The 45,337-nt window shown below is 68.3% G+C and carries 48 protein-coding genes; 26 read left to right on the top strand and 22 right to left on the bottom strand.

All coding sequences use genetic code 11. The features are described 5' to 3' along the window. Positions 1-142: 142 nt before the first annotated feature. Together ACTIGN_RS25390 and ACTIGN_RS25395 are read right to left on the bottom strand one after the other, a co-directional pair. The gene (locus ACTIGN_RS25390; protein ID WP_439629120.1) at positions 143-853 is read right to left on the bottom strand and encodes a hypothetical protein; all 711 of its coding nucleotides are present in this window, start codon (positions 851-853) and stop codon (positions 143-145) included. 3 nt (positions 854-856) lie between these two features. After that, positions 857-1,051, bottom strand: coding sequence for a DJ-1/PfpI family protein (locus ACTIGN_RS25395; RefSeq protein ID WP_439629122.1), 195 nt, complete (start codon positions 1,049-1,051; stop codon positions 857-859). An 83-nt stretch (positions 1,052-1,134) separates the two neighbouring features. Here ACTIGN_RS25395 and ACTIGN_RS25400 point away from each other — a divergent pair, with 83 nt between their 5' ends. The 12 genes from ACTIGN_RS25400 (at position 1,135) to ACTIGN_RS25455 (ending at position 11,552) form a co-directional block, all read left to right on the top strand. Then, positions 1,135-2,160 (top strand): recombinase family protein, encoded by a 1,026-nt coding sequence (locus tag ACTIGN_RS25400; RefSeq protein WP_439629212.1) that lies wholly within the window; start codon positions 1,135-1,137, stop codon positions 2,158-2,160. Next, the gene (locus ACTIGN_RS25405) at positions 2,141-2,911 is read left to right on the top strand and encodes a hypothetical protein (protein WP_439629124.1); all 771 of its coding nucleotides are present in this window, start codon (positions 2,141-2,143) and stop codon (positions 2,909-2,911) included. Before ACTIGN_RS25400 ends, ACTIGN_RS25405 begins: the two co-directional genes overlap by 20 nt. Before the next feature lie 636 nt (positions 2,912-3,547). Beyond that, positions 3,548-4,021 carry a hypothetical protein gene (locus ACTIGN_RS25410; protein WP_439629126.1) on the top strand — a complete coding sequence of 158 codons (474 nt, stop codon included), beginning with the start codon at positions 3,548-3,550 and terminating at the stop codon, positions 4,019-4,021. 1,063 nt (positions 4,022-5,084) lie between these two features. Then, complete coding sequence (locus ACTIGN_RS25415; protein ID WP_439629128.1) at positions 5,085-5,450, top strand: hypothetical protein; 366 nt, start codon at positions 5,085-5,087, stop codon at positions 5,448-5,450. Positions 5,451-5,667: 217 nt separating this feature from the next. Further along, positions 5,668-7,056 (top strand): phage major capsid protein, encoded by a 1,389-nt coding sequence (locus ACTIGN_RS25420; protein WP_439629130.1) that lies wholly within the window; start codon positions 5,668-5,670, stop codon positions 7,054-7,056. A gap of 174 nt (positions 7,057-7,230) precedes the next feature. Further along, positions 7,231-7,773 (top strand): hypothetical protein, encoded by a 543-nt coding sequence (locus ACTIGN_RS25425; RefSeq protein ID WP_439629132.1) that lies wholly within the window; start codon positions 7,231-7,233, stop codon positions 7,771-7,773. Between the two features lie 55 nt (positions 7,774-7,828). Beyond that, positions 7,829-8,152, top strand: a complete 324-nt coding sequence (locus tag ACTIGN_RS25430; RefSeq protein WP_439629134.1) for a hypothetical protein — start codon at positions 7,829-7,831, stop codon at positions 8,150-8,152. Continuing rightward, positions 8,137-8,358, top strand: coding sequence for a hypothetical protein (locus ACTIGN_RS25435; RefSeq protein ID WP_439629136.1), 222 nt, complete (start codon positions 8,137-8,139; stop codon positions 8,356-8,358). The genes ACTIGN_RS25430 and ACTIGN_RS25435 overlap by 16 nt, the downstream gene beginning before the upstream one ends. Further along, positions 8,355-8,720 (top strand): HNH endonuclease, encoded by a 366-nt coding sequence (locus tag ACTIGN_RS25440; protein WP_439629138.1) that lies wholly within the window; start codon positions 8,355-8,357, stop codon positions 8,718-8,720. The genes ACTIGN_RS25435 and ACTIGN_RS25440 overlap by 4 nt, the downstream gene beginning before the upstream one ends. After that, positions 8,713-10,134 carry a phage portal protein gene (locus ACTIGN_RS25445; protein ID WP_439629140.1) on the top strand — a complete coding sequence of 474 codons (1,422 nt, stop codon included), beginning with the start codon at positions 8,713-8,715 and terminating at the stop codon, positions 10,132-10,134. The genes ACTIGN_RS25440 and ACTIGN_RS25445 overlap by 8 nt, the downstream gene beginning before the upstream one ends. Positions 10,135-10,147: 13 nt before the next feature. Continuing rightward, positions 10,148-11,005, top strand: a complete 858-nt coding sequence (locus ACTIGN_RS25450; protein WP_439629142.1) for a phage minor head protein — start codon at positions 10,148-10,150, stop codon at positions 11,003-11,005. A 37-nt stretch (positions 11,006-11,042) separates the two neighbouring features. Continuing rightward, complete coding sequence (locus tag ACTIGN_RS25455; protein ID WP_439629144.1) at positions 11,043-11,552, top strand: HNH endonuclease signature motif containing protein; 510 nt, start codon at positions 11,043-11,045, stop codon at positions 11,550-11,552. A 151-nt stretch (positions 11,553-11,703) separates the two neighbouring features. Here the strand turns inward: ACTIGN_RS25455 and ACTIGN_RS25460 are convergent, their stop codons facing one another. The 4 genes from ACTIGN_RS25460 to ACTIGN_RS25475 all read right to left on the bottom strand — a co-directional run bounded on the left by ACTIGN_RS25460 (position 11,704) and on the right by ACTIGN_RS25475 (position 14,982). After that, positions 11,704-12,111 (bottom strand): hypothetical protein, encoded by a 408-nt coding sequence (locus ACTIGN_RS25460; RefSeq protein WP_439629146.1) that lies wholly within the window; start codon positions 12,109-12,111, stop codon positions 11,704-11,706. 304 nt (positions 12,112-12,415) lie between these two features. After that, a complete protein-coding gene (locus ACTIGN_RS25465; RefSeq protein ID WP_439629148.1) occupies positions 12,416-13,081 on the bottom strand; it encodes a hypothetical protein in 666 nt (221 codons plus the stop codon). A 561-nt stretch (positions 13,082-13,642) separates the two neighbouring features. Further along, positions 13,643-14,182: a type 1 glutamine amidotransferase domain-containing protein gene (locus ACTIGN_RS25470; RefSeq protein WP_439629150.1), complete on the bottom strand. Its 540-nt coding sequence runs from the start codon at positions 14,180-14,182 to the stop codon at positions 13,643-13,645. Positions 14,183-14,229: 47 nt separating this feature from the next. Further along, positions 14,230-14,982: a class I SAM-dependent methyltransferase gene (locus ACTIGN_RS25475; protein ID WP_439629152.1), complete on the bottom strand. Its 753-nt coding sequence runs from the start codon at positions 14,980-14,982 to the stop codon at positions 14,230-14,232. A 375-nt stretch (positions 14,983-15,357) separates the two neighbouring features. On the opposite strand from ACTIGN_RS25475, the gene ACTIGN_RS25480 reads away from it, so the two are divergent. From ACTIGN_RS25480 to ACTIGN_RS25520, 9 genes are all read left to right on the top strand, one after another. After that, positions 15,358-15,594 carry a hypothetical protein gene (locus ACTIGN_RS25480; RefSeq protein WP_439629154.1) on the top strand — a complete coding sequence of 79 codons (237 nt, stop codon included), beginning with the start codon at positions 15,358-15,360 and terminating at the stop codon, positions 15,592-15,594. A gap of 28 nt (positions 15,595-15,622) precedes the next feature. Further along, on the top strand, positions 15,623-16,894 hold the full coding sequence (locus ACTIGN_RS25485) for a phage portal protein (RefSeq protein WP_439629155.1): 1,272 nt from the start codon (positions 15,623-15,625) through the stop codon (positions 16,892-16,894). A 170-nt stretch (positions 16,895-17,064) separates the two neighbouring features. Next, positions 17,065-17,625, top strand: a complete 561-nt coding sequence (locus tag ACTIGN_RS25490; RefSeq protein WP_439629157.1) for an HK97 family phage prohead protease — start codon at positions 17,065-17,067, stop codon at positions 17,623-17,625. A 125-nt stretch (positions 17,626-17,750) separates the two neighbouring features. Continuing rightward, complete coding sequence (locus ACTIGN_RS25495; protein WP_439629159.1) at positions 17,751-19,136, top strand: phage major capsid protein; 1,386 nt, start codon at positions 17,751-17,753, stop codon at positions 19,134-19,136. A 140-nt stretch (positions 19,137-19,276) separates the two neighbouring features. After that, positions 19,277-19,648, top strand: coding sequence for a hypothetical protein (locus ACTIGN_RS25500; protein WP_439629161.1), 372 nt, complete (start codon positions 19,277-19,279; stop codon positions 19,646-19,648). A gap of 93 nt (positions 19,649-19,741) precedes the next feature. After that, on the top strand, positions 19,742-20,344 hold the full coding sequence (locus tag ACTIGN_RS25505) for a head-tail connector protein (RefSeq protein WP_439629163.1): 603 nt from the start codon (positions 19,742-19,744) through the stop codon (positions 20,342-20,344). A 224-nt stretch (positions 20,345-20,568) separates the two neighbouring features. Further along, positions 20,569-21,171, top strand: coding sequence for an RNA polymerase sigma factor (locus tag ACTIGN_RS25510; protein WP_439629165.1), 603 nt, complete (start codon positions 20,569-20,571; stop codon positions 21,169-21,171). Between the two features lie 33 nt (positions 21,172-21,204). After that, positions 21,205-21,993, top strand: a complete 789-nt coding sequence (locus ACTIGN_RS25515; RefSeq protein WP_439629167.1) for a hypothetical protein — start codon at positions 21,205-21,207, stop codon at positions 21,991-21,993. Between the two features lie 39 nt (positions 21,994-22,032). Continuing rightward, positions 22,033-22,548 carry a hypothetical protein gene (locus ACTIGN_RS25520; RefSeq protein WP_439629169.1) on the top strand — a complete coding sequence of 172 codons (516 nt, stop codon included), beginning with the start codon at positions 22,033-22,035 and terminating at the stop codon, positions 22,546-22,548. A 10-nt stretch (positions 22,549-22,558) separates the two neighbouring features. Here ACTIGN_RS25520 and ACTIGN_RS25525 read toward each other — a convergent pair whose 3' ends face one another. The 4 genes from ACTIGN_RS25525 to ACTIGN_RS25540 all read right to left on the bottom strand — a co-directional run bounded on the left by ACTIGN_RS25525 (position 22,559) and on the right by ACTIGN_RS25540 (position 25,956). Further along, positions 22,559-23,389 (bottom strand): hypothetical protein, encoded by an 831-nt coding sequence (locus ACTIGN_RS25525; RefSeq protein WP_439629171.1) that lies wholly within the window; start codon positions 23,387-23,389, stop codon positions 22,559-22,561. Positions 23,390-23,558: 169 nt separating this feature from the next. Further along, positions 23,559-23,861, bottom strand: coding sequence for a hypothetical protein (locus ACTIGN_RS25530; RefSeq protein ID WP_439629173.1), 303 nt, complete (start codon positions 23,859-23,861; stop codon positions 23,559-23,561). Positions 23,862-23,998: 137 nt separating this feature from the next. Next, positions 23,999-25,312, bottom strand: a complete 1,314-nt coding sequence (locus ACTIGN_RS25535) for a 3-isopropylmalate dehydratase large subunit (protein WP_439629175.1) — start codon at positions 25,310-25,312, stop codon at positions 23,999-24,001. Positions 25,313-25,512: 200 nt separating this feature from the next. Next, positions 25,513-25,956, bottom strand: coding sequence for a helix-turn-helix domain-containing protein (locus ACTIGN_RS25540; protein WP_439629177.1), 444 nt, complete (start codon positions 25,954-25,956; stop codon positions 25,513-25,515). A 79-nt stretch (positions 25,957-26,035) separates the two neighbouring features. Between ACTIGN_RS25540 and ACTIGN_RS25545 the strand changes: the two genes are divergently transcribed. Further along, positions 26,036-26,404, top strand: a complete 369-nt coding sequence (locus tag ACTIGN_RS25545; protein WP_439629179.1) for a hypothetical protein — start codon at positions 26,036-26,038, stop codon at positions 26,402-26,404. 28 nt (positions 26,405-26,432) lie between these two features. Here ACTIGN_RS25545 and ACTIGN_RS25550 read toward each other — a convergent pair whose 3' ends face one another. Next, on the bottom strand, positions 26,433-27,041 hold the full coding sequence (locus tag ACTIGN_RS25550) for a Uma2 family endonuclease (protein WP_439629181.1): 609 nt from the start codon (positions 27,039-27,041) through the stop codon (positions 26,433-26,435). A gap of 92 nt (positions 27,042-27,133) precedes the next feature. On the opposite strand from ACTIGN_RS25550, the gene truD reads away from it, so the two are divergent. The 3 genes from truD (at position 27,134) to ACTIGN_RS25565 (ending at position 30,274) form a co-directional block, all read left to right on the top strand. Then, positions 27,134-28,192, top strand: coding sequence for a tRNA pseudouridine(13) synthase TruD (gene truD / locus ACTIGN_RS25555; protein WP_439629183.1), 1,059 nt, complete (start codon positions 27,134-27,136; stop codon positions 28,190-28,192). A 184-nt stretch (positions 28,193-28,376) separates the two neighbouring features. After that, entirely contained in the window at positions 28,377-29,258 is an 882-nt protein-coding gene (locus ACTIGN_RS25560) for a WD40 repeat domain-containing protein (RefSeq protein WP_439629185.1), read from the top strand. Between the two features lie 134 nt (positions 29,259-29,392). Beyond that, positions 29,393-30,274, top strand: a complete 882-nt coding sequence (locus ACTIGN_RS25565) for a hypothetical protein (RefSeq protein ID WP_439629187.1) — start codon at positions 29,393-29,395, stop codon at positions 30,272-30,274. 111 nt (positions 30,275-30,385) lie between these two features. Here ACTIGN_RS25565 and ACTIGN_RS25570 read toward each other — a convergent pair whose 3' ends face one another. The 11 genes from ACTIGN_RS25570 to ACTIGN_RS25620 all read right to left on the bottom strand — a co-directional run bounded on the left by ACTIGN_RS25570 (position 30,386) and on the right by ACTIGN_RS25620 (position 44,100). After that, positions 30,386-31,300: an aspartate carbamoyltransferase catalytic subunit gene (locus ACTIGN_RS25570; RefSeq protein WP_439629189.1), complete on the bottom strand. Its 915-nt coding sequence runs from the start codon at positions 31,298-31,300 to the stop codon at positions 30,386-30,388. A gap of 111 nt (positions 31,301-31,411) precedes the next feature. Further along, positions 31,412-32,635, bottom strand: a complete 1,224-nt coding sequence (locus tag ACTIGN_RS25575) for a PQQ-binding-like beta-propeller repeat protein (RefSeq protein WP_439629191.1) — start codon at positions 32,633-32,635, stop codon at positions 31,412-31,414. Between the two features lie 142 nt (positions 32,636-32,777). Continuing rightward, positions 32,778-33,416: a hypothetical protein gene (locus ACTIGN_RS25580; RefSeq protein WP_439629193.1), complete on the bottom strand. Its 639-nt coding sequence runs from the start codon at positions 33,414-33,416 to the stop codon at positions 32,778-32,780. Positions 33,417-33,423: 7 nt separating this feature from the next. Further along, positions 33,424-34,491, bottom strand: a complete 1,068-nt coding sequence (locus ACTIGN_RS25585; RefSeq protein WP_439629195.1) for a dienelactone hydrolase family protein — start codon at positions 34,489-34,491, stop codon at positions 33,424-33,426. A 137-nt stretch (positions 34,492-34,628) separates the two neighbouring features. Beyond that, on the bottom strand, positions 34,629-35,744 hold the full coding sequence (locus ACTIGN_RS25590; protein WP_439629196.1) for a peptidylprolyl isomerase: 1,116 nt from the start codon (positions 35,742-35,744) through the stop codon (positions 34,629-34,631). A 161-nt stretch (positions 35,745-35,905) separates the two neighbouring features. After that, a complete protein-coding gene (locus ACTIGN_RS25595) occupies positions 35,906-37,915 on the bottom strand; it encodes an alpha/beta hydrolase family protein (RefSeq protein WP_439629198.1) in 2,010 nt (669 codons plus the stop codon). A gap of 160 nt (positions 37,916-38,075) precedes the next feature. Continuing rightward, positions 38,076-39,755 (bottom strand): amidase, encoded by a 1,680-nt coding sequence (locus tag ACTIGN_RS25600; RefSeq protein ID WP_439629200.1) that lies wholly within the window; start codon positions 39,753-39,755, stop codon positions 38,076-38,078. A 117-nt stretch (positions 39,756-39,872) separates the two neighbouring features. Next, on the bottom strand, positions 39,873-40,862 hold the full coding sequence (locus ACTIGN_RS25605; RefSeq protein ID WP_439629202.1) for a DUF1559 family PulG-like putative transporter: 990 nt from the start codon (positions 40,860-40,862) through the stop codon (positions 39,873-39,875). Positions 40,863-41,035: 173 nt separating this feature from the next. Next, complete coding sequence (locus ACTIGN_RS25610; RefSeq protein WP_439629204.1) at positions 41,036-41,656, bottom strand: Maf family protein; 621 nt, start codon at positions 41,654-41,656, stop codon at positions 41,036-41,038. Continuing rightward, positions 41,620-42,675 carry a glycosyltransferase family 9 protein gene (locus ACTIGN_RS25615; RefSeq protein ID WP_439629206.1) on the bottom strand — a complete coding sequence of 352 codons (1,056 nt, stop codon included), beginning with the start codon at positions 42,673-42,675 and terminating at the stop codon, positions 41,620-41,622. Before ACTIGN_RS25615 ends, ACTIGN_RS25610 begins: the two co-directional genes overlap by 37 nt. A gap of 114 nt (positions 42,676-42,789) precedes the next feature. After that, positions 42,790-44,100, bottom strand: coding sequence for an MFS transporter (locus ACTIGN_RS25620; protein WP_439629208.1), 1,311 nt, complete (start codon positions 44,098-44,100; stop codon positions 42,790-42,792). A 263-nt stretch (positions 44,101-44,363) separates the two neighbouring features. Between ACTIGN_RS25620 and ACTIGN_RS25625 the strand changes: the two genes are divergently transcribed. Next, a complete protein-coding gene (locus ACTIGN_RS25625; RefSeq protein ID WP_439629210.1) occupies positions 44,364-45,191 on the top strand; it encodes a ribonuclease H-like domain-containing protein in 828 nt (275 codons plus the stop codon). Positions 45,192-45,337 lie beyond the last annotated feature (146 nt).

Genomic DNA, 45,337 nt, shown 5'->3' on the forward strand with positions numbered 1-45,337 from the left:
GATGGTAGCCAGGGGTGCGGCCCGCTTCGGGCAAACCCCTGGTCCCCGGCGCGACGCGGATCGCCCCGGACCAGGGGTTCCCGCTCGAAGACTCGCTCCACCCCTGGCTACCATCCGCCGCCCCGTCCGGGGCTACAAGCACCTACTCCCTGCCCAGCACCAGGTCGACGACCCAGCACCCGCGGACGTGCGGCCCCGGCCCGCGGCAGTGCGCCAGCACGTCGCCGCTGTCGCACCCCGCGTCTTGGAGGGCATCCGCGAGAATCGGCATGGCGCTAAAGTCGCGCGACTTGTACATCTGCTGCGCGACGGCGATTGCGGTGGACGTTCGCCACTCCGGCGAGAACGCCACGGGGCGGAATGGGTTGCCGAAGATATCGCGGACGATTGAAGAGATGAACCGCCGTTCTTCTGCCGTCGATTGCGATTGCGACCACTCTCGCAAGATGCGGGAGTAGTTTCCCCCTTGTCCGAAAGTCAACCCGCTACGGAACTCGACGACCTCTGTGGCTTGTGCGGCTGCCATCGTCCAAAGTAGTTTTCGCCCGGCAAGGAGTCGCTCCTGAAGGCATTGCTTGAATCGGGTTGAGCGGTCATCCGAATGGCGAGGTTCGCTACGACCACGGAACGCATTCACGTCATCGAGCGAAATACTTCCGTCAGCGAAGGCCTCTGTGTAATCAACGAGCGGCGAGAGGTCGTCCGGCCACAAATGGTCTGGCAGTTGCCGGACACAGCCGCAAATGAACAGTCGCAGTCGGCGGTCACTGATTTGGCGACGAAAGTTGCCCTGTAGTGCACCCAGCAACAGGCCGGGTGGTTTCTCAGTATTAAGCCACTCCGCTTCGGTCATTGCTCACCCCTTCCGCAGCGCGTCCATGATCGCCCCCACGAACGCCGGGAGGTCGTCGGGCTTGCGGCTGGTGATGACGTTGCCGTCCACGACCACCTCGCGGTCCACGACCGTCGCGCCGGCGTTGGTCACGTCGTCCTTGATCGAGTGGAAGCACGTCACCGTCTTGCCCCGCAGGACGGTCGTACTGCACAGCACCCACGGGCTGTAGACAAGACTATCACCGCATGATACGCTTGATTCACAGGGGTTTTCTGGCCTTTCCCGCGTGAGTGCAAGCCGTGGCCAACTCAGAAGTCGCGTTCAGTTACACCCGATTCAGTTCAGCCGCTCAAGCCGACGGTGACTCGATCCGCCGGCAAAATGCCCTCCGCGACGACTGGTTGAAGCGTCACCCTGCCGTGAAGCTCGACACGTCGTTGTCGCTGGTCGATTCGGGCGTGAGCGGCTTCCGGGGGAAGCACCGGAGCGACAAGCGGAACGCGCTCGCACAGTTCCTCGACTTGGTGAAGCGCGGTCGCGTACCGTCGGGTGCGTGGCTGATCGTCGAGAGCGTTGACCGCCTGTCGCGCGAGCACCCGGAGGAAGCCCTCCCGTTCATGTACGACATCATCCGCGCGGGTGTCCGCATCGTCACGCTGTCGCCCACCGAGATGGTCTACCAAGAGGGAATGGATCTGGGCCGAACCCTGATGATGCTGATGGAGACGTTCCGCGGCCACGGGGAGAGCGCTCGCAAGAGTGACCTGTGCGGGCAAGCGTGGAAGGAGATCAAGAACCGCGCCCGCGAGTCGAAGGAACCGATGGGCAAGAACCTACATCCCGCGTGGGTGAAGATCGAGAACGGAAAGCACGTTCTCATCCCCGGTGCGGCTGACGCGGTGCGGACGATCTACAAGTTGGCCGCGAACGGCTGGAGTACCCCAAAGATTACGCGGCATCTGAACGAGTTGAAGGTGCCGGCCATCGGGAGGAAGGGCGAGTGGGTCCGAAGCTACGTCCAGAAGATCATCATGGATCGTTCCGTGCTCGGTGAGTACCAGCCGACAAAGGGGCGGCACCGCAGAGAGATCGACGGTGAACCGATCTGCGACTACTGGCCGCGCGTCGTGAGCGACGCACTCTTCGAGCGCGTCCGGAGCGGACGAGTCGAGCGCTCGACGCACCCGGACATTCGCGGTAGGGGGCGACGGGCGGCCCGCATCGTCCACTCGTTCTCCGGGATGCTCACGGACGCGCTCGACGACTGCCCGATGTACACCATCAAGGCGCGGTCGGCACCACGTTGTGAGCCAGAAGGGCTTTGAAGACCCGCGCGGCGACACGCACCGCCGAACGTTCCCGCTCGACGTCTTGCAAGCCGCACTCCTCAAGCGGATGCGCGAACTGGCGTCGGCCGACCTCTTCACCGACCCGACCGCCGGACTGCTCGCCGATGCGACCGCGAAGGTGTCTGCGATTGAGCGGAAGCTGAAGGTCGCGGTCGAGCGGTTCGAAGCCGACCCGGAGAACGCGACCTGGGCGGGGAAGGTTGACGAGTACGACCGCGAGCGGCGAGCAGCGGTCAGGGAACTCTCGCACGTCCGGGCCGAAGCCACGAACCCGCTCCCGGCCCGATGGGAAGAGGCCGTCGAGTTGATGGGGCAGACGGAGCCCGAGCGCCTGCGCCAGTCCCTCGCCACCTTGATCGACGACGTTCGGGTGCTGATCGTCAAGCGTGGGCAAACTCGGCTCGCGGCCGTCCAGGTGTTCTTCAAGGGCGGCTCCGAGCGGTCGTTCCTCGTCCGGTGGACACGCTCCGTCAGTCTCCCGCGGTGCAAGAAGCCCGAAGTCGTCAACGTCTACTCGTTCGTTCGGCACCCGAACGTCGCCCTCCCCAACGGGGGGACCGGAATCGCCCCCGGCTTGGACCTGCGGAACGCGGAAGACGTCCGGCAAGCGGAACTGGCGCTTCAAGGGCTTGACTGGAACAGCCACCTGCTTGAGTACGCGGACGGCCGCGAGATCCCAGGCGACGTGCGGTGCTGGCTCGGGTGCCTCGAATGGAACCACAGTTGACGTACCGGGCTCAGACTTCTGAGCCCGGCAACCATCGCAGACACGTTTGCATGTCTCAACGAGAGTGTATCATAAGTACCCCTTCCCGAACCCTCTCGGGAAGCGCACCAGAAGTGCCCTGAAACGCGATTAGCGCGCCGCTAGTGCGAAAACTCTTCTCCGCTGAGTCTTCTACCGCGCCGAGCCGTTTCGCGGCCATATCGAACTCCAGCGCGTGCTACGGCATTTCATGCGCGCGCCGAAATCTTGACTCCGACGTGACCAAATCTCCCGCGCTGTGTTACCGTCGGGGGTGTTGAGATGTTCGACTCACCGGCAGACCGCGTAGCGTTCCGGAGTTCGGAGCGCGTTGCTCACGGGATCGGTAGGCACTGAGAGAACGTCCGGCGAGTCGAACATCTCAACTCCCCCGACGGTGACACCACGCGAGCAACTCGGCAACGAGGGGCGTATCGTCGAACCGCGCGACGGACTCGGAGAACTTGGATTTGGATATGTTGCAAATGTGCGAATTCCTAGGGGTCTTTTGCAATTTTGGCGAATCGCAATCGGGGCAGTTGACAATCCCGATTGACGCGCGAAACTACAGGGAAGAACCTACGTGAACAGGCTTCCAGTTTCCGGGAGGGGAACTCGATGGAAAACGCTCGGCTCGAAGTTGGCATCGGCGACTTGGTCGAAGCGGCCCACGTCCCCTTCAAGGAGGTTTACCAAGGCCGCTACACCAAGGGCCGTGAGCCGTTGATCCCTGCAACACCGGGAGTGCGGAACACCGCGCGCTACTCACTGTGTCAGGTCGTCACCATCCGGGTCGCGCGCTTGCTCCACAAGCGCTTCAAGATTGACCCGGAGGACATGAAAGAGTTGCTCGACCGGCTCTGGTTCGCGCAGCCGGAAGAACTCCTGGCCGAGTTCAAACGCGGGAACACCAACCTCATTCTCATCGGCCGGAAGGCGTCGAACGAGTTCTTCCCGCCCTCTGCCGTGAACACGTTCGACGCGGAACTGAAGCGGATGGGCTTCCGTACAACGCCGGTCGTGGGTGTGAGCTTGGAGCGTGAATTCGAGCGCTGCGTCGAGATGTTGCTGGTGCCCGCCGAGACGAACTGAACGAGCCGAGTCAAATCTCTGAGCCGCAAGCATCCCGCTTGGGCTTTCTCCCCCGAGGAACGATTGAAATGCGCAACGGGGTGGTCCCGTTGTGAAGTTCTGTGTCCACCAATGCAGGCGCGGCCGAGAGTCCGACCCCCCTAGAAAAAGAGTGGGACTCAGAGCCGCGCGAAGGGATCTGCGATGTCCAGGGTAGCGCCTGCGGCGGCGTCGTCAAGCGACGTAGAAGAAATTGACGTGATTGCGGAACTGGTGGAAGACGCTCGTGAGGTGTCCGGGGATGAGTTGGCTGAGTGCAGAGCCATTGCGCTGGAGGCATTGAAGTACGCTGTAACGAACCGGGAACGACTCCGTTACGAACGTAGCGAGGTGTTGCCGCAGTTCGTGGCTCTGCTGATCCGGCTGCAACGCTACCACCATGACCGGCCGTTCTTCATGGGTTGCGAGTGGGCCGCTGCACAACTTGGAACGACCCGGACATACGTATGCCAATGGTGGCACTGCCTCATGAAGGCCGGCTTTCTGCACCGCGAAGTTGAGGGAGATCGGTTCAGGTTACGCGAGAAGGACGGCAAGCACCTGCCCGGGTGCGCGAGCGAATGGGAGTGGCGGGGTTGGCCCGCGCGGGAGTCTACTGGCGAGCAATCGAAAGTCGTCGTTGTCGCCCCACGGTCCGACGAGATCATCCGGGACGCGCTCGCTGAAATCGAGGCGCAGACGAAGGGCGACATGGAGTCGCAGTGTGCGGCCAAGGCCGCCGTATACAGCGTTGTGGCTCGGCTCAAACCAGCAGGACCGGAGCGAGACAACCTGCTGAAGACGGCCAAGTTCTTAGGATCGCGACACGAGGAGTTACAGAACGCTCGACTCGGTCGGAACACGATCTACGCGCCCGACCGACGGCACAACAATCCGGGCACGGTGCAGGGGACGAAACGTAGGTCGTCGAGCGACGAACCCGTAAGAGCGAATCCGGTAGCGCTCGATCAGTCCAGCCACCCCGGTTGTGGCAGGATGACGGCTCAGAGGTCTGAGTCGATCATAGGTGAGAAAGGCGGCCCCCGTGCGGTACAACGCAATCGTCGAGGTGATGCCCTTGTTCCGGGACGAGCGCGGGTTGACGCTGCCGCTCACGGGGGCACTCTTCGAGCTTGGCGGCATCGTTGGGTTCCTCGCGGACCAACTCCCGGCCCACACTGTCGTGATGAACGCGGTTCAGCCGGCGACCCACGCGCCGCTCCACGCGGTGCGGTGCGGGGCTTCGATGGCGGGCGCGGTTGACATGCTTCGAAGCTCGGCGCGACCGAGTGAGGAACTTCTGGAGGAACTTGCGCAGGGTCTCGGTGAGAGAGAGGCTGCGTTCCCGAACTGGAAATTCGGAACTGAGAGAGAGTTGTGTGAGCGTACTTGTGGCGCGCGGGGCAGTTGACCGCGCTCGGTTGGAGGGGGCCAACCAGCGTGCCCCCGCGAGACCCTATGGAACCTCGCCGCGCACGGGCCACCTGCCGTTCGGACCGCGTGGCGCTGCGCGGCGCAAGTCCGATTCCGAGCGGACCGGTCGCGGCCCCCGACGGTCCGAACCGCGCGCTCAGAAGTCTGAGCCCAACTGACCACCCAACCGGCGATGGGGGAACAGGAGCAATGTGATGAACCTTACCAACGCGCTGCGGGCGCACCTGGAGGCCAAGGGCTGGGTGCCGCAGAGGGCGACTGAGTGCCAGTGCAAGGACGTGACCGTCGCTCGGCTGCTGAGCGACGAGTTGTCTCACGACGAGTTGAATGAGTTTCTGAAGAACCGGCAGCCATCTACGAAAACCTCGGTCAAACTCCCGGCGAAGGGGCACGAGGGCAACGTAATGAATCCGCTGTTCAGCAACGTCCGGGTCAAGAACGCCACAGAGGCGTACTCGTCAACCAAGTCTGTCGCGAAGCACGCGAAGACGAACCGGCCCGTGACGTGGCTCGGGAAGCAGGTCGAGACGCACAGCGAGCGCGAGCTTGCGAAGCTCGGGGCGTGGATGAAGTGGACCGCGCTGCGGTCCGGCGCGGCCGTCGTGCTCACCGAGCACGAGAAGGGGCTGTGCGCCGACATCATCGAGAAGGACCGGTTCGCGGGGGAGGTGAACGGCCAGTGGAGCGCCGACGTCCACACCGACACCGTCAAGGCGCTCATCAACGACACCACCTCGGGCGGGAGCTACATCAACCCGATCTGGTTCGACGAGATGATCGTGCAGTTCCCCTTGCTGCACAGCGAGATTCTCCCTCACGTCACCGTCGTGGACGTGCCGCGGGGGGTCAACGTCCAGGGCGGGAGCATCGGGAACCCGACCGTCGTGTGGGGCACGGCGGAAGGGACGGCACAGACGGAGTTCGACACGACCGCGCTCGCGGCCCAACTGAACACCACGATCAAGCCCGTTCTGGTGTGGCTCACCTGCGGCCGCGACTGGCTCAGCGACGTGCCGGTGAACGCGGGGCAGTACCTCGTCGAGAACATCGGCGAGCGGATGCTCGCGGAACTCGACCGCGTCATCGTCAGCGGGGACGGCACGAACGAGCCGGCGGGCATCTCGGGGACCGCGGGCGTCACGGCCGTCAGCAGTGACAACAGCACGAGCGGGCCGCCGACCGTCGGGGATTATGAGTCCCTGATGTTCGCGGTCGGCAAGCAGTACCGCAACGACGCCCTGAACCCCGGCTTCATCGGCAACGACGTGTCGTACCGACGCGCCCGGGGCATCCCGGTCGGGCCGGCCGATGAGCGCCGCGTGTTCGGGATGGACGAGTCGTCGTACTCGATCCTCGAACACCCGTACCACGTCGCGAACGGGCTCCCGAACGGCACGACCATCTTCGGTGCCCTGAAGAAGTACCGGCTGTACCGCCGCGTCGGGAGTCAGGTCACCTGGGTCAGCGGCACCGATGCCACCCTGATGGCGAAGAACCTCGACGCGCTATTCGTCCGCGCGCGGTTCGGGGGCCGGGTGACCGATGCGTCGGCGTTCGCCATCACGACAGACGGGCAATCGTAACGATATCCGAACGTGGCGACGAGTGCCACGTTCCCCCGCAACAGCGGCTCAGAGGCTCTGAGCCGGGCGGTGGCGCGCGCGCCGGGGGCACCGGCGCGCGACTCGCCCCCGACGGCCCGACTGATTCCCGAACCCCGACGGTCGCGAAACGACCACACAACCGGAGCGCCCGCAGTGACGCCAGTAACCATCGAAATCAAGAACCCGGGCAACCGCTCGTACCTGTTCAAGCCCCTCATGCAATCCGTCCGCGGGGCCATCGACTTTCAATCGAGCCGCGACCCCGAGTGGTACGCACTCGGCATGGAGTTCGGGGGCAAGCCGATCCCGGGCCAGCGGATCATGCTCGACATCGAGACGGGCCGCGGGGTGGTGTTCGACCCGCTCCTGCTCCCCGAGAACGCGGCCACCGCGGACAAGCTCCGGGCGATGCTCTCCGGGCCGGTGAAGGGCTCCGGGATCAAGTTCGCCGAGCCCAAGGAGTCCACCGGGGTACACGCGGCGACGTGGCTGTGGCACATGCGCCGGGCGGTCGAGAGCGGGTGCGCGGTCGTCGTCTCGGGCGACATCAACGCCCAGGTGGACGGGGTGCCGCAGACGGAGTTCTTGCACAAGCGGCCGCAGCCGACGGACAGGCGCGACGACATCATCGCGACGCTCATCGAGCAGAACCGGACCCAGTCCGAGCAGATCGCGAAGCTACTGGCCGCGAAGTGACGCGCCGGCTCAGAGCCTCTGAGCCGCGCCCCGACCCGAACCCACGAGCCGACCCATGAACCAGCCCGAAGCGCACGCCCGGTTCGCCCTGATGACGGACCGCTCGTTCCTCGAAGGGGCCGACGAGACGGGCGACGCCTTCCCGGCCGTCGCGACCGCGCTCGCCGACCTGTCGGGGTGGCTCGACGCGGCGACCGGCGACGGCGACCTGCGGGACGCGGCCCGGCACGGTGAGTCGCTCTACCGTTCCGGGGTGCTGAGCCCGGACGAGGTGGCGGCCGCGGCCAACGACGTGATCGCAGCCGTGATGCGCTCGGTCGAGGCCGAGGGGCTGCACCTGCACCCGCACCAGGAGGCGACGCCGTGTACCGATTCTTGAGCCGCGTGCTGGCCCGCTGTGGCGACTCGGCGGCCCGGGGCCGGGTATTCGCCCTGGAGACGGAGCTTGCCCGCGCGCAGTCCCGCATCAGCGTCCTGGAGGCCGAGCGGGACGGCTTGGCCGAGGTCGTCGCCCGCGACCGCGCCCGGGTCGCCAGCGAGACCGCAACGTTCCACCGCGCGACCGTGGGGAGGTCGGACCAGTGAACACCGCGACGGCAATGAGGCTCTGTCGGCCCGTGCGGGGCTTCCACCGCTACCGCGTCAGGGAGGACGGGACCGTCTTCGTCCAGAAGTTCCACAACGGCCGCGGGGCGGACAAGTGGAAGAAGGTCTCGGTGCGGACCGAGGGCGGCGTCCCGTGCGTGCCGCTCACGCAACGGAGCGACGACGGAACCATGTTCAAGGTGCGCCTGCCCGTGTACTACGTCGTGCTCACCTCGTTCGTCGGGAAGCGGCCCCCCGGCCACAGCGTCCGCTTCCGGGACGGGGACGTGACGAACAACCGACTCGACAACCTCTCGTGGCACCCGCACCACACACCCAGCGAGGGCACCGACCGTGAGTAACGCAGTCGAGCGAGCGCTCCAGCGCTCGGAGATGATTCGGGCGAGCGTCAAATCGCCCCGCTCGGGCGACGTGATGAGCCGGTCCACCGCGATGGGGGCCATCGGGCTCGCGTCCGCGAAGATGACCCAGGCCCGCGAACAGGAGCGGCACAACTTCGCGTGGGTCCACGCCGCGGTCCGGGTGATCGCCCAGCGCATCGCGGGCCAACCGGTCCGGGTGGCGAAACGGGTCACCGCAGCGCCCGCGCCACTCCGCACCCCCGACGGTCGCGGGCTCAGAACTCTGAGCCGGCCGTGGGTGAGGGCCGCGCCCCCGTTCGTCAAGCAGATGTCGAGCCGGTTGGAGTTGCTCGACGAGCACCCGCTCCTCACCGCCATCGAGAACCCGAACCCGTACCTCACGGGCTCCGGTCTGCTCTACGTGACGGCGTTCCAACTCGAACTCACCGGCCAGTCGTTCTGGTGGATGCGCGACGGGGACGGGGGCGACCTCGGGACCGGGCTGGAAATCTGGCCGCTGCCCGCGTCGTGGGTCAAGCCGAACCACGACAAGAAGCCGTTCAGCAGCTACACCGTGACCCCGCTCTACTCGGGCGAGGAGTTCACGGTCCCGGGCGACGAGGTGTGCCGGCTGCACTACCCGGACCCGTCCGACCCGATCTTCGGGGCGTACTCGCCGCTGCAAGGCAACGCGACCGCGGTGACCACGGACGAGCACATTCAGGCCGCGCAGATGCGGCACTTCGTCAACGGCGTGTTCCCGGCGTTCGCGTTCATCGTCGGTCGGAGCCCGGACGTCAACGGCCAACCCGGCGACCGGCCCATGCTCACCAAGGAGCAGCGCGCCCAACTGTCGGTGGCCGTCAAGCAGACCTACCGGGGCGTCGGCAACGCGGGCGAGCCGCTCATCCTCGACCAGTTGATTCAAGACGTGAAGCGCATCTCCAACACGGCCGAAGAGATGGACTTCATGAACTCGTCGGGTCTCGTGAAGGACCGCATCACCCAGGGCTTCGGGGTCAACCCCATCAGCATGGGCCAAGTTGAGGGGGCGAACCGGGCGTCGAGCGCGACGGCCGACGACCACCTGTGCAAGTCGTGCGTGAACCCGAAGATCACGTTCATCAGCCAGTGCCTCACGCAGTGGGTCGCCCCGCGCTTCGGGGACGCGGTCGCGTTCATCGAAGAGGCGAAGGCGAGCGATCCGGACCAGGAGCGGCTCGACCGCGACCAACTCATCAAGGCCGGGGCGATGACCAAGAACGAACTCCGTCAGGCGCTCGGGATGGAACCGCGCGACGACGGTGACGAACTCATCGAACCGGGCCAACCGCCCCTCACCCTCGACGCGGGAGGTGCGGCCGCGTTGGGCCGCTCCTTTCGAGTTTCCCGCGTCCTGGCGGAAGCTGAGTGAGGGGTTCACGCGGTTGGCGAAGGCGCTCACGACCGACGAGCGGGCCGAGGGGTGGGCACGGTTCCAGGCGCTCGCGGAACGAGAGCTTGCGGCAGTGCTCGCGGACCACTTCGCGGCCGAGGACCGGGCGATGCTGTCGCACCTGCCCGGGGCGCTCGCGACCGTGAACGGAGGCGGGGACGTCGAGCAGGTCGCGGACGGGCTCGCACCGGTTGACGAACTCACGGCCGCGCTCGTCGAGGTCGCGGCCGGCCCCCTCGCGGCAATCGTCGAAGGGGCCGCGGCGCGCGAGTTGGGAGAGTTCGAGCCCCTCGACCGTCGGGGGATCGAAGCGGCTCGGCAGAAGGGCCGGCCGCACGGGCGCAAGCCGGCGTACCGCCTCCCGGCCGCGCTGCGGGACGACGTGAACGCCAAGCTCGACGAACTGGTGAGCGCGCCGTTCTGGTGCGACATCAGCAAGACCCGGCGCGACCGCATCGCCAGCGCGATCCGGCAGGGGCTCACCCGGCGCGAGTCGGCCGCCCAGATCGAGGCCCGCATCCGCGCGCTGTTCGGCCCCAAGACGGCACCGGCCCGCGCGGCGCTCATCGCGCGGACCGAGGCCAACTTCGGGGTCAACGCGGGGGCGCAGGTCGCTCGCGAGCGGCTGGCCGCGGCCGGGCTCATCGCGGGGAAGGTGTGGGCGTGCGTCGGGGACGCAGAGACGCGGGACACGCACCGCCGGGCCAACGGCCAGACGCGGAAGGTGTCGAGCAAGTTCCGGGTGGGCGGGTACTGGTGCCTGTTCCCCGGCGACCTGAGCCTGCCCCCGGCCGAGCGGTGCGGGTGCCGGTGCCAGTGCGTGAGTGTCCCGGTTGACGAGGACGAGTAACTGGCTCAGAGGTCTGAGCCCGAGCGGAGGGTCTGTCGTGTCCGTGTCGATGTGGGCGACGGTCGCGGGGTTCCCGAACTACCAAGTGAGTTGGGAAGGGGAGGTCGTGAGCCGCGCCCGGACGAAGGTGCGCCGGCTCAGGCCGAGCATCGACTCCGCGGGCTATCCGTCGGTCGAATTGTACCGGTCCGGGGACCGGCAGCGGGTGAACGTTCACCGGCTCGTCCTGGAGGCGCTCGCCGGACCGTGCCCGCCCGGCATGCAGACGCGCCACCTGGACGGCAACAAGCGGAACAACCGGGCGACGAACCTCGCGTGGGGCACGCCGGCCGAGAACGCGGCCGACCGCGCCCGGCACGGTACGATCCCGTGCGGCTCGCGCAGCGGGTCGGCCAAGCTCACCGAGGCCCGGGTTCGCGAGATCCTTCACCTCTACCAAACCACCTGCCCGAACCGCGCTGCGCTGATGCGCCAATTCGGGGTCTCCTGGTCAACCATCAACCGCATCGTGCAGGGCACGACCTGGGTGCGGGCCCTGGCGGGTTGAGACACCACGCCCGTCGTGGCGTGAGCCCTCGTTGGGCTGACGCCACGACGGCGGTCATGCCGGGCGGGGTTCACAAGTGAAAAGCGTTTAGACCCGTTTAGACCGACCCAGAATCAGCGCTGGAGGCCACCACTCGCCCTCAGTCGTCGGCTTACCCGAATCCCTCACCGTATCTGGATGACAGGATTGCTATCAACAGCTCCCAATCACCGATGACCATCTCCCACTCGCTCCCGATCCGCTCAAGATCGCGATCGTACTGCTCGGATGTCGTATCGGGGGCACCGAACAGGCTGTGAACTGCTCCGCCAAAAAACCGACCGAGCGTGGACGGCCGGCGTTCCATAAGGAGCGACTTTCGCATCGCCCAGCTTGACACCCTAGCTGCCCACAAGGTCAGGTCTGGATCGACCCCGGCTTTCGGGATGCTCGTGACCGCGCGGTTCAGCTCGTTCAGGCCGCTGACCTCTATTAGCAGCCTGTTGTCAGCAGCGCATGCGTTAATGATTTGGCATATGTTGCCATAATAAGACCGAGTCTTTTGCTCGTCCGCATTCACGATCCACCGCCCGACGCCTACATCACTCCAGATGCGTGATTCCTTCGGTCGTGATAAGAATCGCACCCTTGCAGGCTACCGCCAGGCGTGTGAGCCGACAAGGATATCGTACCAGACAGCCGGCCGGTTCTCGTCTCCGACGGTCGCACGCCTGCGCGGCTCAGATCTCTGAGCCGGGGCCGAAAACGCTTAGATTTTAAGGGGATTTACTTGCTAGCGGTTGTGCCTTGGACGTTTCAACTACCGTTGAGCATGGCCAGGCTGATCGCCATGCGCCGCTCAACGAAACCCTTGGGACACGCATTCAATACGGGATCACTGAGCCCATGCGGAGATTGATCACCTTCTCGGTCGCGTTGTACCCGTCGAACAATCCGCTTGCGGTGACCGTCTTCCCAACCTCCGGCAACTTTGTGTAATTGTTCAGCCTCATCACGACCACAACCCCAACCCCGTCCGCTCCGGCTAATCGGTACGTTCCGACGTCCCCATTCGCGCTGCTTTGCGTCACCTTCCCCCGAAGTAGCAAGAGCGCGGGTCCGTCGTCGGGTAGGCCGTACTCTTTCCGGGCCGTGGCAGCTTCGCGGCCGAACGCCGCAGTAACCTCCTCAGCGGAACGGACCGGGGTCGGCTCCGCGCCTTTCCCCAAGTCCGTTACCCGGCAATTCTGCATCCCGACTCCCGACGGTCCCGCACCAATCGAGTAGCCGATCAATCGGACGCGCCGCCCGGGGGGTATCGATCGAAACGCCTCCTCCTCACCGGGGGCTGGAATCCCCACGATGAGGCTCAGGTCACTGCTGTAGGGCATGGGCACGCCGGCGAGGGCAAGTTTGACTTTACTGGCTGGGAACTTATCGGCGGGCGCGGTGACAGTGACGCCTTCCACTTGCAGCACCTTGGCGAAATACTTCTGCCCTCCCACCAAGCCGAGCAACTCTTGGCAGATTACCTCAGCCGTACCGGTCATCTCCGGTGGCGTTCCCGGTGGAGGCTCTTTCCGAGGGGCACTGCTCCCCGGAGGCGGCGGTTGCCCGGCCGTCCAGGACTCTTGAGTCCACCCCTTCGGGGTGCCCCCGGGCGGGGGAGGCGGAGTGGGCTGTTGTGGAGTCGTCGGAGCGGCCTTCTCTCCACATCCGGCGATGGCAACACACACGACCAGGAGCACACCCCGCGTTACGTTCTGTCGCGCCGTAGCCATGTCATTTCCTTTGGAGAAATCGTGACCCAGCGTCGCTCGTTCATCACACACTGCGTTCCAGCAAGATGAGTGTAGAACACACAGGATGCCGCGGACACGGTCTGTGGCGGGCTCAGATTTCTGAGCCGAACCTTGCCTCCCGTTCGCGCCTCCCTCCCTCGCCAGTCGGCACCGCCGGCCGACCCGCTCTGGATTCACTCGTTGTGGAAAAAGGCCGCACTTGCGGCCGAGCGTGGGAAGCCGGCTCACCGCAGTCGCTCGTTGCGACCAAGCGGCCCGATGCGCACGCAGAAGTTCAGGGGCTCAGAGGCTCTGAGTCGGGATCAGGCATCACCCCTTCAGCAACTCCATTAGTGCCACCATGAACGCGGGCAAGTCGTCCGGCTTGCGGCTCGTTACCAGGTTGCCGTCCACGACCACTTCTTGATCCACGAAGGTCGCACCCGCGTTCAGGACGTCGTCCTTGATCGAGTGAAAGCACGTCACCCTGCGGCCTTTGAGCGGGGTGTCCCCATGCGGTAGTATCCTTGAACAAAGCACCCACGGGCCGTGGCAGATGGCCGCGACGGGCTTCCCCTGGGCGCAGATGTCGCGGACGAACTTCATCATCGCCCCGCTGCGGCGGATGTAGTCCGGCGAGAACCCGCCCGGGATCACGAGGCCGTTGAACTGGTCGGCACTGACGTCAGCCGCGGCCGCGTCGGCCTTGGCGGGGTAGCCGAGCTTGCTCGGGTACACCTTCCCCGCCTCCGGGCCGACGAGCACCACCTCGCACCCGGCCTCCCGCAGCCGGTACACCGGGTACCACACCTCCAGCTCCTCGTACTTCTGCTCGACGAGGACCGCGACGCGCTTACCGTTCAGACTCATGCGAAACTCCGAGTGAGGTTCGGGCGAATTGTGGGCGTCGGGCGGGGTCACTTCTTCGCGTCCTTCTTGGTGAAGATCACGACGTGCTGCCACGGGAGGGTCTTCACCGTGTCCGTGTGCTCCAACTCGGGGAACGCGCCCATCTCCTTGATGACCTGCCGCTCGCTCATCTTGTGGACCAGCTTGATCGGCACCTTCTCGTCCTCAAGGCGGAACTCGACGAACACGAGCCGCCCGCCCGGCTTCAGCGCGTCCACCATCTTGGCCGCCATCTCGAACGGGAACTCGAACTCGTGGTACACGTCCACCATCAAGATCAGGTCGACCCCGGCCTCGGGCAACTTCGGGTCGGCGGTCGTCCCCTTCACCGTCTCGACGTTCGCGGCCTTCATCTTCTTCGCCCTCGCGGCGACGAGGTCGAGCATCTGCTGCTGGATGTCCGAGGCGATCACCTTCCCCTTCTCGCCGACGACGGGCGACATGAGGAAGCAGTGGTACCCGCTCCCGGCCCCGACGTCGGCGACCACCATGCCGGGCTTCAGGTCGAGCGCCTTGATGAGCTTCTCGGGCTCCTCCTCCTTCACCCGCTCGGGCCGCTCCAGCCACCCGGACGCCTGGAACCCCATGACGTGCGCGATCTGCCGGCCCATGTAGAACTTGTTGATCCCGTCCCGGTCGAACTCCTTCCGCGTCTCGTACTTCGGGGCCTCGCGCTTGGGCGGCTCGGCGCTGGCGGTGGGGAGTGGGGAGTGGAGAGTGGACAGACAACAAGTGGTGGCAAACAGAAGGGGCCGGATCATGTGAGACCTCTCCGAGCGTGACGGGTGGCACCCACGGGACGCAGAACACGAGCCCCCGGAGGGGGCGGCAGTGCGTAGCCTGGGGTGCCAACCCTGGGGCCGCGGGCGGTGCGGGGCACGCGGCCCATCGTACCGAGAAATTCCCGAAAATTCTGCCGCGGCGAGTTGACGGCGCGCGCGTCGTTCGGCATATCCATACGTGTACAGAATAACATTACTGTACGTCGTGTCACAAAGTGGGCCGGGCGGCGCGAGCGAATCACTTCCGACCGCCGGGCGGGGGAGCAGTCGGCCTCTGGGTACCCGGTTCCCCCGCCCGGTCCCTTCCGCCCGCCCGGGTTGAGCATACGCGGACCGCGGGGGGCGAGACCACTCATGCCTCGGAAACCCGGGTACACGTCCTACTCGCAGTCCCTCGACGGCTCGGAGATGAGCGCCGACGAACTCGAGTTTTTGCTGGCCGTCGCCGCGTTCCAGCGCCGCACCGGCCGCCGGTACCCGACGTGGCGCGAGGTGCTCCACGTCGCCCACTGCCTCGGGTACCGCAAGATCGCCGAGCCGACCCCGATCGGCGAACCGCACCCCTTTCCAGATGCCGAGCCCGGCGGGTAGCCCCGCGGGCCGCGCCACGGGAGCCCCCATGTCCCTGCTCACCCGCGTCCTGAAGTCGCTCCGGCCCGCGCCCCCGAAGTCGCCCCCGCCGCGGGTCGCGGCCGTGTTCGCCCCGCCGTACCCGGCCGCCGGGTGGTGGCACGACGACCCGGCCGAGCAGCTCCGCAACTACCGCTCCTGGGTGTACGCGGCGGTGAACGCCATCGCGCAAGAAGCGGCCCGCCAGCGGCCGTTCCTGTACCGCAACACCGGCCAGGCCGAGCACGAGATGGCGGCCCTGCCGCACACGCACCCGCTGTGCCGGCTCATCGACCGCCCGAACCCGTGGCTCACCCCGTGGGAGCTGTGGTACCTCACGGTCGTGTACCTCGAACTCACCGGCAACGCCTTCTGGTACGCCGCGCCGCGGACCGCCGGCGACGCGCGGCTCGCGGCCCCGGGCGAACTGTGGGTCATCCCGACCCCGTGGGTGCGGATCGTCCCGGACCGCCACGAGTACGTGAAGGCGTACCAGGTCGCCGCCCCGGGTGTTCCCGCCGAGGAGTTCGGGCCGGACGAGATCATCCACCTGAAGTACCCGAACCCGCTCGACCCGCACTACGGCCTGTCGCCGCTGCAAGCGAACGCGCTGACCGTGGACGCCAACACCGAGCTGCTCAAGTCGCGGTACCAGACGTTCCTCGCCGGCTCGCGGCCGGGCGTCGTCCTCCAGACCGAGCAGACGCTGACCGACCAGACGGTCGCCCGGCTCGAGGACAAGCTGACGGCGAAGTTCAGCGGCCGCGACAACTGGCACCGGCCGCTCGTTCTCGAACAGGGACTCAAGGCGAGCCCGTGGACGCTCACGCCGGCCGAGATGGACTTCCTGAACTCCTCGCGCATGACCCGCGACGAGATCCTCGCGGTGTTCCGGGTGCCGCCGCCGATCACCGGCGTGGTCGAGAACATGGGCCTCGGGGCCGACATCTGGTTCGGCGCGCGGGTCATGTTCTGCGAGGGGACGATCCAGCCGAAGCTCGACCTGATCGGCCAGTCGCTGACCCGCGACCTGGGCCGGCGGTACGGGCAGGACGTGGCGGTGAGCTTCCCCGACTGCTCGCCGCGGAACCTCGACCAGCGCCGCAAGGACGACGAACTCGACGCCAAGCTCGGGCTGCGGACGTTCAACGAGATCCGTAAGGCCCGCGGCCTCGACCCGTTCCCCGATCCGCGGTTCGACCGGCCCATCCTGCCGGCCGAACTGCGGGACACGGCCGGAGAGCGGCGGACCGCGGATGACGCGGACGGCCCGAGTAGGTGACGGAATCGGGCACGGGCACGGGCACGCACGCGGGCACGGACCAAATCCAAGCCGCCCCGTCCGCCCGGCGTCTTCCCGTTCTTCTCCGTGCCCGTGCCCCAGCCCGTGCCCGTGCCCGACTCGTCCTGGTCTTCTTTTTCCCCATCCTCACCGCCAACCCGGAGCTTCCGATGTCGCTCACCCGCGCCGACCCCGCCGCACGCACGCTCGCGATCAACCCGATGGACCTCACGGTCCGCAGCGTCATCACCACCATCGACCCGGACCGCGGCGGCGACGTCGTCGTGCCGACCGGGCTGCGGAACGCCGACGAGTTCCTGCTCAACCCGGTCGTGCTGTGGGCGCACCAGCGGGCGCAGTTCCCGCCGATCGGCGTGTGCGAGTGGATCGACATCCAGCCCCGCCGCATCGTCGCGCAGACGAAGTTCGCCCGCGGGGTGCCGTTCGCCGAGGACGTGTTCCGGCTGTACGAGCAAGGGGTGCTCCGCGGGTGGTCGATCGGGTTCCTCCCGCGGAAGGCCCGGCGGCTCGCGGGCGGCGACCCGCGGCGGCCCCCGGCGCTGCGGGTCGACGAGTGGGACCTGCTCGAGTACTCGGCCGTGCCGATCCCCGAGAACCCGGCCGCTGTGACGGTCGCCATTGAGAAAGGCCTCGTCACCGACGCCGCCCTGTGCGACTGGCTCCGCGGCGCGTTCGAGCCCCGCGACGTGCTCCGCGATCTGGTCGGGTGAGTGCTGTGGTGGGGCAGGCATTCTTGCCTGCCTCCTGGCTCGGGCAGGCAAGAATGCCTGCCCCACCACAGCGAGTTCCAATCCCCAACGTCCGATCTCCCATTTCCGATTCCCGAGGTGTTCCCATGTCAGCGAGTGCAACCGCACCGTCAACGTCCGACAAGTTCCAGACCCGCGACGAACTCGTGTCGTTCATCGAGGAGCAGACCGCCACGGCCGTCGACCGGCACACCCGGGTCGAGCGGCGGGTGCCGTGGGCCACGGCCGGCCCCGTGTGCCAGGACTCGGCCGGGTACTCGGTGCTGAAGGCCGCCGCGTTCGCCCTCGGGTACGTCGGGCCGGACCAGGCCAAGGAGGAGATCCACGCGCACCAGCAACTCCGCGACCTGTACGCGGGGTACGGGTTCTCCCCGCACCACGGGCAGCAGTCGTTCCTGGTGCCGCTCGCGTCGGCGCACCTGCCGGCGTTCGAGCCGCAGGGCAAGCGGCTCCGCGACGAGTTGCACCAGAAGATGACCGCCCAGGCCGGGAGGTACGACCCGGACGAGGCCGACTGGATCGGCCGCCGGGTCGGGTTCCGCGCCAAGGCGCTCGGCGTCGGCACCGACACCGCCGGCGGCACCCTGGTCCCGCTCCCGCTGCTCGGCGAACTCATCGACCTCCAGCGGAGCATGGAGGTGTTCGCCACGGCCGGGGCCCGCGAGGTGGCGCTGCCGCCCGGCGGCCGGGTCCAGTTCCCGAAGCTCACGGCCGCGAGTTCCGCGTACTGGGTCGGCGAGGGCGGGCCGGTCACCGAGAGCCAGCCGACGACGGGGAACCTCGACCTGCAGGCGAAGAAGCTCGGCGTGCTGGTGAAGCTCAACAACGAGCTGCTCCGGTTCGCATCGCCGAGCGCCGAGGGGCTGGTCCGGCACGACATGGCCCGCGCCGCGGCGCTCAAGGCCGACCTCGCGATGCTCGAGGGCACCGGCGGCACGCAGATCAAGGGGCTCGTCACCTACTCGGGGATCGGCACCCACACCGCCAGCACCACCGGCACCAACGGCGACACGTTCCAGCCGGCCGACGTGGCGCTGATGGACAGCAAGCTGCCGGACGCGGTCGACTCGCCGACGGCGTGGGTCATGCGCAAGGCGATGTTCGCGGCGCTGATGAACCGCCGGGCCGACGCGGTGACCGCCAACGACGCGAAGGGGGCGTTCATGCTCCGCGGCCCGGCCCAGACGCCCGCGGCCCTTCCGGGCGAGCTGTACGGCACCCGGGTCGTTCGGTCGGCCCAGGTGTCGAACACGCGGGTGAAGAACGCCGGCACGACGCTCACGTACGTCCTGCTCGGGTACTTCCCGGACTGGGTGGTCGCGCGGATGGGCGTGATGGAGTTCCTCGCGAGCGGCATGGGCGACACGGCCCTCCAGAACGACCAGACCGTCCTCCGCGGGATCCAGCACATCGACGCCGGCCCGCGGCACCCCGCCAGCTTCGTGCTGTGCGACCAGCTCGTGGTCGGGTGAGTGGGGGTTGGGGATCGGGGATGGGAGGTTGGAAAGACAGAACCCGCCCGCCCGTCATCCCGACTCCCATTTCCAATCTCCAACGTCCGATTCCCAACGTCCCACTCCCAACTTCCAAATCCCACTCCGAAGGAGTCCCCGTGTCCACCGCACTCAACGACGTCGCGTCGGCGGCGCTCGTCGCCACCGGCCTCGCGCCGGGCACCCAGACCAGTTCCCCGACCGGCCCGACCGTCGACATGATCTCGGCCGACGGGCCGTGCTTCGCCGTGCAGCAGGTCGGCGCGTTCACGGCCGACGCGCTCGCGGGCTACATCGAGGAGTCGGCCACCGGCTCGTCGTGGAGCGCCGTCGCCGGGGCCGCGTTCGCCGAGGTCACCGCCGGCACCAACCTCCAGGTGATCCGGTTCGAGCGGACCGCCCGGTACGTCCGGTACGCCGCCACCCTCAACGGCGAGACCCCGTCCGTCGCAATGGCCGTCGTCATCGGCGAGCAGAAGAAGACGCTGTGACGGGAGTCGGGAATCGGGGGTCGGGAGTCGGAAAGACAACTGGCCCCTGTTCTTTCCGACTCCCGACCCCCGATTCCCGACTCCCGGTGACCCATGATCGACACCCTCGCCAACGTGAAGAGCTCGCTCCTCATCTCCGGCACCACCGACGACGCGCTGCTGACCCGGCTCCTGGACGCGGCCGACGGGTTCATCGCCGAGTTCACCGGCCGCACCTTCGACGGCGGGTCGTTCTCCGAGACGCACCCCGCCGGCCGCACCCTCGTGTTCCTCCGCAACTACCCGGTCGCGTCGGTCACCAGCCTGAAGGTGGACGCGAACCGCCAGTTCGGGAGCGAGACCGCCCGGGCCGCCGACACGTTCGTCGTCCACGCCGACCGCGGCGTCATCGAGTCGGTGTGCGGGCCGTTCCTCCCGCCGCGGTTCGCCCACCGCGACGACTGGCCGGCGGCGGTTCAGGTGGCGTACGCCACGGCCACGGGTGCCGTGCCGGCCGCCGTGAAGCAGGCGTTCTGCGAGCTGATCGGCCACTGGTACCGGTTCGCGAAGACCGCCAAGGACCAGGACTACCAGATGCTAACGGTTACCGTAGACGTGAACGGCGAGAAGCAGTGGCCGTGGAGCCTCGCGGCCGGCGAACCGCTCCCGCCGATCGTACCGCAACTCCTCGCACCGTACCGCGTACCCGCGGCGTAAGGCTCTTTGGCGAACCCTGAGCGCCAGCGAGGGGGTGCGCCTCACCCCCTCGCTGGCGCTCAGGGTTCGCCAAAGTTTTTGCCAACGGCCCCCGGGCGGCGGCGTTGTATCCTGCGATGAGGCCGGCGGAACCGACGGGACACGCTGGACAACCGGCCGACCGCGGGGGTATGGTGAACTTCTCCCCTTCGCCGCAACCCGCACCCCGCCGGACCGAGCCCCGCGTGACCCGGGACACCGACCCCCCTCCCCCACCGGAAGCCGCGGAGGAGGCCGACTGGATCCGCGACGCCCAGGCCGGCGACCGCTGGGCGTTCGCGCGGCTCGTCGAGCGCTACTGGGACCGCCTCTACCGCTGGCTGTACCACGTGACCCGCGACCGGCACGCCGCGGAAGACCTGACCCAAGAGACGTTTCTGAAGGCACTTGCGGCGCTGAAATCGTTCCGGCCCGGCAGCAACTTCCGGGCCTGGGTGTTCCGCATCGGGCACAACAACTTCGTGAACCAGAAGCGGTCCGACCGGCGCACGAAGCAGCAACTGCCCGAGGACTTCGCCGCGGACGAGACCAGCGCCGAGGCAACGGCCGAGAACCGCGAGGCGCTGGAGATCGTCGCGAAGGCGGTCGCGGAGTTGCCCGAGGACTTCCGGGCGGCTCTCACCCTGCGAGTCGAGGAAGAGTTGTCCTTCCGCGACGTGGCGAAGATCCTGAACACCACCGAAGAGACCGCACGGTGGCGTGTATTTAAGGCCCGACAGAAACTGATGAAGGTGCTCGCCCCGGAATTGTTACCCCCCGGGGCCGCGACGGGTGAAGCCAACGGTTAGCCGCGAGGCGACGCCGAGCGTGAGACGCAAGCCATGAACTGCCAGACGGTCCAGAACAAGATCCTCGCGCTGCCGGACCCGCGGCACGTCCCGGACGCGCTCCGGTCGCACGTGAACGCCTGCGCCGGGTGCCGGGCGTGGGCCGAACTCGCCGGCCGGCTCGAAGGGCTCGTCGCGCAGTTGACCGCACCCGCCGCACCGGCCGACAAGAAGGCCGCGCTCATCGCCAAGCTCCGCACGCAGCCGGCGACGGTCGAAGTGGCCACCGAGGGGCCGGCGACGTTCCGCACCTGGGTGAAGCAGAACGCGGCGCTCGTTGGCGGGCTCGCCGCGGCCGTGCTCGTCGCCGTCGGCGCGTGGGCGATGCTCGGGAGGAACGGCCCGAGGCCCGACGTCGAGCTGGCCTCGCCCCGCGACCCGTTCCTCGAAAAGATGGTGCAGCGCGACGTGGCGCTGGCGAAGGCCGCGACGCCGGCCCAGAAGCTCCAGGCCCTCGGCGGTCTGGCCGACGACCTCTCGGCCGAGGCCCGCGGGCTGGCCCGCATCGCCAGCCCCGACGAACTCAAGGACGTCGCCCGGTGGTTCGACCGGGTGGTGAAGGAAGGCGTCGTGCCCCGTGCGAAGGACCTCAGCAGCGATGCCGGTTCGACGCCGGCCGAGCGCAAGGCGCAGCTCGCCGACCTCGCGACCCGCCTCGGGCACGCCGCCGACGAGGTGAAGAAGGCGAGCGGGGAGGTGCCGCCCGACGCCAAGCCGATCCTGGAGCGGATCGCGGACACCGCCCGGTTCGGGCAGAAGAAGTTGCAAGACCTGGCCGGCTGATTCTTCCGCACCGCTCACGCCATCCCACGAGGCCCGCCCGTGTCCCGCGCCCTGCTGCTCCTGACCTGCTTCGCGACGCTCGCCGCCTGGGCGGGCGCGCAAGGCCCGGTGCCGCCCCTGTCGGCCGCGGACAAGGCGAGGCTGTTCAAGTCGAACCGCACGCTCGTCGAGAACCTCGTGAACCACGGGCTCGACCTGTCGTCGGCGGCCGACCCGGTGCGGCGGGCCGAGGAGTGCCGCAAGACCGCGATCACGCTCGGCAACTACGTCGAGCGGGCCGCGAAGGACGACCGCAACCCGGACCGCGTCGCGGAACTCGCCGGGCTGATGGGCGACGTGGTCCGCGACGGGCTGGTGCCGCTGCTCGACGACGCCGAGCGGACGATCCCGCCCGAGTCCCCGCAGGGCAAGCGGGTGAAGGAGCTGCAGTCGCTGGCGGCCGCGGACATCGACACGGTCCGCGCCGCGGTCCCGGCCGGCAAGGTCGGCGACAACCCGAAGGTGCGGGCCGCCCTCGCCGCCCTCGCCGACCTCAAGAGCAAGTTCGGCAAGTGACACCGCGGTGTCACTTCTTCGCGTCCTTCAGGAACTCGTCGTAGAACGCGGCGACCGCGTCGGCCAAGTCCTTCGCCGTCTTCGCGTACTTGTCCCGCTCGCGCTCCCGCAGGAACGAGCCGAATTCGAGCTGGATCGCATCGATTGCGTACCCGGTGTGGCTGCCGTAGGTGCCGACGATGTACCCGCCGGTGAACTTCGGCTCCTCCCTCGCCTTCTCGTCCGCGTCGCAACTCGGCAGCACCTTGTACCCGCGGTTCTGCAGGAACCCGAGCACGCTCCGCTTGCCCGTCAGCCCCCGCCACCCGTCGCGGTCCTTCAGCACCGTGACCGTCTTGCCGTTCTGCGTGCCGCGGCAGATCGCGTCCTTGAACTCGCCCTGCCCGTGGACGTCGAGGAGCAGACCGCGGCCGAACTTCGCCCTCACCGCCTTGCACGCGGCCTCGAGCGGCTCGTGGTAGGCGTCATAGTACGGCTTCGCCTTGTCGGACTCGTAGGCCTGCTCGCGGGGCCGGTTCACGTCGAGGTACTTCCGCTCGAACTTGGCGACGACGAGCCACGGCTTGCCGTCGAGGAGCTTCTCGAGTTCGGCGGAGAACCGCTCGGCGACGAGGTCGGTGTTGGCGTCGAGGACCGTCGCGAACTGGGCGATACCGGTGCCGACCCGCTCGGGCACGTCGGGCACCTTCTTGCGGCCGCCGTGCGGGGCCGAGACGATGATCGGCAGCGTCCCCTTTTGGACGACGACGAACTCGGCCGGCGTCGCCGCTTCCTCGGGGGCCGCCACCAGAACGGGCACGAGGGCGACGCCGACGAGGGGGGCGAGGAGCGAGCGGGACATGGGACGAATCCCTCCGTTGAACTTTTGCCTACGATCAATCCGTTCCCGGACCTGCCGACACAATCAACGGCTCGACCTCATCGCCAACGCACTTCTCGGAGAGGATTTTCCAAACTTCAGCGAGGGTGTGCCCTTCTGATTCCGGGCTTCCTGGCTTAGCCGCTCAAGCTCAAGTTCCCAGAGCGGCGAACTGAGGCCGGTTGGCGACGTGCCACATTCGCTCGAGTCGCCCGATGTTGTACCCCTGTGAATCAAAAACAATGACCGGTTCGCCGACCTTCTCGAACCTGGCGAGCAAGTCCGGGTCCGAAACGTGGTCGGGGTAACCCTCTCGTGCGTCCTTCGGAAATGGCGCGGGCCACGTCGTCTGAATTCGGCCCACGACGTGCCCACTGGGATCTTTCAACTCGATGACACCCCGCATCTCGGCCCAACGAGCGAAGAGCGCCGGGTCGGTGACGGTGATCGACATGACTTCCCCCGTGCGGGTGTGCGGGTACTCGCGACCCATCATACCCGCGGGCCGGGGCGCACGCGACGGGACCAAATGCGGACGGGCCGGGGCCGGCGCTCGGAGCGCCGGCCCCGGCCCGCAAGGCGGGACCCGGGTCACACCAGGAGGTCGCGGCAGTCCGCGATGGTGCCGGCCAGGGCGCTGGCGGCCACGGTCAACGGCGACGCGAGGAACACCTTCGCCTCCTTGTGCCCCATGCGGCCCGGGAAGTTCCGGTTCGTCGTGCTGATGCACGAGATCGGCGTGTTGAGCCGCCCGAACGTGTCCGCCGGGCCGCCCAGGCACGCCGCGCAGCTCGCGTCCCCGATCTTCGCCCCGGCCGCCAGGAAGATGTTCCGCAGCGACTTGCCGCCGATCATTTCCGTGTCCAGGCCGCGATCGACTTCGGTGGTGGCGGGCACCACGAACGTGTCGATCTTCACCGACTTGCCGTTCAGAATCGCCGCGGCCGCCTTGAAGTCGGTCAGCTTGCCGCCGGTGCAACTGCCGATGTACGCCCGGTCGAGCCTGGTGCCCTTCACCTGCGACACGGTCGCCTTGTTGTCCGGCGAGTGCGGCTTCGCGACGGTCGGCTCCATCTTGGTGACGTCGTACACCCGCTCGGTGATGAACCTCGCGCCCGGGTCGCTGTACACGGCGGTGTACGGCTTCTTCCGCAGGTCCCGCTTGTTGACGTAGTCGAACGTGACCTGGTCCGGCGGGATGATGCCGTTCTTGCCGCCGGCCTCGATCGCCATGTTGCACAGCGTCATCCGCTCCTCGATGTTGAGGGCCGTGACGCCGTCGCCGTCGAACTCCATCGCCCGGTACGTCGCGCCGTCCACGCCGATGTCGCCGATCACCGCGAGGATCAGGTCCTTGGCCATGAGGTACGGCGGGAGGTTCCCGTGGAACACGAACCGCATGGTGGGTGGGGTCTTCATCCACAGCTTGCCGGTGCCCATGACGAACCCGGCGTCGGTGTTGCCGATGCCCGTGGCGAACTCGCCGAACGCGCCGGCCGTGCAGGTGTGGCTGTCGGTGCCCAGGAGCACCTCGCCGGGCCGGGTGTGGCCCTCCTCTGGGAGGGCGATGTGGCACACGCCCTTGTACCGGTCGGTGCCGACGTCGTAGTAGTACGGCAGGTCCTGCTGCTTCGCGAACTCGCGCAACACGTCCACGTTGCGGTTGGCCATCGCGTCCTTGGTGAAGATGTAGTGGTCCGGGATGATGACCACCTTCTCCTTGTCCCACACCTTGGCGGTGGGGCCGCCGAAGTTCTTCTGGAACACGCCGATGGTGCCGGGCCCGCACACGTCGTGGGTCATCAGCACGTCGACCGTGGCCCACACGTTCTCGCCGGGCTCGACGTGGCCCTTGCCCGAGGCCCGGGCCAGGATCTTCTCGGTCATCGTCATCGGGGAGGGCATCGCGAATAAACTCCTGAAAATCGCGCCCGTGCGCGTGAGCGGATGTGCCAAGCCGGCGGGGCCTGTTCTTATGGTGTCATGGTACGCCGCGGCGGCCCGGAGACCAACGCCCGGCGGCACCCGGGGGCCGCGGCGCTCCGGGCGGGCCGCCCCGACGCGGGGGCCGCCGTCCGAACCGGTGGCCGGCACTGCGACTGATGTCACCGGTCGAACGCGAACGCCCCGGGTTCGACGTGAAAGTAGCGGGCCAGTTTGCCGATCTGGAGGCGGTTCAGCTTGCGCTTTCCGGCCAGCACCGCCGAGATGGTCGATTCCGCGATCCCGGCCCGTCGCGCCGCTTCCACCTGCGTGATTCCCTTCTGCTCGATCAGGAAGCGGAGCAGGTCCGCGTCTCCGACCGGTTCCAGCGGCACCGCAGCCGCCTCGTAAGCGTGAACGAGGTCGCTCAGCACGTCGAGGTAGTCCTGCTCCGGCGGCGCGAGGTCGTCCTGATCGACGAGCGCGTCGATCACCGCAACCGCCGCGTCGAGGTCGGCGGCGGACCGGAGCGGCCGCAGGGGGAACCGGCGCACCAGTTCCAGGTAGCGGTCCTCGCGCGTGCCGTACACCGCCCGGCTCGATGTCGTGTCCTTCGTGCGTGGCATGCGAAGCGCCATTTCTCGCTTACAATACCCTCGCGCAGACGTGCTGCCGATCCCGATTCCCGTGCGCTGAGGGACCACCGTGAACGATCCCGCAGGCGAGTGGCACTTGCTCGCCACGGACGAGACCACAGGCGACCCCTACGAAGCACTCAGGAAGTGGGAGCGGCTGCGGCTCCTTTACAATGCGATCCTGGTCCCGCTTGTCGCCGCCGCGACCCTGCTCTTTGGGGGCGGGTTGCTGCTGGACCATCGGTACTGGGAATCCGTGATCTTCGGTGGGATCGCGTCCAACGTCTGCTTCTGCCTCGGCCCCATTTTGGAGTTCTACCTCGTCCGGCTCGGGGCGAGCACTCGAACCGCTCGGGGCTGGCTGTTCGCACTCGGTACCACGTTCACCGCGCTTGGGGCGCTCGCGGCCATCGTGATGTACGGCCGCGTTGACAAGTGAGCGCGGCTTGCGAGGAACCGCGCGTCCGTCACTCCCCGTTGCCGCCGGCGTCGAAGACGGCCCGGCACGGCAGCTTGAAGCCGGGGAGCAACTTCGTCTCGCAGGCGTCGGCGGGGCCGAGGGTCTTCTCGGTCCACTGCGAGCGGCCGCGGCGCAGCACCAGCACCTGCTGCAACTTCGCGTCCACGATCCAGTACTCCTTGATGCCGAGCGTCCAGAACTCGTCGCGCTTCTGCGTGTAGTCGCGGTCCCGCGAGCCCTCCGATACGACCTCGACCACCAGTTCGGGAACCCACGTCCGCCACAGGGTTCGGTCCTTGCGGCCCTTCGGGGCCGTGAGGTACACCGCGAGGTCCGGGTGCCGCTCGCTCTCCCAGTCGGGGATGACGAGCTTGCTCGACCCGCCCTCGAGGACGAGGTGGATCGCGGCGGGGTTGTCCAGTTGGTGCCGGACAAGGTGGTTGCGGATGAAGGCGACGAGCGCGGCGTGGGGGTAGTTTGGGACCTCGGACACGACCACGTACCCCCGTGCGAGTTCGTACAGGTGGCCCTCTTCCCCCCGGGCGAACTCAAACGCCTTCAGAGACATCTTGCGGCCGTGGTGCCGCGGGCCAATCGTGGTCTTCGCGAGGATCATGCTCGGCTCGTTCCGGGGTTCCCGCGGGGGTCGCGGGCGCGTGGCCTACACTATACCCACACCCCCGGGTTCCCACTATGCAACATGCCGCGATGACGCCGCCGATGTTCACCCCCGACCTGCCCGGCGTGGGCGGGAAAATCCGCGTGCGCGACGAGGACTTCGAGGTCGAGGAGGTGCCCTCCTACGAGCCGAGCGGGGCCGGCGACCACCTGTACCTGTGGGTCGAGAAGCGCGGCGTCGCCCCGGAGTTCTTCGCCCGCACCATCGCCCAGAAGCTCCAGGTGTCGCCGGGCGCGATCGGCACCGCCGGGCTCAAGGACCGGCACGCGGTGACGCGGCAGTGGGTCTCGGTGCCAAAGGAGTGCGCCCCGAACGTCGGCCGGATCGACGGCGACGGGGTCCGCGTGCTCAAGAGCGGCCTGCACACGAACAAGCTGAAGCCGGGGCACCTCCGCGGGAACCGGTTCCGCATTCTGGTGCGCGACGCCGACCGCACCGTGAACCCCGACGCGGTCCTCGACCGGCTCCGCACCCAGGGGATGCCGAACTTTTACGGCCCGCAGCGGTTCGGCCGTGACGGCAGCACGGTCGACCTCGGGATGCAGTGCCTCGCGGGCCGCGCGCCGCGCCGCATCCGCCCGTTCCTGTTCCGGTTCGCGCTCTCCGCGGTGCAGTCGCTGCTGTTCAACGACTACCTCGGCCGCCGGCTCCGCGACGGGCTGTTCCGCACCGTGCTCGACGGCGACGCGATGGCGAAGTGGCCGGCCGGCGGCATGTTCGTCGCGAAGGACGTGGCCGCCGAGCAGGCCCGGTTCGACGCCCGCGAGACCGTGACCGCCGGGCCAATGTTCGGCAAGAAGACGTACCCCACTGAGGGCGCGGCCGCCGAGCGCGAGGCCGCGGTGCTGAGCGACAACAAGCTGTCACCGGCATCGTTCGGCGGGTTCGGCAAGCTCGTCCTCGGCACGCGCCGGCACAACCTCGTGTACCTCGACGACCTCGCCGCCGCGTGGGAGCCCGACGGCCTGCGGCTGTCGTTCACCCTCCCGGCCGGCAGCTACGCCACCGTGCTGCTCCGCGAGGTGATGAAGACCGACGTTGCGGACGACGCCGCTTCGCCCGACGATGGGGGCGAGGACGAGCAGTGAGGCGTGTGCGGGTGTGGTGTGTTGACACGCTGCTGGGATGCGCCGGAAGTGGCTGGCGGGCCGCCCCCGCGGGCGGCCCGCGTGAGGCGAACGATTCAACTGAGCGGCTCCTGGCCTGTGATCGCCCGCACAGGCCAGAGGCCTGTGCCACCGAGAAGGCGCTCGACACTTTGGGAGTGCGGCCGTGTGGATTCAGCCCGTTGACGGAAGCGTCCAGGCCATAGCGTTCTCGCCCGACGGCCGCACCCTGTACACGCAGGACGCGAGCCGGTGGTTCACCGCCTGGGACCCCGCGACCCACGAGGGCCGGCGGCTGTTCCAGTACCCCGAGCGGAGCAGCAACCACTTCCCGCGGATGTTCGCGTCGCCCGACGGCCGCTACCTCGTCGCCAACACCAGCCCGGCTCTTGTGTGGAACCTGGAGACCCGCGAGGTCCACGCCGAGGTGCCGCCGAAGTTCGCCTACGCGGGCGTGTCGGTGGGCGCGGGCGGGGGCCGCGTCGAGTGCGTGGCCGACGACTGGCTCGGCGTCCGCACGTGGGACTACGTCCGCCAGGAGGCCGGCGACGAACTCCGCGACTGGGACGTGCCCGACAAGATCAAGACGCACCACTTCGCGCCCGGCGGCCGCACCGTCGCGCTGCTGAGTTGGTCCGACACCGTGACGATCTGCGACGTGGAGTCGCGGAAGGCGATCCAGACGATCGACGCGCCGAAGCAAGCGCTCCAGCACGCCCGGTTCGCACCGGACGGTGATACACTCGTGCTGTACGGCTCCGACGGCGTCACCGTGTGGGACGTGCCGTCGGCGGCGGTCCGCGTCGCGAAGATCGCGTGCGACCGGCCGTACTGGATGCTCGCGTTCCACCCGACCGCACCCGTCGCGGCGGTCCGGCGAACGGACGGCCTGCTGAGCCTCGTGAGCCTCCGCACCGGCGAGGAGGTGCGGGCGCTCGACTTCGACCTCGGCCGGTACGCCGCGTGCGCCGGGTTCTCGCCCGACGGGCTGACGTGCGCCGTCGGCGGCACCGACAGCCGCTTCGCCGTGTTCGACGTGGACGTGTGACCCGGGCCGCGGTCCGCGGCACGCGGGTTGCCTCATGATCTGGGAACGCCGGTGCTTCCGCCGACCCGTGTGGGCCGCCGGACGCGCACGCCACTTCGCACGCGCCGGCACTCGCATACCCAGGACGTGTCGCCATGAGTCCCGCAGTTCCCTCGAACCCGCACGCGGTCACCCCGCAGGGTGCCGTCGCGGCGCCCGCCCCGGACCCCGAGATCCGGGTCTACGGGCACAGCAACCTCTTCTACTGGTGGCCCGTTTGGGCACTCGGCTTCCTGTTCGCGTTCCTGACGTACCTCGACGGCCACATGATGGCGGTCGTTCCGGCCGGCACGCAGGTCGAGTCGGGTCAGGTGATCCCCGGACACGAGGGGTCGCCGCGGGACGTGCTCGTGGCCCCGGCCGGTCAGGCGGTACCGCCGCTCCCGGGGACCCTGAATGGCGAGGGCGAGCCCCGGCTCCGCGTCGCGAACAACAACAACTACGGCGTGCTGTTCTTCGGCTCCGTCCTGCTGGTCGTGATGGTGACCAACTTCCTGATGCGGGGGCTGGCGTCGGTCATCTTCATCGCCAGCATCATCATCACCGGCCTCGTCCTGGCGCTGATGGGCTGGTGGGACACGGTCCTCTCGTTCATGGGCGGGCTCGACGTGCGGATCAACGCCGGCGGGTACCTCGTGGTCGCGGTCCCGCTGTTCATCATGTGGGTGTTCTCGACGTTCATCTACGACCACTACACGTACCTGATAGTCACCCGCGGGCAGGTCCGCATCCGCCGCGAGATCGGCGGCGGCGAGGTGGCGGTGGACGCCGGCGGGTTGTCGCTGCGGAAGGAGCGGGACGACCTGTTCCGGCACTGGCTCCTCGGCCTGGGCACCGGCGACCTGCACGTGAAGACCGGCGGCCCGGCGAACATGGACTTCGAGCTGAACAACGTCCTGCTGATCGGGACCAAGCTGGCCCGCATCCAGGAAATGCTCCGCGAGAAGGAAGTGACCCACGAGGTGGTGACCGCGTGACCGAGGGCGAATAAATTCGAAGCACGAAATCCGAACGTCGAACCAGAGGCCAGCGGCCGGGTCCGACTTTCGGATTTCGTGCTTCGTGCTTCGAATTTTCAGCGAAGCTCGCTACGCCGCCTTCGCCAGTTCGCTCAGCACGGCCATTCGCACGGCGAGGCCGTTCGTCACCTGATCGAGGATCGCCGAACTCGGGCCGTCGGCCACGTCGGGGGTGATCTCCACACCGCGGTTGATCGGCCCCGGTGCGAGCAGCAGCACCCCCTCCTTCGCGCGCGTCATGCGGTCCCCGTCCATCCCGAACAGCAGGCGGTACTCGCGGATCGACGGGAACAGCCCGCTCCGCTGCCGCTCGAACTGGATGCGGAGCAGGTTCAGCACGTCGCACCGCGGCAGGATCGCGTCGAGGCTGTTGGCGATCTCGACGCCGAGTGACTTCACCTCCTGCGGCACGAGCGTCGTCGGCCCGCACACGATGACGTGCGCCCCGAGCGCCTTCAGGCCGAGGATGTTGCTGCGGGCGACGCGGCTGTGGGCGATGTCGCCGACGAGCCCGACCGTGAGCCCGGCGACGCGGCCGAGCCGCTTGCGGATCGTGAGGATGTCGAGCAGCGCCTGGGTCGGGTGCTCGTGCGCGCCGTCGCCGGCGTTCACGACGCGGATGTGCGGGAGCAGGTGCTTGGCGAGGACGTGCGGCGCGCCGGGCGACGAGTGCCGCACCACGACCATGTCCACGCCCATCGCCTCGATGTTCTTGGCGGTGTCGATGAACGTCTCGCCCTTGCTGGTGCTCGACCCGCCGGGGGAGAAGTCGAGCACGTCGGCCCCGAGCCGCCGGGCCGCGAGGCCGAAGCTCACGCGGGTGCGGGTGGACGCCTCGTAGAACAGGTTGACGACCACCTTCCCCTTGAGGTCGTCGCGCTTCGGCACGTCCCCGACGCCGACCCCGCGGAACCCTTCGGCCGCGTCGAGCAGCCGCGTCAGTTGTGCCGCCGAAAGCCCTTCCAGCCCGAGCAGGTGCTTCACGATTCGCCCCTCAGAGTCCCGGTGGGGCAGACATTCTTGTCTGCCCTCCTGTACAGCACGGGGCAGGCAAGAATGCCCGCCCCACCAAACCCAACCCCGGCGAGCCGGGGGCTATCTGCTGAGTTTCACGCACACGAGCTTGCCGCCGTCGCGGGCGAACAGCCGGCCGTCGGCCAGCGCCGCGGCGGCGCGCGTCGGCTTGTCGAGCAGCCTCGCGCGGCCCCGCTCCTTGTACCCGTCGGGCGTCGCGTCGAACCGCACGAGGTCGCCGGCCTCGGTGAGCGCCACGATTCCGCCGTCCGCCGCGACCAGCGACGCCACGCCGAAGTTCGCCGCGCTCCACTTCTCCGCCCCGGTCTTCCACTCGACGCACCGCAGCGCGGCCGTGCCGATATCGGCGCGGCCGTGGACGCCGTAGAGGTAGTCGCCGGCCCGCACGGGCGTGTTGTACTGGCTCGAAAGCGACTTGTCGTTGGCCCACACCTCCGCGAGTTCGCCGCCCTTCACCCGCACGAGCGCCGCGCCGGTCGCGTAGGACGCGGTGAGGAAGATCTCGTCCTTCCAGACGAGCGGCGTGGCGGCCTGCACGCTCTCGTTCACCCGCGGGCGGAACGCGAACTCGTACATCACCTTCCCGGTCGCGGCGTCGAACACCCGCAGCCCGAACCGCGTGACGAACACCGCGGCCGCCGTGCCGTCGATCTCGGCGGCGGTCGGCGACGAGTAACTCGCCGCGTCGTCGGTCGCCTTCCACTTCTCCTTGCCGGTCGCGGGGTCGAGCGCCACGACGCCCGCCCCCTTCCCGCCGACGTTGAGCACGAGGTTCCCGCCGACCACGAGCGGCGAGCACGCGATGCCGAAGAACCCCTTCACCGCCTTGTATTCCTCGCGGACGTCCCGCGCCCACAGCACCTTCCCTGTGGCGAGGTCAAAGGCGTGCAGGTTGCCGTTGGCCCCGAGGGTGAAGACCTTGCCGTCGTGAACGCACGGCGTCGACCGCGGGCCGTTGTCGAACCCGAAGTCGTCGCGGTACTTCGTGGCGTACTTCGCGATCCACTTCTCCTTGCCGGTGGCGGGGTCGAGCGCGACCAGCACCTCGTCGTCCTGCACGCGGTGGAACAGCAGCACCTTCCCGCCGGCGACCACGGGCGACGCCCACCCGCTGCCGACGTCGAGCTTCCACGCGACCGGCGGCCCGTCCTTGGGCCACTCCCAGTTGAGCTTGGTCTCGGGCGACTGCCCGTCGCGCGTCGGCCCGAGGAACTGCGGCCAGTCGGCCGCCGGCACCGTGAGGGCGAGAGCGAGCGTGAAGAACGCGGCGAGGGTGCGTGTCATGTGTTGGTCCGGGCGGCGGGAATTCGCGGGGTTCGCACCACGCGCAGTGAGCCGGGTGTTGTAGCCCCGGAGGGGCGGCGGATGGTAGCCAGGGGTGGAGCGAGTCTGCGAGCGCAACCCCTGGTCCCCGGCGCGAAGCGGATCACGACTTGCCCAGGAGCAAGTCTACGACCCAGCACCCGCGGACGTGAGTGCCGTTCGGGTCGCGGCAGTGGTCGAGCACCGCGGCGCTATCACACCCCGCGTCCTGAAGCGCGTCGGCGAGGATCGGCATGCGATCGAACTCGCGTTCCTCGTAGATGCCGCGTGCCAGGGCCAAGACGTCCGACGTGAGCCACTGCGGGTCAATCGCGACGGGCCGGAACGGGTTGCCGAAGATATCACCCACAAAGCGGCAGAGCGTCCAGTCGGGGATGGGGCCGAGTACCACTCTCACCAAACCTAACGTGCAATTGACCGCAACCTCCGCGGCGTCCTCGGACGAGTAAGCCGCTGCCCAGATCGTGTCCCGTTTTGCTCCCTGAAGGACTGCCACCACCTGTCTTGCGTCCGCAATCGCCTGCTCCCTCCCTGCCCGCAAAGCACCCGGGTCGATCAGGTTGTCCGCATACCCCTCACTAAGACGAAATGCGGCATCCGCTTGCTCGTAGGTCGTACCGTGGGCGAGAAGCCTCCCACTCGCCACAGCGAACAACCGCAGTTTCCGATCACTCGCCTTGCCTTGGAGGAACGCGAGCATCCACGTCGGGTCGTTGGACGCCAGCCACTCGGCTTCGGTCATGGTGCGCTCACTTCAGCCACTTCACGCAGAACGCGATCGCTTCCTTGCGGTCGTCGGGCGTTACGCTGTGCCCCACGCCCGCGTTCACGCGCACCACGAGCTTGTCCTTTGAGCCGGCTTTCGCGAACGCTTCCTCGGCGGCGGCGATCGCGATCTTCGCGCCCTCGATGGGGCAGTTCGCGTCCTTGTCGCCGTTGGCGATGAACAGCGCGCGGCCCGCGAACAGCCGGATCAGGTTCGGGCAGTCGTGGTCGTCGAGGATGCCCGGGATCACCTTGCCCCACAGCTCGCGGCACACCCGCTGGTTCACCGCCGCCTCGCCGAGGTCTTTTGCGGCCGCCTCGTGCGACGCCTTGATCGTGTTCGCACGGCCCTGCCACTTGTCGTTGTCGAGGCTCCACTTGAAGGACTGCACGGCGATGAGCGGGGCCGCCACGGCCACGCGGTCGTCGGCGGACGCCGCGAGCCACGTCTGGATGCCGCCCATGCTGATGCCGAGCATGCCGATCTTCTTGCCGTCGATGGCGTCGTGCGCTTCGAGCACGTCCACGAGCCGCCACAGGTCCCAGACCGTGTCGTAGTAGAACGGGTGCTCGTGCGGCTGGCCGGTCGGGGCCTTCCACGCCTTCGTGATCGCATCGACGTAAGCCGTCGCTCCCTTCGCGCCGCCGCTGCGGCCGCCGTGGTAGCGGGCGTCGATCGCGATGCCCACGACGCCTTGCTTCGCGAAGTCTTCGAGCCACGAGACGAGCCCGTCCTTGTTCCCGCCGGTGCCGTGCAGCGCGATCACCGCCGGGAGCTTCCCCTTGCGGTCGGTCGGCGCGACCATCAGAACGGGCACGCGCTCGACGGTGCCGTCGGCCTTCTTCTCGCTCGCGAACGACCACCGCGAGTAGGTGAGGCCGCCCTTCTCGGCGGGCTTCGCGTCCTCGCGGACGTCGGCCGGAACCTTCGGGCGGTCGAGCAACTTGAGGAGGGCGGCCTTCGCCTTCTCGGGCGGCAGCGGCTCGGCGGCACTGGCGAGCGGGAGGAACGCGGCCACGAACGTGACCGCGAGAAGCAGGCGGGTGCGCATAGAAGAGGCTCCGTGGGTCGGAGCCTGATGGTATCACGCGGGGTGATGGATGGCGAGCGGGGGGCGTGAGCCCCCCGAGTAAATCCCTCGCAGAAGAACTCGGGGGGCTCACGCCCCCCGCTCGCCTCAGACGAGCACTACTTCGGGGCCGCGGGCGGGGCCATCGGCGGCGGCATCGTCGGAACGGCCGGGTTCACCGGCGGCGGCATCGGGGTCGCAGCCGGCGGCGCGATCCCGCCGGTCGGCTGAACGAGTTCGTTCACCCGGTCCCGAATCTGCATCGGGTTCGGCGGCCCCTTCAGGAGCATGTCGGGCTTAGCGAGCGCCTTGCACTCGTTGAAGAACTTCGGCACTTCGGCCGTCAGCTTCTTGTCGTACATCTCCTTCTCGAACGCCTCGCGGACCTTCCCTTCGAGCTTCACCGAGATGTCCGGCGGGACGATGGCGACGCACTTGACGCACATGATGCCGGCGGGGGTCTGTAGGAGCTGGCTCATCTCGCCTTGCTTCAGGCTGAACAGCGTCTTGGTGGCGACGTCGTTCTCGACGTCCGGGAACTTGCCGATCGGGGCGATGAGCCCGGCGGCCGAGGCGAGGTTCGGGTCGGCCTGGGTGCGGGCCACGCGGTCGAACTCGACCTCGCCCTGGCGGGCCTCCTCCCACTGCTTCTGCGCGATCTTCAGGTCGTCCTTGTTCCAGCAGATGACCTTCGCCTGCCGCCGCTCGCCGTGCTTGTTCTCGAACGCCTTCTGGAGGTCCTCCTCGGTCACCTTCACGCGGTCCCGGCACATCTTGCCGAGCACGATCCGCGGCTTGATGACGTCCTCGGTCCACTCGTACAGCGACTTGTTGTACCGCGGGAGGACGTGCTTCTTGAAGTCGTCGAGGGTGATGCCCATGCCCCGGAGGTCCTCGTTCAGGCCCGACTCGACCTCGTTCCAGGTGACGGTGACGCCGCGCTTGGCGGCCTCGACCTCGATGATCTTCTTGTTCACGAGCAACTCGAGCTTCTCGTGCCCGCCGCGGGCGATGAGGAACTCGCCCAGGTCCTCGCGGGTGACCGGGACGTTGCCGTAGATGTACGCGACGACGCGCTTCTCGGACCCGACCTGCGCCGGCAGTTGGCCCGGCTGACCGGGCGGCTGTGCGGCGAGCCGGTCCGACGCGACCCCGAACGCGTACCCGGCGGCCGCGACCCCGGCCAACCCGAGCGCCCGCACCCACCGCCGACCGAAGAATCCGTGGACCGCCATGTCTGGTTCCCTCCTGCGAGAATGGGGGGCTTATATCGGCCCCCGGATTCTCTGCAAGGGAACTTGAGCGAAAATCGGCGGTTTGTGGCGAGCCGTGTGCGTCAACACACGGGTGCGGGCGCTCAACCCGTGTGTTGACACACACGGCTCGCCAAGCCACGTCACTCCCGCACGAACTTGTCGGCCGCGCCGGCGGCGGCGTAGAGCGCGGCGGTGCGGTCGAACGCCTTGTCCTTCGCGGTCTTGCCTACGAGCGTGAGCTTCACCTTCGGCGCGAGCAGCCCGAGCGCCTCGGGGACGTCGAGCACCCGCAGCACGTTTAGGAAGTGCGGCCCGTCGCGGTGCGACACCGGCGGGTCGAGGAGGAACATATCAGCGACCGCGTCCGGTACGAACAGCGCAGCGTATGCGGCGATGATGGCGGCTTGCCCACTCGCAACGAGGCGAACCCCAGGAAGCTCTTGCTCGATCCACATGCTGAGTACCGACGCCACGTCGCGGACCCGGCCCGAGTCGGCAGTCTGCCCCAGCAACGCGAGCGAGCGGTCGACCGTGTTTGGAGGGTTCTTGCGGGTCCACTGGCGCTCGCTGCCGCCTCGCACCTCCAGGTACATCGCGTTTCCGCCATTGGCGTACTTGTCCGGAAGCGTCGGCGGGAACGTTTCGCGTGTTTCATTCGTGTTGTGAACGAAGATCGCGACCCGGCCGGGCGGTAATCCGGGGCCGTTGAGGTTGTCTTTCAGGCGTCGGATCACAACAAGGTGATCCACATCGATACCTGTTTCCGTCCGGAGAGGTATGTACCCCCCATCGCCGCCCTTGCCCTCAATTGCCGCCGGAATCTTCTCCGGCAGCGCCCGGAAGCACCTCTCGCGGAGTTGCTTCAGCGTGTCGGCCTTCCACGTTGCGAAGTCCTTGGCGGTCGCGGGGAGCTTCACCGTTGCGACCGGCACGAACGACTCGTCGGCGGTCGCGTTGATCGCGTCCTTCGGCAGGTCGGCGTCGGCCGGGAAGACGCGCAGGTCTTTGCCGTCGATCTTCGGGAAGTCGGCGTCCTTCACCGCAGCGTCGGAGCCGAGGAGGTGCTTGTGGAAGAAACCGAACACCGCGACCCGCAGGTCCGGCCGGTAGTCGTGCCCGCCCTTCGAGACGTAGTCGTCGAAGTGGTCCTTCGCGCCGAGCATTTCGTAGCACGCCCGCATGCGTTCCGCGATCCGGCGGTTGCCGGCCATCGGGAAAATCGGGTCGGCGTCGCTGTTGGCGAACAGCAGCGGCTTCGGGGCGAACAGCGCCAGCACCGTCTGGAGGTTCCACTGGTACGTGTTCACCGGGAACATGCAGTCGCAGTGGCCGTTGATGACCTTGTCGGTGACATAGCACTCCAGGTCGCTCATCCCGCTGACCGGCACGGCGACCTTCACCCGGTCGTCGGCGGCCGCGACCCAGCACGTCGTCGCCCCGCCCCCGCTGATTCCCGTCACGCCGATCCTCTCGGCGTCGACCTCGGGCCGCGACACGAGGTAGTCGATGGCGCGGATTCCGCTCCAGCACTCGACGCCGGCCGGGGTGTACCCGCGGTCGTGCCACCACCAGCGGCCGAGGTTGTAGGTGCCGTGGTGCTTCCCCGCGACCTCGCCGAGTTGCAGCGTGTCGACGACCAGGCACACGTACCCGTTCGCCGCGAACCACAGCCCGTGGTCCTGGAACGCGGTCTTGTTCCCGTCGCGGCCGCGGCCCGAGTGCCCGCACACGTACAGCACAGCGGGGTGCTTCTCTTCCTTGCGGCCGGGCTTCCGCAGCGGCAGGTACAGGTTCCCGGTGACGTACAGCCCGGGGCGGCTCTGGAAGTGGATGTTCTGGATGGTGACGCCGCTGCGTTCGAGCGTGCCGGTGACACCCGCCGTCAGCGGCGTGCGCTCGGGCAGCGGGTCGAGCCCGAGCATGTCGAGGAACTCGCGCTTGAGCCGCGGGCGGGCCGCGGCCCACTCGTCCTTGGTTTTGACCCCGTCCATGAACTTCGCGCTGATCCGCTTCACCTCGGCGGCGAGGTAGGCGTCGATCATCTCGTCGGGGGTCTTGCGCTTGGCGGGCTCCTCGGCAAAAGCGAGCCGGGCCGAACTCGCCGGCAACGAGGCGGCGAGCGAGAGGCGGAGTGCGTCGCGGCGGGTCATGTGCGGTCCTCGGGAGCGGGTGGTTCGGATCGCGTCACACCAAGTTCGAGTGTCTCGTGGGTGTTCTGTAGCCGGCCTCTGTGAGGCCGGGCCTCGGAGAGTCCCCCAAGCACCGGCCTCACAGAGGCCGGCTACAGAAAGCCAGCAACCGGGCCTGGTATCACTTCTTCTCGATGGGCACCCACGTGTCTTCGGGCGGGCGGCGGAGGTGGTGGCCGGTGGCGGCCTGGTAGGCCGACGCCAGCGCGAGCAGGTCGGTCTCGCCGAACAGCCGCCCGGTGAACGTCAGGCCGGTCGGCGTGCCGTCCTTGCGGAACCCGTTCGGCACGCACACGGTCGGGTGCCCGGTCGCGTTCGTCAGCGCGAGGTCGAACCCGGCCGGGCCGACGTACACGTCGATGTCGGCCGTCGCCTTCGCCATCTGCCGCATCACCAGTGTTCTCGCCCGCTGCGCCCGCAAGTAGTCGACGGCCGAGACGAATCGCGCCCGGCGGAACGTGTTCGGCCACAGCCCGATGTCGGCCCGCACCCCCTCGCGGGTCAGGTCGTCGAACGCGGCGGCCGCCTCCACTTCGAGGATGATGGTGATGAGCGCCTGCGCCTCGGCGTGCGGGAGCGTGACCGGCACGAGCTTCACGCCGAGCCCTTCGAGTGCCTTCACGTCGGCAACGGGCGCGCGGTCCTTCTGCTCCTGGTAGCCGACGAGGAGGTCCTTCAGCGGCCGCGTCGCGGGCCAGTGGAACGGCCGGTCTTGCACACTCGCGTCCCTGCCGTCGGTGCCGTGGATCGCGCCGAGCACGAGCGCGCAGTCCTCGGCGCTGCGGGCCATCGGGCCGATCTTGTCGAGCGACCAGCACAGCGCCATGCACCCGTGCCGGCTCACGCGCCCGAACGTCGGCCGAAGCCCGGTCACCCCGCACGTGTGGCTCGGCGAGACGATGCTGCCCAGCGTCTCGCTGCCGAGGCCGAAGCTGACGAGCCCCGCCGCGACCGCCGACGCGGTGCCGGCCGACGACCCGCTGCTGCCGCTCTTCACGTTCCACGGGTTCCGCGTGGTGCCGCCGAACCACTGGTCGCCCCACGCGAGCGCGCCGAGCGTCGACTTCGCGACCAGCACGGCCCCGGCCGCGTCGAGCCGCTCGGCCACGGTCGCCCGCGTCGGGAACTCCTGGTCCTTAAAGTGCCCGGCCCCCCACGTCGTCTTGTACCCGGGGTACGCGATCAGATCCTTCGCCACCCACGGCACGCCGTGCAGCGGCCCGCGGTACTTCCCGGCGGCGATCTCCGTGTCGGCCTCGGCCGCCTGCTTGAGTGCGAGTTCCTCGGTGATCGTGACGGCGCACAGCAGCGCCGGGTTGTACTTCTTGAGCCGCCCGAGCGAGAGCTTCGCGAGTTCGACCGCCGACACCTTCTTCGTGCGGAGCAACTCGGCGAGGACGTGCAGCGGGGCGAACGCGAGGTCATCGGGCTCCGGCCTCGCCACTTCACCTTTGAGCGGCGTGGGCGCGACCGTTCCGCGGTCGGCCTTCGTGACGGGCTGATCGGGCGTCGGGTTGAAGTGCAGCGGCGGCGCGGCGTCGTACCCGACGGGCGCCTTGCGCACCGCGGCGAGTTGCATGTGAACGATCGTGAGCCGGGCGGCGACGGCGGTACATTCGTTGTCGGTGAGCGTGATGCCGGCGACCCACGCCGCGTTCTTCACCATCTCGGCGGTAATCGTCTCGCTCTCGAGCTGCCCCGCGGCGCTCGCGGCGACGGCCCGCTGAAAGGTGACATCACCGACACCGAGTGCGGCGGCCGCGGCGAACAGCTCGCGGCGTGAGACGTCGGACGCGGGCATCGGGCGGGCTCCTGGGTGCGTGCGGGGAGCCGCGATTGTACCCCGCGGGGCCGCACCGCGAAATGACGCGGCCCGGGATCGCCCCGGGCCGCTCGCAGCACGTGTGGTGTGCCGCGGTCAGTTCAGGTCGGCGACCTCGCCGCCGGTCATGGTGACGAGCGGGACCAGGATCGCCGGTGTCGTGCTGTCCTTCATGAACCGGACCGAGCCGTCGGCGAACGCGACGCTCGCCCCGCCCGTGTGGAACGAGTACACGTCGGTCTCGTTGCGGCAGTTAATGACGCACGGCCCGTTCCCCGTCCCGTTGGTGCCCGACCCGGTGATGTTGGCCGGTTGGTCCGCGCTGCACCAGATCGAGTCGGCCACCGTGGCCGACCCGTCGGGGACTTTGCCCGTCAGGTACCGCTGCGGGCGGCCGGCCAGTTCGCCGAAGATCACGGTGTTGCTCGTGCCGTCGGTGATCGTGTTGATCGGCGTGTTCGTGTTCTGCCGCATCGCCCCGAAGCCGGGCGGGCTCGCGGTCGTGTACGGCGGCACCAGGCCCTGGCCGATCACGCTCGTCGCGCTGCTCTTGACCTGCACCAGCACCGTGTAGTCCGAGACGAATCCGGTGAACGTACCGGTGTTCGTCGCGTCCGGGTACGGCGGGGCGAAGCCCGTCAAGTACTTCGGGTTCGCCACCGTGGCGGTGCGGGAGCCGCCGGGGGCCGACGGGCACACGTACGACTTGATCGGAACCTCGAGCATCCCGGTGCCGGTGTTTACCGGGTCCGACCAGTCGCGACTCGACGTGAACCGGTTCTTCAGGTTCTCCTGCTCCAGGTACGGGAGCAGGAAGAACAGCACGTTCGCCCGGCCCATGCCCGGCGGGATGAACGGGGGGTTCTGGTTGTTCTTTGTGAGGCGCGACGGCGGCAGCCCGCCGTTGGACGACTCGTAGTTGTGGCAGGCGAGGCCGATCTGCTTGAGGTTGTTCTGGCAGCTCATGCGTGCGGCGGCCTCGCGCACTTTTTGAACGGCCGGCAGCAGGAGCCCGATGAGAACAGCGATGATGGCGATGACGACGAGCAGCTCGATGAGCGTGAACCCCGAACGACGGCGGACCATGCGCACTCCCCACAACTCGGACCACCGCGACGCAGCAACGGGCGACGTTTCGCGGGCCTGTGTGAGGAGCAATAGGTGGAATCCGCTGGGGCACGAGGGGGCCGGGCCGCTCTTTACCGAACACTCATCGTTCCTACATCGAAACCGGGTCAACTTCATCGAACGCACACGAATCATTCACTCAACGGCAACCAGCCCCTCACGGTGGCGGCCCACGCCAGGCCCTTCGCGAGCGACTCCATCGGCAGGCCGATGACGTTGCTCACGGTCCCCTCCTCGACCGTCAGGAACGGGTCGGTCGGCAGCTCGATCGCGTACGCGCCGGAGTTCCCGACCCACTTGTCGGTCTTCAGGTACGCGTCGAGTTCGGCGTCGGAGAGCGCCGTCATGCGGACGAGGCTCCGCTCCTGCCAGCACAGTTGCCAGTCGCCGGGCCGGAGCCACAGGCACACACCGGTCCAGAGTTCGTGGACCGTGCCGCCGAGCGCCGTGATGATCCGCCGCGCGTCGGCCGCGTCCTCGGGCTTGCCGATCACCTTGCCGTTGTGCCAGCCCACGGTGTCGGCGGCGATGACGAGGCCGTCGTCCACCGTCGGGGCGACCGCGGCGGCCTTGAGCCACGCGAGTTCGCCGACGTAGTGCCGGCAGCTCCCGAGGCGGGCCTCGGTCGGCTCGTCGATGTTGGAGGGCTTCACTTCGAATGGGTAGCCGGCCTGTTCCATGAGCCAGCGGCGGCCGCGGGAGCCGCTCGCGAGGATCAGCCGGCCGGGGAAAGGCGACGGGTTCGGTACCATGTCTCGAGAGCCTCGGTGAGCGTGGGCCAGAGCCGGTCGGGAGTCAGCTCCGGCATGCACACCATCTTATCGCACGACTTGACGTAGCTCCCGCCGCACGGCACGGTCGTCTCCACGCCGCCGGCCATCGAGGTGTACGGCCCGTGCAGCGCGACCTTCGTGCAGGTGTATGGTGCGACGCACGGCACCCCCAGCGCCGCCGCGAGGTGCAGCGGGCCGGTGTCGTTGCCGAGCATCACGTCGCACGCGCCCAGGAGCGCCGCCAGCCGCGGGAGCGACGTGCGGCCGGTGACGTCACGCGCCGCGCCGGAGAGGTTCGCGGTCACTTGCTGTGACATCGCAGTGTCATCGGACGCGCCGACGAACACCGCGGTGCCGCCGAACGCGAGCTGAGTGCGGTTCAGCAGCGAAGCGAAGTGCGCCGGCGGCCAGCGCTTCGTGAGCCACTTGGCCCCGACCGCGACGGCGATCAGCGGCCGCGGGAGGTCGGCGAGTTCGGCCCGCACCGCGGCCACCTCTGCGGGGTCGAGCGGGACGTGGAACCGCTTGGGCACGTCGCCGGCCCCGAGCGCCTCGACGACCCGCCAGTACCGATCGACCGCGTGGATGCGGTCCGCGTCGCGCACCCGAACCTTGTGCGTGTACGTGTGCCGTGCGCCCTCGCGGGCGTTGGCGAAGCCGATGCGCCGCTTCGCGCCGGTCGCGAGGCACATCAGCCCCGTGCGGGCGAGTCCTTGCAGATCGATCACCAGGTCGAACTGCCGGCGGCGCAGTTCGGCGGCGAAGCGGGCGGCGTAGGCGGCCGACTTCCAGAGCCCGCGGCGGAACGCACCGCGGTCGAACGCGAGTGTATCCGTCAGGTCCGGGTGGTTGCGGACGAGCGGCTCGTAGGCGGAGTTGATGACCCAGGTGATGCCGGCCGCGGGGAACCGCACCCGCAGCGCCGTGAGCACCGGCAGCGAGTGCGCGACGTCGCCCAGGGCGCTGGGCTTGATGAGGGCGATCCGTCGCGCGTCCATCAGGAAGGTTCCGGGCAGCTAACCACGGGGGCACAGAGACGCGGAGAAGGCAGGAGGAACGATCGCGGGCGGCCGCTCTCTGCTCGTCTTCTCCGTGTCTCTGTGCCCCCGTGGTTAACTCTTGTTTCGAATCCTGGGCAGCAGCGCGACGACCAGCACGAGCGTGGCCACGCCGGCAAGGTACGGCAGTGTGCGCGACGGCTCCAGATAGAACAAGGTCAACCCGAGGAGCGGGCCGAGGATGCGGCCGAGCGACGCGAACGACTGGTTCACCCCCTGGGTCTCGCCTTGGCGCTTCGGGTCGGCCCGCTTCGACACGAGCGCCGTCACCGACGGGTTCACGAACGCGAACCCGAACACCGCCACGGCCAGCGCGAGGTAGAACCCGGCCTTCAGCCCGCTGGGATCGGCGGGGGCCTCGCGGCCCGAGAACCACGCGACCGCGGCCAGCCCGCCGAGCCCGAGGAACATCAGGCTCACGCCGTAGTTGATGAGCCGCTCCTCGCTCATCGTCTTCACCATCCGCCGGTAGAACCCGCCCTGCGCGACCATGAGCACGAACCCGACGTAGGCGAACACCAGGAAGTTGTCCCGCTCGCCCATGCCGAACGCGGACTCCGTCAGCACCGCGAGCGTGCCCTCGAAGTTCGCGAACGCGAAGATCACCAGGAAGTAGATCAGCACCAGCGTGCCGACCAGCGGCATCCGCAGCACCTCGCGGGTCCGCTCGACGCTCAGCCACTCCTTGCGGGCGGCCGTCGGGTCGCCGCGGTACGTCTCGGGAAACACCCGGACCGCGAGCAGCAGCGCCACGAGGGACAGGGCCGCGGCGGTGGCCCCGGGCGCCCAGCGGGCGTCGTCGAACAGGAAGAACCCGAGGTAGCCGATGAGGGGGCCGAACGTGAACCCGATGCCGAACGCGACGCCGATCAGCGCCATCCCGTGCGACCGCTTCTCGGGGGTGGTGCAGTCGGCGATCACGGCGGCGGCGGTGCTCACGCTCGCCCCGGCGATCCCGGCCCCGACCCGCGACACGAACAGCAGCGCGAGCGCCAGCGCGGCCTGCTCGCCGGGCAGCGTCGAGGCGAGCCCGAACAGCGCGTAGAACGCGACCGACCCGGCGAGGCTGATGAGCAGCACCGGCCGGCGGCCGATCCGGTCCGACACCCGGCCCCACATTGGGCTGAACACGAACTGCATCAGCGAGAACACGCTGAACAGCACGCCGATCGCGACCCCCCGCGCCCACTCGGGGAACTCGCCCAGGTACAGCTTGGCGTACCGCGGGAGCAGCGGGAGCACGATGCCGAACCCGAGGAGGTCGATGAACACGACCAGGAACACGATGAGCATCGCGGCCTGGTTCGGGTTCCGGGCGGGTGCGGTCGGGTCGGTCGGCGCGGCGGGGGGGTCGGTGGGATTCATAGCGGAGAGGATACGGCCGCCCGCGCCGCCCGCACAGTCCGGACGACCCCCGCGCGCCGCGGCCCTTCCCCGGCTTACCCGGTTTGCCTCTTGCGCCCGGCGCGGGAACAGTTCATCCTGGAGAAGTCCGCCGCACCGGGCTCCGCCCGGAAATTCGAAGCACGAACTTCGAAGCACGAAAGTAGCAGACGGACCACCGGCACTGGTTCGAATTTCGTACTTCGGATTTCGTGCTTCGAGCGGAGCCGCGCAGGAGAAGCACCGTGGCCCTCGCCGACACGTTCGCCAAGCTGATGACCCCGGACGCCCCCGCGGCACGGACCGCGTTCCTGATCGTGGACACCGAGAGCGTGCCCGACGGCGCGCTGCTCGCCGCGGTGAAGTACCCGAACGAGAACCTGACCCCCGGGGCCGCGGTCGAGCGCGCCCGCGCCGAGGCCCGCGAACTCAGCGGCACCGGGTCCGACTTCCTGCCGGTCACGTTCCAGGTGCCGGTCGGCGTGTGCGTGCTGCGGGTCGGGGCCGACTTCGCGCTCCAGTCGCTCGCGTGCCTCGACGCCCCGCAGTTCCGGCCCCGCGAGATCGTCAACAAGTTCTGGCTCGCGGTGTCGCTCCAGAGGGCCAAGCTGGTGACGTTCAACGGCCGCGCGTTCGACATGCCGCTGATGGAGCTGGCCGCGTTCCGGTACGGGTTCACCGCCCGCGACTACTACCAGCACAGCCGCAACCGGTTCAACGGGCCGATCGACCTGTGCGACTGGATGACGAACTTCGGCGCGAGCCGCATGACCGGCGGGCTGAACCTGCTCGCGAAGCTGCTCGGCAAGCCGGGGAAGATGGACGTGACCGGCGAGCGGGTGTACGAGCTGTACCGCGAGGGCCGGCTCTCGGAAATCAACGACTACTGCCTGTGCGACACGCTCGACACGTACTTCGTGTTCCTGCGGACGCGCGTCCTGACGGGCGAGGTCGACCCCGACCAGGAATCGCGCCTCGTCGCGCACGCGAAGGAGTTCCTGACCGCCAAGGCCGGCGAGTTCCCGGTGCTGCGGAAGTACCTCGACAACTGGACCGACTTCGCCTCGATGTGACCCGGCCTTTCGAGCCATGAGGTTCACCCCCGTGGTCTTCGGCACCCCCAGGCACCACGGGGGTGAACCCCGTGGCTCGAAGAACGTCACTTTGCTCCCACGAAATAGTCCCGCGGGTGCGAGTTCTTCTGGCCTACGCGGCTGTT

The sequence above is a fragment of the Gemmata sp. genome (genome assembly GCF_051859125.1).
Lineage (GTDB): Bacteria > Planctomycetota > Planctomycetia > Gemmatales > Gemmataceae > Gemmata.

Coding starts and splice junctions, on each gene's coding strand:
- ACTIGN_RS25390 (WP_439629120.1), bottom strand. CDS start 853: ATGACCGAAGCGGAGTGGCTTAATACTGAGAAACCACCCGGCCTGTTG.
- ACTIGN_RS25410 (WP_439629126.1), top strand. CDS start 3,548: ATGGAAAACGCTCGGCTCGAAGTTGGCATCGGCGACTTGGTCGAAGCG.
- ACTIGN_RS25420 (WP_439629130.1), top strand. CDS start 5,668: ATGAACCTTACCAACGCGCTGCGGGCGCACCTGGAGGCCAAGGGCTGG.
- ACTIGN_RS25430 (WP_439629134.1), top strand. CDS start 7,829: ATGAACCAGCCCGAAGCGCACGCCCGGTTCGCCCTGATGACGGACCGC.
- ACTIGN_RS25465 (WP_439629148.1), bottom strand. CDS start 13,081: ATGACCGGTACGGCTGAGGTAATCTGCCAAGAGTTGCTCGGCTTGGTG.
- ACTIGN_RS25470 (WP_439629150.1), bottom strand. CDS start 14,182: ATGAGTCTGAACGGTAAGCGCGTCGCGGTCCTCGTCGAGCAGAAGTAC.
- ACTIGN_RS25475 (WP_439629152.1), bottom strand. CDS start 14,982: ATGATCCGGCCCCTTCTGTTTGCCACCACTTGTTGTCTGTCCACTCTC.
- ACTIGN_RS25480 (WP_439629154.1), top strand. CDS start 15,358: ATGCCTCGGAAACCCGGGTACACGTCCTACTCGCAGTCCCTCGACGGC.
- ACTIGN_RS25485 (WP_439629155.1), top strand. CDS start 15,623: ATGTCCCTGCTCACCCGCGTCCTGAAGTCGCTCCGGCCCGCGCCCCCG.
- ACTIGN_RS25490 (WP_439629157.1), top strand. CDS start 17,065: ATGTCGCTCACCCGCGCCGACCCCGCCGCACGCACGCTCGCGATCAAC.
- ACTIGN_RS25495 (WP_439629159.1), top strand. CDS start 17,751: ATGTCAGCGAGTGCAACCGCACCGTCAACGTCCGACAAGTTCCAGACC.
- ACTIGN_RS25505 (WP_439629163.1), top strand. CDS start 19,742: ATGATCGACACCCTCGCCAACGTGAAGAGCTCGCTCCTCATCTCCGGC.
- ACTIGN_RS25515 (WP_439629167.1), top strand. CDS start 21,205: ATGAACTGCCAGACGGTCCAGAACAAGATCCTCGCGCTGCCGGACCCG.
- ACTIGN_RS25525 (WP_439629171.1), bottom strand. CDS start 23,389: ATGTCCCGCTCGCTCCTCGCCCCCCTCGTCGGCGTCGCCCTCGTGCCC.
- ACTIGN_RS25530 (WP_439629173.1), bottom strand. CDS start 23,861: ATGTCGATCACCGTCACCGACCCGGCGCTCTTCGCTCGTTGGGCCGAG.
- ACTIGN_RS25535 (WP_439629175.1), bottom strand. CDS start 25,312: ATGCCCTCCCCGATGACGATGACCGAGAAGATCCTGGCCCGGGCCTCG.
- ACTIGN_RS25540 (WP_439629177.1), bottom strand. CDS start 25,956: ATGCCACGCACGAAGGACACGACATCGAGCCGGGCGGTGTACGGCACG.
- ACTIGN_RS25550 (WP_439629181.1), bottom strand. CDS start 27,041: ATGATCCTCGCGAAGACCACGATTGGCCCGCGGCACCACGGCCGCAAG.
- truD (WP_439629183.1), top strand. CDS start 27,134: ATGACGCCGCCGATGTTCACCCCCGACCTGCCCGGCGTGGGCGGGAAA.
- ACTIGN_RS25565 (WP_439629187.1), top strand. CDS start 29,393: ATGAGTCCCGCAGTTCCCTCGAACCCGCACGCGGTCACCCCGCAGGGT.
- ACTIGN_RS25575 (WP_439629191.1), bottom strand. CDS start 32,635: ATGACACGCACCCTCGCCGCGTTCTTCACGCTCGCTCTCGCCCTCACG.
- ACTIGN_RS25580 (WP_439629193.1), bottom strand. CDS start 33,416: ATGACCGAAGCCGAGTGGCTGGCGTCCAACGACCCGACGTGGATGCTC.
- ACTIGN_RS25585 (WP_439629195.1), bottom strand. CDS start 34,491: ATGCGCACCCGCCTGCTTCTCGCGGTCACGTTCGTGGCCGCGTTCCTC.
- ACTIGN_RS25590 (WP_439629196.1), bottom strand. CDS start 35,744: ATGGCGGTCCACGGATTCTTCGGTCGGCGGTGGGTGCGGGCGCTCGGG.
- ACTIGN_RS25595 (WP_439629198.1), bottom strand. CDS start 37,915: ATGACCCGCCGCGACGCACTCCGCCTCTCGCTCGCCGCCTCGTTGCCG.
- ACTIGN_RS25600 (WP_439629200.1), bottom strand. CDS start 39,755: ATGCCCGCGTCCGACGTCTCACGCCGCGAGCTGTTCGCCGCGGCCGCC.
- ACTIGN_RS25605 (WP_439629202.1), bottom strand. CDS start 40,862: ATGGTCCGCCGTCGTTCGGGGTTCACGCTCATCGAGCTGCTCGTCGTC.
- ACTIGN_RS25610 (WP_439629204.1), bottom strand. CDS start 41,656: ATGGTACCGAACCCGTCGCCTTTCCCCGGCCGGCTGATCCTCGCGAGC.
- ACTIGN_RS25615 (WP_439629206.1), bottom strand. CDS start 42,675: ATGGACGCGCGACGGATCGCCCTCATCAAGCCCAGCGCCCTGGGCGAC.
- ACTIGN_RS25620 (WP_439629208.1), bottom strand. CDS start 44,100: ATGAATCCCACCGACCCCCCCGCCGCGCCGACCGACCCGACCGCACCC.